Origin of the sequence: Nocardioides alkalitolerans DSM 16699, assembly GCF_000426525.1 — a bacterium.
Lineage (GTDB): Bacteria > Actinomycetota > Actinomycetes > Propionibacteriales > Nocardioidaceae > Nocardioides > Nocardioides alkalitolerans.
This window is the reverse complement of record NZ_AUFN01000011.1, coordinates 114,172-171,842: the sequence shown is the minus strand read 5'-3', so window position 1 is coordinate 171,842 and position 57,671 is coordinate 114,172. Positions and strand designations below refer to the sequence as shown.

Annotated in this window: 52 protein-coding genes (2 of these 52 only partly in view); 13 read left to right on the top strand and 39 right to left on the bottom strand. The window is 74.4% G+C overall.

Annotated features, from left to right (window positions below; all coding sequences use genetic code 11):
• From guaA to K329_RS0107370, 16 genes are all read right to left on the bottom strand, one after another.
• Positions 1-1,439, bottom strand: partial view of a glutamine-hydrolyzing GMP synthase gene (gene guaA / locus K329_RS0107445; protein WP_028472545.1) — the 5' portion only. It extends 157 nt beyond the left edge of the window; the window shows 1,439 of its 1,596 coding nt (coding positions 1-1,439); the start codon lies at positions 1,437-1,439; its stop codon lies beyond the left edge, outside the window.
• A 304-nt stretch (positions 1,440-1,743) separates the two neighbouring features.
• Complete coding sequence (locus tag K329_RS0107440; RefSeq protein WP_028472544.1) at positions 1,744-3,477, bottom strand: GMC oxidoreductase; 1,734 nt, start codon at positions 3,475-3,477, stop codon at positions 1,744-1,746.
• On the bottom strand, positions 3,474-5,090 hold the full coding sequence (locus tag K329_RS0107435; RefSeq protein WP_028472543.1) for a succinic semialdehyde dehydrogenase: 1,617 nt from the start codon (positions 5,088-5,090) through the stop codon (positions 3,474-3,476). Before K329_RS0107435 ends, K329_RS0107440 begins: the two co-directional genes overlap by 4 nt.
• Before the next feature lie 102 nt (positions 5,091-5,192).
• Complete coding sequence (locus tag K329_RS0107430; RefSeq protein ID WP_028472542.1) at positions 5,193-6,920, bottom strand: glycerol-3-phosphate dehydrogenase/oxidase; 1,728 nt, start codon at positions 6,918-6,920, stop codon at positions 5,193-5,195.
• A 55-nt stretch (positions 6,921-6,975) separates the two neighbouring features.
• Entirely contained in the window at positions 6,976-8,082 is a 1,107-nt protein-coding gene (locus K329_RS0107425) for a GuaB3 family IMP dehydrogenase-related protein (RefSeq protein ID WP_028472541.1), read from the bottom strand.
• 67 nt (positions 8,083-8,149) lie between these two features.
• Positions 8,150-8,917 (bottom strand): DUF4232 domain-containing protein, encoded by a 768-nt coding sequence (locus tag K329_RS0107420; RefSeq protein WP_052336530.1) that lies wholly within the window; start codon positions 8,915-8,917, stop codon positions 8,150-8,152.
• Positions 8,918-9,033: 116 nt separating this feature from the next.
• Positions 9,034-10,272: a HAMP domain-containing sensor histidine kinase gene (locus K329_RS0107415; RefSeq protein WP_052336529.1), complete on the bottom strand. Its 1,239-nt coding sequence runs from the start codon at positions 10,270-10,272 to the stop codon at positions 9,034-9,036.
• The gene (locus K329_RS0107410) at positions 10,269-11,015 is read right to left on the bottom strand and encodes a response regulator transcription factor (protein ID WP_028472538.1); all 747 of its coding nucleotides are present in this window, start codon (positions 11,013-11,015) and stop codon (positions 10,269-10,271) included. Before K329_RS0107410 ends, K329_RS0107415 begins: the two co-directional genes overlap by 4 nt.
• Positions 11,012-12,514: an IMP dehydrogenase gene (gene guaB, locus K329_RS0107405; protein ID WP_028472537.1), complete on the bottom strand. Its 1,503-nt coding sequence runs from the start codon at positions 12,512-12,514 to the stop codon at positions 11,012-11,014. The genes K329_RS0107410 and guaB overlap by 4 nt, the downstream gene beginning before the upstream one ends.
• A 26-nt stretch (positions 12,515-12,540) precedes the next feature.
• Positions 12,541-13,428 (bottom strand): GNAT family N-acetyltransferase, encoded by an 888-nt coding sequence (locus tag K329_RS0107400; protein ID WP_245596474.1) that lies wholly within the window; start codon positions 13,426-13,428, stop codon positions 12,541-12,543.
• Between the two features lie 152 nt (positions 13,429-13,580).
• Positions 13,581-15,203 (bottom strand): chaperonin GroEL, encoded by a 1,623-nt coding sequence (groL, locus tag K329_RS0107395; RefSeq protein WP_028472535.1) that lies wholly within the window; start codon positions 15,201-15,203, stop codon positions 13,581-13,583.
• Positions 15,204-15,332: 129 nt separating this feature from the next.
• Positions 15,333-15,629, bottom strand: a complete 297-nt coding sequence (gene groES / locus K329_RS0107390; RefSeq protein WP_028472534.1) for a co-chaperone GroES — start codon at positions 15,627-15,629, stop codon at positions 15,333-15,335.
• A 193-nt stretch (positions 15,630-15,822) separates the two neighbouring features.
• A complete protein-coding gene (locus K329_RS0107385) occupies positions 15,823-17,076 on the bottom strand; it encodes a hypothetical protein (RefSeq protein WP_028472533.1) in 1,254 nt (417 codons plus the stop codon).
• Complete coding sequence (locus K329_RS0107380; RefSeq protein ID WP_028472532.1) at positions 17,073-18,176, bottom strand: hypothetical protein; 1,104 nt, start codon at positions 18,174-18,176, stop codon at positions 17,073-17,075. The genes K329_RS0107385 and K329_RS0107380 overlap by 4 nt, the downstream gene beginning before the upstream one ends.
• A gap of 5 nt (positions 18,177-18,181) precedes the next feature.
• Positions 18,182-19,297, bottom strand: coding sequence for a hypothetical protein (locus K329_RS0107375; RefSeq protein WP_028472531.1), 1,116 nt, complete (start codon positions 19,295-19,297; stop codon positions 18,182-18,184).
• Complete coding sequence (locus K329_RS0107370) at positions 19,294-20,382, bottom strand: hypothetical protein (protein WP_157571622.1); 1,089 nt, start codon at positions 20,380-20,382, stop codon at positions 19,294-19,296. The genes K329_RS0107375 and K329_RS0107370 overlap by 4 nt, the downstream gene beginning before the upstream one ends.
• 175 nt (positions 20,383-20,557) lie before the next feature.
• Between K329_RS0107370 and K329_RS0107365 the strand changes: the two genes are divergently transcribed.
• Complete coding sequence (locus K329_RS0107365; RefSeq protein ID WP_028472529.1) at positions 20,558-21,757, top strand: class I SAM-dependent methyltransferase; 1,200 nt, start codon at positions 20,558-20,560, stop codon at positions 21,755-21,757.
• Here the strand turns inward: K329_RS0107365 and K329_RS0107360 are convergent.
• The 3 genes from K329_RS0107360 to K329_RS0107350 form a co-directional block, all read right to left on the bottom strand.
• On the bottom strand, positions 21,738-22,286 hold the full coding sequence (locus tag K329_RS0107360) for an SRPBCC family protein (protein WP_157571621.1): 549 nt from the start codon (positions 22,284-22,286) through the stop codon (positions 21,738-21,740). The two genes, K329_RS0107365 and K329_RS0107360, sit on opposite strands and share 20 nt — an antisense overlap.
• A 128-nt stretch (positions 22,287-22,414) precedes the next feature.
• A complete protein-coding gene (locus K329_RS0107355) occupies positions 22,415-23,077 on the bottom strand; it encodes an MBL fold metallo-hydrolase (RefSeq protein ID WP_028472527.1) in 663 nt (220 codons plus the stop codon).
• The gene (locus K329_RS0107350; protein WP_028472526.1) at positions 23,074-24,162 is read right to left on the bottom strand and encodes an S-(hydroxymethyl)mycothiol dehydrogenase; all 1,089 of its coding nucleotides are present in this window, start codon (positions 24,160-24,162) and stop codon (positions 23,074-23,076) included. The genes K329_RS0107355 and K329_RS0107350 overlap by 4 nt, the downstream gene beginning before the upstream one ends.
• A gap of 217 nt (positions 24,163-24,379) precedes the next feature.
• Between K329_RS0107350 and K329_RS25325 the strand changes: the two genes are divergently transcribed.
• Positions 24,380-24,961, top strand: coding sequence for a SigE family RNA polymerase sigma factor (locus K329_RS25325; protein ID WP_245596473.1), 582 nt, complete (start codon positions 24,380-24,382; stop codon positions 24,959-24,961).
• On the top strand, positions 24,958-26,325 hold the full coding sequence (locus K329_RS0107340) for a hypothetical protein (RefSeq protein ID WP_028472525.1): 1,368 nt from the start codon (positions 24,958-24,960) through the stop codon (positions 26,323-26,325). The genes K329_RS25325 and K329_RS0107340 overlap by 4 nt, the downstream gene beginning before the upstream one ends.
• A 241-nt stretch (positions 26,326-26,566) precedes the next feature.
• Here the strand turns inward: K329_RS0107340 and tsaD are convergent, their stop codons facing one another.
• From tsaD to K329_RS25310, 8 genes are all read right to left on the bottom strand, one after another.
• The gene (gene tsaD / locus K329_RS0107335) at positions 26,567-27,619 is read right to left on the bottom strand and encodes a tRNA (adenosine(37)-N6)-threonylcarbamoyltransferase complex transferase subunit TsaD (RefSeq protein WP_028472524.1); all 1,053 of its coding nucleotides are present in this window, start codon (positions 27,617-27,619) and stop codon (positions 26,567-26,569) included.
• A 93-nt stretch (positions 27,620-27,712) separates the two neighbouring features.
• Complete coding sequence (locus K329_RS29440; protein WP_157571620.1) at positions 27,713-29,212, bottom strand: HNH endonuclease signature motif containing protein; 1,500 nt, start codon at positions 29,210-29,212, stop codon at positions 27,713-27,715.
• 173 nt (positions 29,213-29,385) lie between these two features.
• Complete coding sequence (locus tag K329_RS0107320; RefSeq protein WP_245596472.1) at positions 29,386-29,883, bottom strand: GNAT family N-acetyltransferase; 498 nt, start codon at positions 29,881-29,883, stop codon at positions 29,386-29,388.
• A 10-nt stretch (positions 29,884-29,893) separates the two neighbouring features.
• Complete coding sequence (gene tsaB / locus K329_RS0107315; RefSeq protein ID WP_028472521.1) at positions 29,894-30,547, bottom strand: tRNA (adenosine(37)-N6)-threonylcarbamoyltransferase complex dimerization subunit type 1 TsaB; 654 nt, start codon at positions 30,545-30,547, stop codon at positions 29,894-29,896.
• 19 nt (positions 30,548-30,566) lie between these two features.
• Positions 30,567-31,538 carry a tRNA (adenosine(37)-N6)-threonylcarbamoyltransferase complex ATPase subunit type 1 TsaE gene (gene tsaE / locus K329_RS0107310; RefSeq protein ID WP_028472520.1) on the bottom strand — a complete coding sequence of 324 codons (972 nt, stop codon included), beginning with the start codon at positions 31,536-31,538 and terminating at the stop codon, positions 30,567-30,569.
• Positions 31,535-32,614: an alpha/beta fold hydrolase gene (locus K329_RS0107305; RefSeq protein WP_245596471.1), complete on the bottom strand. Its 1,080-nt coding sequence runs from the start codon at positions 32,612-32,614 to the stop codon at positions 31,535-31,537. The genes tsaE and K329_RS0107305 overlap by 4 nt, the downstream gene beginning before the upstream one ends.
• Positions 32,611-33,858 (bottom strand): alanine racemase, encoded by a 1,248-nt coding sequence (alr, locus tag K329_RS25315; protein ID WP_084541086.1) that lies wholly within the window; start codon positions 33,856-33,858, stop codon positions 32,611-32,613. The genes K329_RS0107305 and alr overlap by 4 nt, the downstream gene beginning before the upstream one ends.
• A complete protein-coding gene (locus K329_RS25310) occupies positions 33,855-35,333 on the bottom strand; it encodes an NAD(P)H-hydrate dehydratase (protein WP_052336528.1) in 1,479 nt (492 codons plus the stop codon). The genes alr and K329_RS25310 overlap by 4 nt, the downstream gene beginning before the upstream one ends.
• A gap of 64 nt (positions 35,334-35,397) precedes the next feature.
• Between K329_RS25310 and K329_RS0107290 the strand changes: the two genes are divergently transcribed.
• Positions 35,398-36,243: an S-methyl-5'-thioadenosine phosphorylase gene (locus tag K329_RS0107290; protein ID WP_028472518.1), complete on the top strand. Its 846-nt coding sequence runs from the start codon at positions 35,398-35,400 to the stop codon at positions 36,241-36,243.
• Positions 36,243-37,286 carry an NAD-dependent epimerase/dehydratase family protein gene (locus K329_RS0107285; RefSeq protein WP_028472517.1) on the top strand — a complete coding sequence of 348 codons (1,044 nt, stop codon included), beginning with the start codon at positions 36,243-36,245 and terminating at the stop codon, positions 37,284-37,286. Before K329_RS0107290 ends, K329_RS0107285 begins: the two co-directional genes overlap by 1 nt.
• A 3-nt stretch (positions 37,287-37,289) precedes the next feature.
• Here K329_RS0107285 and K329_RS0107280 read toward each other — a convergent pair whose 3' ends face one another.
• Complete coding sequence (locus K329_RS0107280; RefSeq protein WP_245596470.1) at positions 37,290-38,765, bottom strand: hypothetical protein; 1,476 nt, start codon at positions 38,763-38,765, stop codon at positions 37,290-37,292.
• A 164-nt stretch (positions 38,766-38,929) separates the two neighbouring features.
• Between K329_RS0107280 and K329_RS0107275 the strand changes: the two genes are divergently transcribed.
• From K329_RS0107275 to K329_RS0107255, 5 genes are read left to right on the top strand one after another with little or no spacing between them, the layout of a single operon-like run.
• Entirely contained in the window at positions 38,930-39,622 is a 693-nt protein-coding gene (locus K329_RS0107275; protein WP_052336527.1) for a glycosyltransferase family 2 protein, read from the top strand.
• Positions 39,619-40,371, top strand: a complete 753-nt coding sequence (locus tag K329_RS25305; protein WP_211225770.1) for a TIGR04282 family arsenosugar biosynthesis glycosyltransferase — start codon at positions 39,619-39,621, stop codon at positions 40,369-40,371. Before K329_RS0107275 ends, K329_RS25305 begins: the two co-directional genes overlap by 4 nt.
• 4 nt (positions 40,372-40,375) lie before the next feature.
• Complete coding sequence (locus K329_RS29435) at positions 40,376-41,236, top strand: class I SAM-dependent methyltransferase (RefSeq protein ID WP_169721578.1); 861 nt, start codon at positions 40,376-40,378, stop codon at positions 41,234-41,236.
• The gene (locus K329_RS0107260; protein ID WP_211225769.1) at positions 41,233-42,399 is read left to right on the top strand and encodes a molybdopterin-dependent oxidoreductase; all 1,167 of its coding nucleotides are present in this window, start codon (positions 41,233-41,235) and stop codon (positions 42,397-42,399) included. Before K329_RS29435 ends, K329_RS0107260 begins: the two co-directional genes overlap by 4 nt.
• Positions 42,396-42,827: a hypothetical protein gene (locus K329_RS0107255; RefSeq protein ID WP_028472513.1), complete on the top strand. Its 432-nt coding sequence runs from the start codon at positions 42,396-42,398 to the stop codon at positions 42,825-42,827. The genes K329_RS0107260 and K329_RS0107255 overlap by 4 nt, the downstream gene beginning before the upstream one ends.
• On the opposite strand, the gene K329_RS30765 is transcribed toward K329_RS0107255, so the two are convergent.
• From K329_RS30765 to glmS, 3 genes are all read right to left on the bottom strand, one after another.
• On the bottom strand, positions 42,791-43,606 hold the full coding sequence (locus K329_RS30765; protein ID WP_028472512.1) for a hypothetical protein: 816 nt from the start codon (positions 43,604-43,606) through the stop codon (positions 42,791-42,793). The two genes, K329_RS0107255 and K329_RS30765, sit on opposite strands and share 37 nt — an antisense overlap.
• A gap of 191 nt (positions 43,607-43,797) precedes the next feature.
• On the bottom strand, positions 43,798-44,154 hold the full coding sequence (locus tag K329_RS0107245) for a holo-ACP synthase (protein WP_028472511.1): 357 nt from the start codon (positions 44,152-44,154) through the stop codon (positions 43,798-43,800).
• 15 nt (positions 44,155-44,169) lie between these two features.
• On the bottom strand, positions 44,170-46,014 hold the full coding sequence (gene glmS, locus K329_RS0107240) for a glutamine--fructose-6-phosphate transaminase (isomerizing) (protein ID WP_028472510.1): 1,845 nt from the start codon (positions 46,012-46,014) through the stop codon (positions 44,170-44,172).
• Positions 46,015-46,117: 103 nt separating this feature from the next.
• Between glmS and coaA the strand changes: the two genes are divergently transcribed.
• Entirely contained in the window at positions 46,118-47,101 is a 984-nt protein-coding gene (gene coaA / locus K329_RS0107235) for a type I pantothenate kinase (protein WP_028472509.1), read from the top strand.
• Positions 47,102-47,110: 9 nt separating this feature from the next.
• Here the strand turns inward: coaA and K329_RS0107230 are convergent, their stop codons facing one another.
• From K329_RS0107230 to K329_RS0107210, 5 genes are all read right to left on the bottom strand, one after another.
• Positions 47,111-48,025: a DUF8017 domain-containing protein gene (locus K329_RS0107230; RefSeq protein ID WP_028472508.1), complete on the bottom strand. Its 915-nt coding sequence runs from the start codon at positions 48,023-48,025 to the stop codon at positions 47,111-47,113.
• 14 nt (positions 48,026-48,039) lie between these two features.
• Positions 48,040-49,794: a TerD family protein gene (locus K329_RS0107225; RefSeq protein WP_028472507.1), complete on the bottom strand. Its 1,755-nt coding sequence runs from the start codon at positions 49,792-49,794 to the stop codon at positions 48,040-48,042.
• Positions 49,795-49,878: 84 nt separating this feature from the next.
• A complete protein-coding gene (locus tag K329_RS0107220; protein ID WP_157571619.1) occupies positions 49,879-51,309 on the bottom strand; it encodes a TerD family protein in 1,431 nt (476 codons plus the stop codon).
• A 37-nt stretch (positions 51,310-51,346) separates the two neighbouring features.
• Complete coding sequence (locus tag K329_RS0107215) at positions 51,347-52,390, bottom strand: GNAT family N-acetyltransferase (RefSeq protein ID WP_028472505.1); 1,044 nt, start codon at positions 52,388-52,390, stop codon at positions 51,347-51,349.
• Positions 52,391-52,467: 77 nt separating this feature from the next.
• Positions 52,468-52,899 (bottom strand): organic hydroperoxide resistance protein, encoded by a 432-nt coding sequence (locus K329_RS0107210; RefSeq protein ID WP_028472504.1) that lies wholly within the window; start codon positions 52,897-52,899, stop codon positions 52,468-52,470.
• A 47-nt stretch (positions 52,900-52,946) separates the two neighbouring features.
• Between K329_RS0107210 and K329_RS0107205 the strand changes: the two genes are divergently transcribed.
• Positions 52,947-53,951 (top strand): YihY/virulence factor BrkB family protein, encoded by a 1,005-nt coding sequence (locus K329_RS0107205; protein WP_043642549.1) that lies wholly within the window; start codon positions 52,947-52,949, stop codon positions 53,949-53,951.
• Positions 53,952-53,973: 22 nt separating this feature from the next.
• Here the strand turns inward: K329_RS0107205 and glmM are convergent, their stop codons facing one another.
• From glmM to rplM, 3 genes are read right to left on the bottom strand one after another with little or no spacing between them, the layout of a single operon-like run.
• Positions 53,974-55,326: a phosphoglucosamine mutase gene (gene glmM, locus K329_RS0107200; protein WP_028472502.1), complete on the bottom strand. Its 1,353-nt coding sequence runs from the start codon at positions 55,324-55,326 to the stop codon at positions 53,974-53,976.
• Between the two features lie 22 nt (positions 55,327-55,348).
• Positions 55,349-55,867 carry a 30S ribosomal protein S9 gene (gene rpsI, locus K329_RS25295; protein ID WP_425411472.1) on the bottom strand — a complete coding sequence of 173 codons (519 nt, stop codon included), beginning with the start codon at positions 55,865-55,867 and terminating at the stop codon, positions 55,349-55,351.
• Positions 55,868-55,925: 58 nt separating this feature from the next.
• Positions 55,926-56,369 carry a 50S ribosomal protein L13 gene (gene rplM, locus K329_RS0107190; RefSeq protein ID WP_028472500.1) on the bottom strand — a complete coding sequence of 148 codons (444 nt, stop codon included), beginning with the start codon at positions 56,367-56,369 and terminating at the stop codon, positions 55,926-55,928.
• A gap of 377 nt (positions 56,370-56,746) precedes the next feature.
• Here rplM and K329_RS0107185 point away from each other — a divergent pair, with 377 nt between their 5' ends.
• On the top strand, positions 56,747-57,671 hold the 5' portion of the coding sequence (locus K329_RS0107185; RefSeq protein ID WP_028472499.1) for a citrate synthase. Its footprint extends 383 nt past the window's final position; only the first 925 of its 1,308 coding nucleotides appear in the window; the start codon lies at positions 56,747-56,749; its stop codon lies beyond the right edge, outside the window.

Sequence of the window (57,671 nt, the reverse complement as noted above, 5' to 3'; positions counted from 1 at the left end):
GGCCGGATGACGATGGGGTGGCCGTAGGTGCGGCCGTCGCCCTGCACGCCGACCGAGCGGACGTCGGCCAGGAGCACGACGGGCATCTGCCAGACGTCGCGGTCGAGGCCGGCGGCGGTGAGCTCCTCGCGGGCGATCACGTCGGCGGCGCGCAGGATGTCGAGGCGCTCCCGGTCGACCGCACCGATGATCCGGATGCCCAGGCCCGGGCCCGGGAACGGCTGGCGCCACACGATCTCGGGCGGCAGGCCGAGCTGCTCCCCCACGAGGCGCACCTCGTCCTTGAACAGGGTGCGCAGGGGCTCGACGAGCTCGAACTGGAGGTCGTCCGGGAGCCCGCCGACGTTGTGGTGGGACTTGATGTTCGACGTACCGGCACCACCGCCCGACTCGACGACGTCCGGGTAGAGCGTGCCCTGCACCAGGAAGGCGACGTCGTCGCCCTCGTCGGCGGTGCCGCGCTCCACGAACGGCGCGAGCACCTCGGCCTGGGCCGCCTCGAAGACGCGGATGAACTCACGCCCGATGACCTTGCGCTTCTCCTCCGGGTCGCTGACGCCGGCCAGCGCGGCGAGGAAGCGCTCCTCGGCGTCGACGACCTTGAGGTCGACACCCGTGGCGGCCACGAAGTCGCGCTCGACCTGCTCGGTCTCGCCCTGGCGCATGAGGCCGTGGTCGACGTACACGCAGGTGAGCCGGTCACCGATGGCGCGCTGCACGACGGCGGCCGCCACCGCGGAGTCGACGCCGCCCGAGAGGCCGCAGATCGCGTGGCCGCGCTCGCCGATCTGGGTGCGGATCTTCTCGATCTGCTCCTCGACGATGTTCACCATCGTCCAGGTCTGGCGGCAGCCGGCGATGTTCCACAGGAAGTGCTCGAGCACCTGCTGGCCGTGCTCGGAGTGCAGGACCTCGGGGTGCCACTGCACGCCCGCGAGGCCGCGCGCCGTGTCCTCGAACGCGGCGACGGGGGTGACGTCGCTCGACGCGAGGACGGTGAAGCCGGCCGGGGCCTCGGTGACGGAGTCGCCGTGCGACATCCACACCCGGTGCTCGGTCGGCAGGTCGGCGAGCAGGGTGCCCGCCTCGGCGATCCGCACCTCGGTGCGGCCGTACTCCCGCGCGCCCGTCGGCGACACGGTGCCGCCGAGACCGGCCGCCATCAGCTGGAAGCCGTAGCACATGCCGAACACGGGGGTGCCCGCCTGGAAGAGGCCGGTGTCGATGCCGGGGGCCCCCTCGGCGTACACCGACGACGGACCGCCGGAGAGCACGATCGCCTTCGGGTTGCGGGCCAGCATCTCCTCGACCGGCATCGTGTGCGGCACGATCTCGGAGTAGACCCGCGCCTCCCGCACGCGCCGCGCGATGAGCTGGGCGTACTGGGCGCCGAAGTCGACGACCAGGACGAGGTCGTGGTCGGGGGTGCCGACGGTCATCAGGGGCCTTTCGAGCGGGCGGGCGGGCCGCGACCCTCGCGGGCCGCGCCGCGGAGTCTATCGGCGCCCTCGGCCCCGCGCCGACCCGGCGGGGACCCCTGGAACGCGCTCCAGGGCCCGGCCGGGGAGGGAGGGTGGCCGGGCCCTGGAGGTCCGCTCGACTGCAGAGCAGCGCGTCGGACCAGGGCCCGGACTGGGAGGGAGCAAACGTGCCGGACCCATCCCGCACAACGAGCCCCCGGGGGGCCGGTTACGCCCCCGTCATGACGAATCTCGACGGACGCGGACGACCGGCCCCGCGCGGTCAGCTCACGCCGACGATGGGCAGGCGCAGCGCCCCCGGCGCGGCCTCCGGCACGACGGGCGAGCGCGGCGCGACGGGGCGCACCTGCTCGTACGACGCCCCCACCGCGGGCCGCTCGTCGGCCTCGCCCTTGTTGGGCCAGAAGGCCATCGCGCGCTCCGCCTGGGCGGTGATCGTCAGCGACGGGTTGACCCCCAGGTTCGCGGAGATCGCCGAGCCGTCGACCACGTGCAGGCCCTCGTAGCCGTAGAGCCGCTGGTAGGGGTCGACCACGCCGCTCTCGGCCGAGTCGCCGATGGTGCAGCCGCCGATGAAGTGCGCGGTCAGCGGCCGGTTGAAGGGCTCGCCGATCGTGCCGCCGGGGGTGCCGTCGACCTGCTTCGCCATGCGGCGCACGGCCTCGTTCGCCACCGGGATCCACGTCGGGTTGGGCGCCCCGTGACCCTGGCGCGACGAGAGCCGCCACCCGAACGGCGTGCGCTTCGGCACCGTCGTGATCGAGTTGTCGAGCGTCTGCATCACGAGCGCGATGACGGTGCGCTCCGACCAGTGCTTCATGTCGTAGAGGTCGAGCACGTTGCGCCGCTGGCGCCACAGCTCCTTGAGCCAGGTCTGCCAGCGGGGGCCGGGGCCGTCGCCGTCGGTGAGCACCGTCTGCATCAGCGCCATCGCGTTCGAGCCCTTGCCGTAGCGCACCGGCTCGATGTGGGTGACGTCGTCCGGGTGCCACGACGACGTGATCGCGACGCCCTTGCTGTAGTCGGTCGAGAGGTCGGGCGCCAGGGCGCCGAGGATCGCCTCGGAGTTCGTGCGCGTCAGCATGCCGAGCCGGTCGGAGATGCGGGGCAGGTCGCCCGTCACCTTCAGCTTGTGGAGCAGCTTCTGCGTGCCGAGCGCGGCCGCCGAGAAGACGACCTGCTCGGCGGTGAACGACTTCGTCGCCGTACGGCGCGAGAGCTTCGCCTTCGTCCAGCGCGCGTCGACCCGGTAGCCCCCGCCGTCGAGCGGCCGCACGCGCGTCACCGTCGTCATCGGGTGGACGCGGGCGCCCTGCTGCTCGGCGAGGTAGAGGTAGTTCTTCACCAGCGTGTTCTTGGCGTTGTGGCGACAGCCGGTCATGCACTCGCCGCAGCCCACGCACGTCGTACGGCGCGGGCCCGCGCCGCCGAAGAACGGGTCGTCGACCTCCTGGCCGCCGCCGGCCTCGGCGCCGCCGTGCTCGGGACCGCCGAAGAACACGCCGACCGGGGTGGGGTGGTAGGTGTGGCCGACCCCCATCTCCTCCGCCACCTTCTGCATGACGTCGTCGCTGTTGGTGCGCACCGGGTTCTCGACGACGCCGAGCATGCGCTTGGCCTGGTCGTAGTACGGCGCGAGCTCCTGCTTCCAGTCGGTGATGTGCGACCACGACGGGTCGCGGTAGAACGCGTCGAGCGGCTCGTAGAGCGTGTTCGCGTAGACCAGGGAGCCGCCGCCGACGCCCGCGCCGGCGAGGATCATGCAGTCCTTGATCATGTCGATGCGCTGGATGCCGTACATGCCCGCCTCGGGCAGGTAGAGGTACTTCTTCAGGTCGAACGAGGTGGCCGGGAAGTCGCCGTCCTCGAACCGCGCGCCGGCCTCGAGCACGCCGACGCGGTAGCCCTTCTCGGTCAGGCGCAGCGCGGTGACCGAGCCCCCGAACCCGGAGCCGACGACCAGGACGTCGTAGTCGAACTCGCGACGGGCGCTCATGCCCGGCCCAGCTTCTTCAGCACCCGCAGGCTCCTCGTCATGAAGGCGGCGTAGGCCTCGTCGGACATCCCGAACGAGGGTCCGAAGCGCATCAGCCGCTGGGTGGCGACCGACTGCGTCTCGGTGTAGCGCAGGAGGCCCTCGGCGCCCTGCCGGCGGCCCATGCCCGACTCCCGCATGCCCCCCATCGGGGCGGCCAGCGAGGCGAAGGTGGCGGCGAAGGCCTCGTTGACGTTGACCGTGCCGCACTTGATGCGGCGGGCGAGCGACCGGGCGCGAGCGCCGTCCTGGCTGTAGATCGAGCCGTTGAGGCCGTACTCCCCGTCGTTGGCGCGCGCGATCGCGTCGGACTCGTCGCCGAAGCGGTAGAGCGAGACGACCGGGCCGAACGTCTCGTTGCCGAACACGGTCATCTCGGGCGTGACGCCCTCGAGGATCGTCGGCTCGAAGTAGAACGGGCCCAGGTCGGGCCGGGCCTTGCCGCCGGCGAGCACGGTGGCGCCCTTGGCCACCGCGTCCTCGACGTGGGCGGTCACGGTGTCGAGCTGGTCCTGCGAGATCAGCGAGCCCATGTCGTTGCCCCACGCGAGCGTGGCGCCGAGGGTCATCGCCTCGGTGCGGGCGACGAACCGGTCGACGAAGCGGTCGTAGACCTGGTCGGCGACGAACATCCGCTCGATCGAGACGCAGAGCTGGCCCGCGTTCGAGAACGCCGCCCGGGTCGCGCCCTCGGCGGCCTTCTCCACGTCGGCGTCGCGCAGCACGAGCATCGGGTTCTTGCCACCCAGCTCGAGCGAGCAGCCGATGAGGCGCTCGGCCGCCTGCGCGGCGACCTTGCGACCGGTGGCCGTCGAGCCCGTGAAGCTCACGTAGTCGGCCTCGGCGATGATCGCCCCGCCGACGCGCGAGCCCGGCCCGGCGACGACCTGCCAGAGGTCGGCCGGGAAGCCGGCCTCGGTGAGCAGCTGGGCCGCGAGCAGCGCCGTGAGCGTGGTCTGCGAGTCGGGCTTGGCGACCACCGCGTTGCCGGCGGCCACGGCCGCGATGCCGTCGCACAGCGCCATCGTGAACGGGTAGTTCCACGGCGAGATGATGCCGACGACGCCCTTGGGCACGTGGTTCACCTCGACCCGGGTGAGCACCGGGAAGACCCCGGGCACCCGGCCCGTGCCGAGGTGCTGGTGGAGCGTGCGGCCGTAGTAGCGGGCCGTGAGCGCGATGTGGAGCGCCTCGTCGAACGCGTCCTTGCGGGCCTTGCCCGACTCCAGCACCACCAGGTCGGAGATCTCCTCCTGGCGGTCGAGCACCAGGTCGTGCAGGCGCAGCAGCACCTGCTGGCGGTGCTCGACCGAGGTGCGCGACCAGGCGACCTGGGCGCGGCGGGCGCGCACGAAGGCCTCGCGCACGTCGGCGTCGGAGGACTGCGGGATGTGCGCGAGCGGCGCGCCGTCCAGCGGGGAGCGCGTGCCGACCGACTCACCGCTGGTGGAGACGATGCGGGCCGTCAGTGCGGCGACCTCGTCGGGCTCGATGGCGTACGACGCGGTGGGGTCGAGCTCGGGGTCGCCGGGCCCCGTGACGAGGGGGCCACCTGCGGGGGTCGAGTTGCTCATGTACCGAGAGTATGTGAGCGGCGTCTCCCGTTCTACCCCTCGGTAACTGTTGGCCGGATTTGACAGTCCTCGAGCAGATGTCAAGTGCCGCCGGCGGCCCTCTCAGAGCAGGTCGGGCACGCTCACGCGGGCCTCGTCGGCCTCCTGGTCGGTGAGCTTCCGCTGGCTCTGGCGCTCGGCCTCCACCCGTCGCAGGTAGTGGTCGACCTCCTCGGCCTTGCGCGCCTCGTCCCAGCCCAGCTCGCCCGCCATCAGCTCGGCGACGTACGGCGCCGCCTCGGTGCCGCGGTCGAAGGTCTCGATCGAGATGCGGGTGCGACGCGTCAGCACGTCGTCGAGGTGGCGGGCGCCCTCGTGGGTGACGGCGTACACGATCTCGGCGGCCAGGTGGTCCTCGGCGCCCGGCAGCGGCTGCGCCAGTGCCTTGCGGGAGGACACGAGGTCGAGGATGTCGTCGATCATCCCGCCGTACCGGCCGAGGAGGTGGTCGATGCGCGCCACGTGCAGGCCGGCGCGACGGGCGAGCATGACGCGCTGGTTCGAGCGCGTCTCGAAGCCGTCGGCGCCCAGCAGCGGCACGCGGTCGGTGATCGACTCGCGCACGGTCGTGTTGGCGGCGGTGGTGAGCGAGTGGGCGGCGGCGTCCACCGCGTCCTTGCCCATCACCCGGTACGTCGTGAGCTTGCCGCCGGCGATCATCACGAGGCCCGGCACGGGCGTGACGACCGTGTGCTCGCGCGAGATCTTCGACGTCGGCTCCGACTCGCCGGTGAGCAGGGGCCGGAGCCCGGCGTAGACGCCCTCGACGTCGGAGTGGTCGAGGGGCTCCTTGAGCAGCGTGTTGACGTGCGCGAGCACGTAGTCGATGTCGGCCTTCGACGCGGCCGGGTGGGCCTTGTCGAGGTCCCACGCGGTGTCGGTGGTGCCGATGATCCAGTGCCGGCCCCACGGGATGACGAAGAGCACCGACTTCTCGGTCTTCATGATGAAGCCGGTCTCGGAGCGGATCCGGTCGCGCGGCACCACGAGGTGGATGCCCTTCGACGCCTGCACGTGCAGCGCGCCGCGGCCGCCGACCATGTCCTGGATCTCGTCGGTCCAGACCCCGGCGGCGTTGACGACCACCCGGGCGCGGATCTCGAAGTCGACGTCGTTCTCGAGGTCGCGCGCCGTCACGCCGACGACGCGGGCGCCCTCGCGCAGGAAGCCGGTGACCTTGGTGCGGGTCGCCACGTGGGCGCCGTGGGAGGCCGCCGTGCGCGCGATCGACATCACCAGGCGGGCGTCGTCGACCTGGGCGTCGTAGTAGCGGATCGCCCCGGTGAGCTTGTCGGTGCGCAGGTCGGGCGCGATGCGGGCGACCTGCTTGCGGAAGAGGTGGCGGTGGCGAGGCACGCCCATGTCGTACTTGCCGAGCGCGGCCATGGTGTCGTACAGCACCAGGCCGGCCCCGACGTACGGGCGCTCGTAGGTCTTCGTGAGCGGGTAGAGGAACGGCACCGGCGTCACGAGGTGCGGCGCGAGGCGGGTGAGGAGCAGGCCGCGCTCCTCGAGCGCCTCCCGCACGAGCCCGAAGTCGAACATCTCGAGGTAGCGCAGGCCGCCGTGCACGAGCTTGCTCGAGCGGCTGGACGTGCCGGACGCCAGGTCGCGCTGCTCCACGAGGCCGGTCGTGAGGCCCCGGGTGACGGCGTCGAGCGCCGTGCCCGCGCCGACGACGCCACCGCCGACGACCAGCACGTCGAGGTCACCCGCCGTGGTGCCGGACATGGCCGCGATGGCGGCCTCGCGGGCGGCGGGACCGAGTTCTCCGGATCGTGTCGCGCTCATGCGTCCATCGTGCCACCCGGGCGGTCGCCCGCCCGGGGAGCGAGCGGAGCGGTGGCTAGAGGACGACGACCTGCACGCGCTGGAACTCCTTGAGCTCCGTGTAGCCGGTCGTGGCCATCGCCCGGCGCAGCGCGCCGACGAGGTTCATCGTGCCGTCGGCGACGCTGGAGGGCCCGAAGAGCACCTCGTCGAGCGTGCCCACGGTGTCGAACGCGACGCGCTGGCCGCGCGGCAGCTGCGGGTGCCAGGCCTCGGCGCCCCAGTGGAAGCCGTGGCCGGGGGCCTCGCTGGCGCGGGCGAACGGGGAGCCGACCATCACGGCGTCGGCGCCGCAGGCGATCGCCTTCGCGAGGTCGCCCGACGTGCCGATGGAGCCGTCGGCGATGACGTGCACGTAGCGCCCGCCCGACTCGTCGAGGTAGTCGCGGCGGGCCGCGGCCACGTCGGCGACCGCCGAGGCCATGGGCACCGAGAGGCCGAGCACGGTGCGGGTCGTGTGGGCCGCGCCGCCACCGAAGCCGACGAGCACGCCGGCCGCGCCGGTGCGCATCAGGTGCAGCGACGCCTGGTACGTCGCGCAGCCGCCCACGATGACGGGCACGTCGAGCTCGTAGATGAACTCCTTGAGGTTGAGCGGCTCCGCCTGGCTCGAGACGTGCTCGGCGCTCACGGTCGTGCCCCGGATGACGAACATGTCGACGCCGGCGTCGACGACCGTCTTCGCGAACTCCTTGGTGCGCTGCGGCGAGAGCGAGCCCGCGACCGTCACCCCGGCGTCACGCATCTGGTTCACGCGCTCCGTGATCAGCTCGGCCTTGACCGGCTCGGAGTAGATCTCCTGCAGGCGTGCGGTCGCAGCGGTGCCCTGGAGCCCGGCGACCTCGGCCAGCAGCGACGTCGGGTCGTCGTACCGCGTCCAGAGGCCCTCGAGGTCGAGGACCCCGAGGCCACCCGCGCGGCCGAGCGCGATCGCGGTGTCGGGGCTCATCACGGAGTCCATCGGCGCCGCCACCACGGGGATCTCGAAGCGGTAGGCGTCGATCTGCCAGGCGACGCTCACCTCCTCGGGGTCCCGGGTGCGGCGGGACGGCACGATGGCGATGTCGTCGAACGCGTAGGCCCGTCGGGCGCGCTTGCCCCGGCCGATCTCGATCTCGGTCACGGGGTCAGCGTAGTTGTTGCGCGGCCCGCGCCTCGCCACCGTCGCGGGCGCGGGCCGCCGGGGCCGCTCAGGACCGGGGCGTGACCTGCGAGACCGTGAGCTGGCTCTGGCCGATGTCGCCCTGGCAGGCCTGCACGTCGTACGGCACGAAGACGCTCGCCCGGGAGTCGGGCGGGTAGACCCGGAAGCCGTCGGCGGTCGTCGGGGCGCACGCGGCGGCGTCGAAGCTGCCCGCGTTCGCGACCTGGAGCAGCGCGGTGCCGACGTCGCCCGGGGCGAGGCGCACGGGCGCGACCTGACCCGTGCGGTCCGCCGCCTCGCCGACCTGCGTGCCGTCGCTGCCGCCGACGAACGAGACGCCGGGGTGCCCGTCGACCACGCAGGTGCGGTCGCCCGTGTTCTCGAAGGTCACCAGGAGGTAGCTGCTGCCGGCGGCACCGCCGCCCTCGTCGGCCTCCACGCCCACGCGCAGCTCGTCCACCGCGCAGGTGCTCGCCGAGGCGGAGGAGCCCTCCTCGGCCGGCGCCGAGGCGTCGTCCCCGGGGGTGGTCGTGGGCGCGGGGCCGCTCGTGCCCGACGCGCCCGGGTCGGCCGACGTCGCCGGCGCGGCGGGCGTGGTGGACGGGGTGGACGGGGTCCCGGTCGACGTCGTGGCCGCGCCGGAGGGCTCGCTCACGGCGTCACCGTCGCCGCCCGACCCCGACAGGCCGTTGCCGCAGCCCGCGAGCACGGCCGCCGACAGCACGGCGACGGCGGCGAGCGGCAGCAGCCGACCGGTGCGGGCGCGGGTGCGGGTGCGGGTGCGGGACGCCTGGGGGTTCTCGTTCGTCTCCATGTCGGCGACGCTAGACCCGGTCGGTCTCGGTGCCGTGCCGTCGAGGTCGCGACCGGGGAGCGGTCGGGTCCCGGTCCTGTGAGGCCGCCGTGACCCGGCCGTGAGGTCCGTCGGGCTCACCGGTCGGCGGGCAGCACGAGGCGGGCCCTGGCCCCGCCGTCCGGCGGGTTGTCGAGGCTCAGGCGGGCGTCGATGACGGCGGCCTGGCCCGTCGCGATCACCAGCCCGAGACCGGTGCCGCCCGTGCGCCGCGACGACGCCGACAGCCGTCGTACGCCGTCCGGCGCGTCGCCCAGGAGCGGCTCCGGGAAGCCGGGCCCGTGGTCGCGGACGACCACCTCGCACCCCGTCTGCACGACCTCCACCGGCGGCGCACCGTGCCGTACGGCGTTGCGCACCAGGTTGCTGAGCACGCGCTCGAGGCGCCGCGGGTCGGTCTGCACCAGCACCGGCTCGTCGCCGGTGCGGACGACGACGTCGGCCGCGTCGTACTCGCCGGTGGCGACCCCGCGCCGTACCGACCCGAGCACCGCCTCGCGCACGTCGAGCACGTCGAGGTCGGCCACCTCTCCCCCGCTGTCGAGGCGGGAGACCTCGAGGAGGTCCTCGACGAGCCCCGCGAGCGTGGTGGCCCGCTCGCGCACGAGCTGGGCGGGCCGGGAGTCGTCGAGCAGCGCCGCGGCGGTGGCGAGGCCCGTGACCGGGGTGCGCAGGTCGTGGGCGACGTCCGCGGTGAAGCGCTGCTCGGCCCGCAGCCGGGACGCCAACCGGGCCGCCATCGCGTCGACCGCGTCGGCGAGGTCACCGACCTCGTCGCGCCGGTCGCCCACCGCGGCACGCAGCGCACCGGGGTCGCCGCCGCCGGCCACGGAGCGGGCCGTCCGCGCGGCCACCCGCAGGCGCCGCGCCAGCCGGCCGGCGACGAGCAGGCCGACCCCGGCCGCGAGCACCACCGTGACGGCCCCCGCGAGCACGAGGGCGCGGTCGACGGCGGCCACCTGGGCGTCGGCGGGGCGGAAGGTGGTGCGCGTGCTGAGCACCTCGTCGCCGACCCGGCCCGCCGCCCAGAGCTCCCGCGTGCCGCCGCCGCTCACGAGGGTCGCCCGCGACCCGTCGGCCTCGACCTCGTCGGCCACCTCGCCCGGCAGGTCCGGGTCGTCGACCCGGGCGTCGAAGCTGAGCAGGCCCGTGCGCTCGTAGATCTCCATGGCGGTGCGCATCCGCTCGTCCGCGCTCGCGCGCGTCTCGTGGACCCGGTCGAGCACCACGAGCAGGTGGACCGCGACGCCGAGGGCCGCCACCGCGACCAGGACGACGCCCGTGATCGTGGTGGCGATCCGCAGCCGCAGGCTCACCGGACCAGCTTGTAGCCGAAGCCGCGGACGGTCTCGATCGCGTCGGCACCGATCTTCGCGCGCAGCCGCTGCACGTGGACGTTCACCAGGTGGGCGTCGTCGTGCCACTCGTCGTGGTCCCACACCCGGCTCAGCAGGGCCGAGCGGGAGACCACGGCACCGGCCGCGTCCGCGAGCTCGAGCAGCAGCCGCAGCTCGGTCGGCGTGAGCGCCACGGGCGCGCCGCCGACGCGCACGGTGAGGGCGCGGCGGTCGAGCTCGACGTCGCCGTACCGCTCGACGGCCCCGGGGCCGCCGCTCGCCCCCGGCACCGCCGCGCCCGCGGGCCCGCCGGACGCGGCCGACGAGGCGGGCGGGCTCGGCTCGGCCCGCCGCAGCACGCTGCGCACCCGCGCCAGGAGGACCTGGACGTCGAAGGGCTTGGTCACGTAGTCGTCGGCCCCCGCCTCGAGCCCGCCGACGACGTCGACCGGGTCGCTGCGCGCCGACAGCAGCAGCACGGGGAGGGTGGAGACCTCACGGATCCGGCGGCACAGCGTCACGCCGTCGAGACCCGGCAGCATCACGTCGCTGACCACCACGTCGTACGCCGCACCCGCCTCGGTGAACGCCGACCAGGCGTCGAGGCCGTCGGTCACCCACGTGACCGCGTGGCCGCTGCGCTCGAGGTGCAGCGACGTGGCCTCCCCGATCACCGCGTCGTCCTCGACGAGGAGGACGCGGCGGGCCACGGGCGCGGTCACCGACCGGTGTAGTTCGGCGCCTCGGCGATCATCTGGACGTCGTGGGGGTGGCTCTCCTTGAGGGAGGCCGACGTGATGCGGACGAACTGGCCCTTGGCCTGCAGCTCGGGGATGGTGCGCGCCCCCACGTAGAACATCGACTGCGAGAGGCCACCGATGAGCTGGTGGGCGACGGCCGAGAGCGGCCCGCGGTAGGCGACCTGGCCCTCGATGCCCTCGGGCACGATCTTGTCGTCGCTCGTGACCTCGGCCTGGAAGTAGCGGTCCTTCGAGTAGGACTTCTTGCCCCGGCTGCTCATCGCGCCCAGCGAGCCCATGCCCCGGTACGCCTTGTACTGCTTGCCGTTGACGAAGACGAGCTCGCCCGGCGACTCCTCGCAGCCCGCGAGCAGCGACCCGATCATGACGGTCTCGGCGCCCGCGACGAGCGCCTTGGCGATGTCGCCCGACTGCTGCAGGCCGCCGTCCGCGATCACCGGCACGCCGGCGGGCTGGCAGGCCAGGGACGCCTCGTAGACCGCGGTCACCTGCGGCACGCCCGTGCCGGTGACGACGCGGGTGGTGCAGATGGAGCCCGGGCCGAAGCCGACCTTGACGGCGTCGACGCCCGCGTCGACGAACGCCTGGGCACCCGCCCGGGTCGCGACGTTGCCGCCGATGACCTGCACGTGGCGCGTGGCGGGGTCGCTCTTGAGGCGCTGCACCATCTCGAGCAGCATCCGCACGTGGCCGTGGGCCGTGTCGGCCACGAGCACGTCGACCCCGGCCTCGATGAGGCGGGTGGCGCGCTCCCAGGCGTCGCCGAAGTAGCCGATCGCCGCCCCCACGAGCAGGCGGCCGTCGGCGTCGTACGACGCGTTCGGGTGCTGCTCGGACTTCACGAAGTCCTTGACGGTGATGAGGCCGGCGAGCTTGCCGTCGCCGTCGACGAGCGGGAGGCGCTCGCGCTTGTGCTTGCGCAGCAGGGCCGTGGCGTCCTCGCGGCTGATGCCGACGTGGCCGGTGATGAGCGGCATCCGCGTCATCATCTCGTCGACCTTGGTGGTCGCCCAGTCGTTGACGGGGGTGAACCGCAGGTCGCGGTTGGTGATGATGCCGAGCAGCGTGTTGCCCGCGTCGACCACCGGCAGCCCGGAGACGCGGTACTCGCCGCAGATGCGGTCGAGCTCCTCCAGCGTCGCGTCGGGACCGATCGTGACGGGGTTGGAGATGATGCCCGTCTGGGTGCGCTTGACCAGGTCGACCTGGTAGGCCTGGTCGTCGACCGAGAGGTTGCGGTGCAGGATGCCGATGCCGCCCTCGCGGGCCATGGCGATGGCCATCCGGGACTCGGTCACCGTGTCCATCGCCGCGGAGACGAGGGGCGCGCGCAGCGAGATGCCGCGCGTCAGCCGGCTCGACGTGTCGATCTCGTCCGGCGCCAGGTCCGAGTAGCCCGGGAGCAGCAGGACGTCGTCGTAGGTCAGCCCGAGGGCCGCGAACTTGTCGGGGATCTCCACCGCGCCATCGTACTCAGCGGCTCGGGTCACCGCGGCAGCGGCTTGAGCTCCCGGACAGGCACCCGCACGGTGAGCTGGTCGGCCGACATTCGGATCCGCCCGCGGAGGCCCGCGGACAGCACCATCGGCAGCACGGCCTGGTTGTCGGCGCGGGTGGTGAGCAGGATGTCGGCCGCGCCCTCCCCCGCCGCCAGGCGGGCGACATCGGTCAGCAGACGGGTGCCGATGCCCCGGCGCTGCCACGCCGGGTCGACCTCCAGGTCGACCGAGCGCAGGCCCGAGTCGTCCGTCGCCGGGAGCAGGGTGGCCACGCCGACCACGACGTCGGCCACCATCGCGTGGACCGCGTGGCCGCGCACGCCGTACGTCGGGACCGCACCCCCGCCGAGGCGTCGGCTGCTCGAGCCGAGCACGGTGACGGGCGCCTGGCCCAGCACGTCGGAGACGAGGTCGGCCATCGCGGCGCCCCGGGCGTGCTCGGTGGCCGTGAACGGGGCCCGCCGACGGATCTGGACCTCGACGTCGCCGACCGTCATCTCCATGACGTCGAGCCCGCCGGCCTCGCTGCTGCCGTCGGCCGGGTCGGCCTCGCCGTCGAAGAGCTGGGCGACGACCTCGGGGAACCGCGCCGGGCGCGCGATGATGCTGCGGGCCGCCTGCACGTAGCGCGCGGGCTGGTCGACCAGCGCCGCGTCGGAGCAGGGCGTGCAGACCACCTCGTCGCCGCCGGCGCCCGTCATGAGGGTGACGATCTCCGCCTCGCCCCAGCCCGTCGGCGTGCGGATGACCAGCTCGTCGGTCACCGCCGCGACCCCCGGGAAGATCTGGAACCCGAGGATGTTCACCCCCGCCGCCCCGCAGTCGTGCGCCAGCACCGCCAGCGCTCCCGGGCGGTCGGGCAAGGTCGTGCGCACCCTCCACAGCATGCTCCGAACAGTGCGCCCGCCGTGTTGCGCCGGTGCTGCCGTCGTGTTGCGGGGACGCAACAGAACGCCCCCGGCCGTCGGCCGGGGGCGTTCTGGGTGGAGCAGGTGCTGCGGTCGATCAGGTGCGGATCAGAGGACGATCAGTGGCCGTGGCCGTGACCGTGCCCACCGGCGGGGGCGGGCTCCTCCTCCTCGGGCTTCTCGACGATCAGCGTCTCGGTCGTCAGCAGCATGGCCGCGATCGAGGTGGCGTTGACGAGCGCGGAGCGGGTGACCTTGACGGGGTCGAGCACACCCTGGGCGACGAGGTCGCCGTACTCGCCGGTCGCGGCGTTGAAGCCGTTGCCGACACCGAGCTCACGGACCTTGGAGACCACGACGTAGCCCTGGTCGCCACCGTTCTCGGCGATCCAGCGGAGCGGCTGGTCGGCGGCCTTGCGCACGATGCGCACGCCGACGGCCTCGTCACCGGTGAGGCCGAGGTCGTTCTCGAGCACGGAGACCGCGTGGATGATGGCGGAGCCGCCACCGGCGACGATGCCCTCCTCGATCGCGGCGCGCGTCGCGGAGACGGCGTCCTCGATGCGGTGCTTCTTCTCCTTGAGCTCGACCTCGGTGGCCGCGCCGACCTTGATGACGCAGACGCCGCCGGCCAGCTTGGCCAGGCGCTCCTGCAGCTTCTCGCGGTCCCAGTCGGAGTCGGTCTTCTCGATCTCCGCCTTGATCTGGTTCACGCGGCCCTCGACGGCCGAGCTGTCGCCCGAGCCGTCGACGATCGTCGTGGCGTCCTTCGTGACGACCACGCGACGCGCCTGGCCGAGGACCTCGAGGCCGACCTGGTCGAGCTTGAGCCCGACCTCGGGGGCGACGACCTGGCCGCCGGTCAGCACCGCGATGTCCTGCAGCATCGACTTGCGGCGGTCACCGAACGCCGGGCTCTTCACCGCGACGGCGTTGAAGGTGCCGCGGATCTTGTTGACGACCAGCGTCGAGAGGGCCTCGCCCTCCACGTCCTCCGCCAGGATGAACAGCGGCTTGCCGGCGGCGATGACCTTCTCGAGCAGCGGGAGCAGCTCGGAGACGGCCGAGATCTTGCCCTGGTGGAGAAGGATGTAGGGGTCGTCGAGGACGGCCTCCATGCGCTCCGGGTCGGACACGAAGTACTGGCTGATGTAGCCCTTGTCGAACTGCATGCCCTCGGTGAAGTCGAGCTCGGTACCGAGCGTGTTCGACTCCTCGACGGTGATGACGCCGTCCTTGCCGACCTTGTCGAAGGCCTCGGCGAGCAGCTCGCCGATGTGGCTGTCACGCGAGGAGATCGTGGCGACGGACGCCATGTCCTCCTTGGACTCCACCTCGCGGGCGGCGTCGCGCAGGGCGTCGCCGACGGCCGCGGCGGCGAGGTCCATGCCGCGCTTGAGGCCCATCGGGTTGGAACCCGCGGCCACGGCGCGCAGGCCCTCGTGCACCATCGCCTGGGCGAGGACGGTCGCGGTCGTCGTGCCGTCACCGGCGACGTCGTTGGTCTTGGTCGCGACCTCCTTCGTCAGCTGGGCACCGAGGTTCTCGAACGGGTCGTCCAGCTCGATCTCACGGGCGACGGTCACACCGTCGTTCGTGATCGTGGGGGCGCCCCACTTCTTGTCGAGGACGACGTAGCGGCCCTTGGGGCCGAGCGTGACCTTGACGGCGTTCGCGAGCGCGTCGACGCCGCGCTCGAGGGAGCGACGGGCGTTCTCGTCGAACTCCAGGATCTTCGGCATATCTCTCCTCAGAGAACAGTCTGGTGGGTGGTGCCCGCACGCGTAGGCGCGCTCACGCGACCACCGACGGGTCGAGCCGCGTGCCCCGGAGCGCGGTCGCGCTCACGGGGCCACGCGGCCCGAGGGGTTTCAGGAGACGACGGCGAGGACGTCGCGGCCCGACAGGATGAGGTACTCCTGGCCCGCGTACTTGACCTCGGTGCCGCCGTACTTGCTGTAGATGACCTTGTCACCCACCGCGATGTCGAGCGGGATGCGCTCGTCGCCGTCCTCGTTCCAACGACCCGGACCGACGGCCAGGACCTCGCCCTCCTGGGGCTTCTCCTTGGCCGTGTCCGGGATGACGAGACCGGACGCCGTGGTCTGCTCGGCGTCGAGCGGCTTGACGACGATGCGGTCCTCGAGGGGCTTGATGTTGACCGACACGGTGTCGACCTCCACTTTCCGATGCGGAATCCGAATGATCGGGAGGCAGGTCGCCTCCCGAGAAGTTTGTCGTCTCCGGTGTGCGGCACGCCGTCGCGGGGATCGCGCCGTACGTCGTCGACGATTGGCACACTCACGGGGAGAGTGCCAGCGACGACGTTAGCACTCCGCCCTGATGAGTGCCAGGACCAGGTCAGCCGAGCGGGACCTCGTCGCTCCAGCGCAGGTCGACGGTCGGGGACGGCGGGTCGATCTGCCCGAGCTCCGGGTCCGAGGCGTAGACGGCGTCGACCTCGGCCTCCGCCTCGAGCCGCACGACCGCCGTACCGGCGGGCACCGGGGCGACGACGGTGGCGACACCGCCCGAGTAGATGCCGCGGAAGGGGTCGGGGACGACGAGCGGGCCCGCGTCCCCGTCGCTGTCGCTGTCGCTCTCGCCGTCGACCGTGACCGCGTACGCGACGTCGGTGGCCAGGAGGTCGGTGACGCCGATGGTGGCGAACCCCGCGCGCAGCGTCACGAAGCGGTCGGGTGCGGCGCGCAGGACCGCCCACTCCTGCCCCTCCGGCGCCCAGCCGAGGCCGGCGACGTACGGCGTGCGCCCGGCGGCGACGACGAACAGGGCGCCGGTGCCGTCGGGCTCGGTGTCCGACGTCCCGGGGTAGGGCTCACCGGGGGCGTAGCCCGGCGGGACCTGCAGCGGCAGGCGCACCGGGTCCTGGGCGGCGGCACCGGAGACCACCGCGTCGGTGACCGCGCGGTCGTCGTACGGCGCGAAGCGGCCCGCGTCGGTCTCGGCCACCCCGTCGCCGTCGAGGCGGAAGCGCTGCTCCTCCCCCGCGAAGATCACGACGACCTCGAGCCCGCCGTCCTCGAGCCCGCCGTCGCGCGTCGGCACGGCGACGTAGTCGAAGAAGCCCTCCAGCGAGTCGGCGCGGGCGAGGGGCACGGCCCCGAGCGGCAGCTCCCGGCCGTCGACGACCAGGGTGAGCTCCGGTTCCGGCGCCGGGGCGACGTCGACCGCCGGCACCACGACCCGCTGCTCGTCGACGTAGCGCCACGCGATCGGCAGGAACGCGCCGCCGTCGGGCGGGTCGATCCCGGGCTGCTCGTCCTCGCGCACGCCGGGCAGCTCGTCCACGGCCTCGCCGACGACGAGCTCGACGTCGCCGGTCGGCAGGGAGAGCTCGACCGTGGTCCCGCTCGGCGTCGTGGCGTCGACGTCGACGGCGCCGAGGTCGATCCGCTGACCGGCGACGGCCCGCGGGCGGTCAGGACCGAGCACCTGCACGAGCAGCACCACGACCAGGGCCAGCACCACCACGACGGCGACGGCGCCCAGCAGCCGCCACGTACCGCCCCGCACCCACGCCAGCGGTCGCCACCGCGTCGTCCGGGTCGTGCCGGGGATGGGCGCGGGGCCCGGGTTCGGGCCGGCGGCGCTCACGGGGCCACCTCGTCGGCGAGGGGCACGAGCGGGCCGATCGGCAGGTCCACGTCGACGACGAGCTCGGCCGGCGCGGGGGGCGAGTCCTCACCGGCGGCGGCCACGGCATAGGTCTGCTGCAGCCGCAGCATCGCGTCGGTCGCGGTGGCCGGGCGCTGGTCCGGGGCGGCGAGGACGACCGTCGTGCCCCAGTAGGCGTCCTCCTGGGTGCCCGGCCGCTCGGCCGCGGGCTGCTCGCCGTCGAGGCTGAGGGAGGCCGACGCGATGGCGCCCGCGGTCCAGACCCCGGCCTCACCGGGTCCGCCGGGCGGACCCCCGCTCGAGCCGATGCGGTCGTCGACCAGCTGGGTGCTCACCCCGACGACCCACCAGACCTCGCCCGCGGCGGCCCAGCCGGTCTCCGCCGTCCAGGGCACTGCGGTGACGGCACCCACGACGCACGACAGGCCGTCGCCGTCGACGAACGCCGCCGGTGGCTCGAGGCCGATGGCGTCGCACGCGGGGGTGCGCCACGTGGTCGTCGAGCCGTCGTAGAGCGCCCCCGCGTCCCCGGTCCGGACGTCGCCGGTGCGCGGGTCGAGCACCTGGGTCACCCCGTCGTAGGTGATGCGGAGCCGCAGGTCGTCGTACACGTCGAACGCGTCCGGCACGCTGACGACCACCGCCTTCGCGGTCACCACCGGGTCCGGCTCGTCCACGAGGGGGTCGAACTCGGTCGAGGTGCCGGCCTCCAGGTCGTAGGTCCGGCCGTCGACGTCGAGCTCGACGTCGAAGGGAGCGATCTCGCCCGCCGCCGTCGCGTAGGGGTCGGCCTGGACGTAGTCCCGCTCCAGCGACCACCGGATCCCGACGTACGGGCCGTTGCCGACGACCTCGTCGGTGGGCTGCTCGTCGTACGGCGCCGTGACCACGACCTCGAGCTCGCCGGGCGGCAGCCGGACCGCGCTCACCGCCCCGTCGAGCTCGTAGCCGGCGACCTCGGTGACGACGACCTGGTCGTCGGCCCCCGGCGTGCAGGCGACGAGGGCCGCGCCGAGGAGGAGAGCGGCGGCGACCCGGAGCCCCGCGCGGCGGACGGTCGAGGGGATCGTGGCGGTCATGGCGCTCAGCTCCCCAACGCCAGCGTCAGGTCGCCGGCGAGCTCGCTGCGGTCGGCCTCGGGCGGCACGACGCCGACCTCCGGGAGGTCGTAGAACTCGGCCGTCTCCTGCAGCCGGAGCTCGTCGGGGGCACCGTCGGAGACGAAGACGAGCTCCCTCAGCAGACGGTTGTCGTAGCCGTCGGTGTAGACGGACCGCACCTGCGCGGGCATCCCGTCGAGCGTCACCTCGGACGCCGTGCGGCGGACCACGACGGAGCGCCCGCCGTCGGTGCGCTCGGCGAACCGGCCGTAGGCCAGGTCGACGTCGACCACCGCCCAGGGGGCGTCCGCCGTCTCCGCCCAGCCCAGGCCCCCGACGTACGGCGTGACCCTCACGCTGCCGACGGTGCACTCGGCCTGCTCGAGCTCGATCCCGGCCGCGGTGGCGGGGGCGTCGAGGAGGTCGCAGCCGGTCGTCGGCGTGACGGTCGTGGGGGCGTCGTCGTAGAACGGCGCCGCCGCGCCCGCGTCGACCTCGCCGGAGCGCAGGTCGAGGGTCTGGGTGAGGCCGTCGTAGACCACGTCGACCAGCAGCGGACCGTCGAGGGCCTCGTCGGGCACCACCACGGCGACGCTGCTCGTGCCCTGCGGGGCGACGCCGCCGTACGACGCGATCTCGGTCGTGTCGCTGCCGAGGTCGAACGAGAGATCGCCCGCCCGCAGGTGCAGGGCGAACTGCTGCGGCGGGGCCAGGAGCAGGCCGTCGGTGGGTCCGGCCTGCACGATCCAGCGCACGGGCAGGTACGACGTGCCGCGCGCCAGCGCGACCGGGTCCTCGTAGTCGGCGCCCGCGAGGTCCACCTCGTCGACCTCGTCGAGGGGCGCGCCGACCGCGAGGTCGATCCGGGCCGTCGGCACGACGACGGTGCCCTCGTGCTCGTAGCGGACCGGCAGCGACCCGTCATAGGCGTAGGCGGTGCCGACGCCGGCCCGCTCGCCGTACGGCGAGAACCACCAGACGAGGCCGGCGACGAGCACGGCCAGCAGGGCGACCAGCGCCGTGCCGACGATGCGCCGGCGACGGCTCGGGACCGGGAACGGGCGCCGGGGCAGGGAGGCCGGCGGGGCGGGCGTGGTCATCGGAGGACCCCCGGGCCGCTCGTGGGCAGCGTGGTGGGGACGGCGGTGGCGTCCACGACGAACGAGTAGGGGATCTCGACCTCCGCGACCGGCGGGGCCGGGGTGGCGCTGAGGGCGTACGTCGAGCGGCCCTCCACGGTCGTCGAGGTGCCGACCGGCACCTGCAGGGCGACCTCGCCCGACCAGCGCGGGCCGTCGGCGGAGACGAAGGCCTCGGGCACGACGACCGCCTCGTCGCCGTCGGCGGTGAGGGTGCCGTCCTGGCGGACCTCGTCGACACCGGCGAAGTCGCGGCCGACGACGGTGACGTCGCCGTACGTCACGAGGTCGACCACGACCCAGGTGCGCCCGGCGCCGGCCCAGCCGAGGCCCTCGACGTACGGCAGCGGGAGCAGCTGGGCGGTGCACCCGGCGTCCACCTCGAGCACCCCGGCGAGCCCCGGGTCGAGCTCGCCCGTCGGGCAGGCGACGCGGGTCGGCAGCGCGTACGGCGCGTAGAGGGGCGCCGCGACGTCGGCGTCCAGCTCGCCCGAGGCCAGGTCGAGCGTCTGCACGAGCCCGTCGTACTCGACCTCGATCGTGCCGGCGTCGGCCCCCTCGGCGGGGACGACGAGCCAGGCGGCGCCCGTCACGGCGAGCTCGCGGCCGTCGTCGGGCCCGGCGACGACCGGGACCTCACGCGTCTCGTCGCCGACCCGCAGGCGCACCCGGAGGCGCTCGGCCGTCCTGGCGGTCGCGTCGTCGTAGTAGGTGCCGGGCGTGCCGAAGTTCGCGCCGTTGTCGGCGAAGGTGGGCTGCAGGCGCCAGCCGACGCCCAGCACGACGTCGCCGTCGGGGGCGGCCACGGTCTCGCCGGTGGCCGTCTGGTGCGCCGGCACCTCGTCCCGCGGCTCGCCGACGGTGAGGTCGAGCGCGCCGGCGGGCAGCATCACGCGGGTGGTCGTGCCCTCGACGAGGGCGGTGACCGCCGGGGCGACCGTGTCACCGTCGGCGACCCCGGCGCTCGGGGAGCAGGCGCTCGTGCCGGCGGCGAGCAGCGCCACGGCCACGGCCGCGACCGCCCGATGCCCGTGTCGTCGCGCCACTGGACGCTCCCCCGATCGTGGTCCGGCCCGCGGTCGGCGGGCGCCGTGCCCGCGCCGTGCGGGCTGGGGAGGACTGCCCATCGACGGGGCCAGACAAACCCGGCGGCGCACCGGTGACGGGCTCCGCCGCAGCCCGGGGCCGCGGTGCGCGGCGACCCTGGGAGGATGGCGCGTCATGGACCTCGCCTCGTTCACCTGGCTGCTGACCGGCGACGGCCAGACCCTCCTCGAGGTCGCGTCGCGGGCCTACGCCGACGCCGACGGCGACCCCGTCCGCGCGACCGCCGCGGTCCGCCGTACCGAGCCCGACCACGAGCGCTCCGCCACCGCGCTCACCCAGGTGGGCCTGCGGGTGCGGGGGGTCGCGAAGTTCGGCGAGGACGCCCTGCGCATGTACTTCACGCCCGACGGACTCGAGCAGGCCACGCGCCGCCGGGTCGCCGACCACCGGGCCGCCCGGCTGGCGGCGGCCGCCCCGGCGTCGGTCGTCGACCTGGGCTGCGGCATCGGCGGCGACCTGCTCGCCCTCGCCCGCGCCGGGATCGTGGCGGCCGGCGTCGACCTCGACCCGGTGCGCGTCGCCGTGGCGGAGGCTAACCTCGCCGCGCTCGGCCTCGAGGGCGCCGTGATGGTCGCCGACGCCACCACGCTGCCGCTCGACGGGTTCGGCGTCGCCCTGCTCGACCCGGCCCGTCGCGACGGCCGGGGCCGCGTCTTCGACGTCGACGCCTGGACGCCGCCGTGGACCTTCGTCGAGGGTCTCCTGCGCCGCCCGGCCGTGGTCAAGGTGGCGCCCGGCGTTCCCCACGACCTCGTGCCCGACGGCGTCGAGGCCGAGTGGGTGAGCGAGCGGGGCGACGTGAAGGAGGCCGCGCTGTGGTCGCCGCACCTCGCGGTGGCGCGCCGACGGGCCACCGTGCTCGGCGCGCACGGGCTCGCGACGCTCACCGAGGAGGACGACCCGCACGACGGGCGCCCCCGCCCCCTGCGGGCCGTGGGCCGCTACCTCTACGAGCCCGACGGCGCCGTCATCCGGGCCGGGCTGGTGACCGCGGTCGCGGGCCTCGTCGACGGCGGCCTCGTCGACGAGAAGATCGCCTACGTCACGAGCGATGCGGCGTTCCGCACGCCGTACGCCACGACGTACGAGGTGCTCGAGGAGCTGCCCTACCGGGAGAAGCCGCTGCGGGCCGCCCTGCGCGAGCGGGGCGTCGGGCGGCTGACGATCAAGAAGCGCGGCGTCGACGTCGTGCCGGAGCAGCTGCGCAAGCGCCTCGCGCTCTCGGGCGACGAGGAGGCCACGATCGTGATGACGCGGGTGGCCGGCGAGGGCACGGCCCTGCTCGTGCGGCCGGTCAGCGGGCCCGGCGCGTGACGGTGCGCGCCAGGATGCCGAGCGTCGCCTTCAGGTTGGCCTCGGAGATCACCGGGAAGATGCCGGCCTCGCGCCACTTCGGGTGGATCGTCGACCAGTCGTAGTAGGAGACGACCCGGGTGCGCTCGCGGCCGTCGTCGCCGGGGCCGAGGGGCTCGAGGCGGTAGCCGTAGACGTGGCCGATCGGCGGGCGGACCCGGCCGAGGATGGTCCACGAGATGTCCTCGTCGGGGGTGAACGACCGGATGGTGACCTCGACGTCGTACTCGCCCATCGGGAGGTCGCCGAGCGCCTCGCGGTCCATGTGCACGACGAAGGTGTCGCCGGCGGCGGTGACGCGGTCGCCGGTGGCGTCCATCAGCATCCCCGAGGCGTCGATGTCGACGTGGCCCTGCGGGTCGGTGAGCACCTCGAAGACCGCCGCGGCGGGAGCCGCCACCACGCGGGCGACCTCGAGGCGGTCGGGGGCGTCGCCCGCGGCGTCGTGGGTGTCGGCGTCGTGCGCGGCGTCGGGGCCCGAGGAGGTCATGCCGCGCACGGTACGCCGCGCCCGGTGAAGGCCGGCGGGGGCTGGTGGCGCGCGTACGACGCGCGACGGGGCCGCACGGAGGATCCGTGCGGCCCCGTCGTGGTGGAGCGGGTCGGGCGTCGGGCGGGTCAGGCGTCGGGCAGGTTCGCCTTCTCGGCACCGATGGTGGTGTCGTCGCCGTGGCCGGTGTGCACGACGGTCTCGTCGGGCAGCGCGAACAGCTTCGCCCGGATCGAGGCCTCGATCGTGGGCCGGTCGGAGAAGCTGCGCCCGGTGGCGCCCGGACCGCCGTTGAAGAGGGTGTCGCCGGTGAAGACGGCCCCCAGCTCCTCGGCGTAGAGGCAGACCGCGCCCGGGGCGTGGCCCGGCGTGTGCAGCACCCGCAGTGTCGTGCCGGCGACCGTGATCACCTGGCCGTCGGTGAGGTCGAGGTCCCAGAGCTCGCCGTCCTCGTCGTCGGGGCCGCCGTGCGTGAGCTCCCAGACCTCGCGGTCGTCGGGGTGCAGCAGGATCGGCGCGCCCGAGCCCCCGTTGACGCGCTGGCGCAGGGCCGGCGCGACGCGCACGTGGTCGTCGTGGGCGTGGGTGCAGACGATCGCCTTGACGGTGCGCTCGCCGACGATCGCAAGGATGGCGTCGACGTCGTGCGGGGCGTCGACGACCACGCACTCGGCGTCGTCACCGATCACCCAGACGTTGTTGTCGACCTCGTGGGTCTCGCCGTCGAGGCTGAACGTGCCGGAGACGACGCCGTGGTCGACCCGGGCCCCGCCCGTGGAGGTGGCCGTCACGAGAAGACCACCACCGAGCGCAGCACGTCGCCCTGGTGCATGCGGTCGAACGCGGCCTCGACGCCGTCGATGCCGATCTCCTCGGTGACGAACGCGTCGAGGTCGAGGCGACCCTGCGTGTAGAGGTCGACGAGCATCGGGAAGTCGCGGCTGGGCAGGCAGTCGCCGTACCAGCTCGACTTGAGCGAGCCGCCGCGGCCGAACACGTCGGCGAGGGGGATCTCGGGGATCTTCATGTCCGGGGTCGGCACGCCGACCAGGACGACCGTGCCGGCCAGGTCACGGGCGTAGAACGCCTGCTTCCAGGTCTCGGGACGACCGACGGCCTCGATGACGACGTCGGCGCCGAAGCCGCCGGTCAGCGCCTGGATGGCCTCGACCGCGTCGGTCTCGCTCGAGTTCACCGTGTGGGTCGCGCCCAGCTTCACGGCCGTCTCGAGCTTCTTGTCGTCGATGTCGACGGCGATGATCGTCTTCGCGCCCGCCAGCGCGGACCCGGCGATCGCGGCCACGCCGACGCCGCCGCAGCCGATGACGGCCACGGACTTGCCGCGCGTCACGCCGCCGGTGTTGATGGCCGCACCGATGCCGGCCATGACGCCGCAGCCGAGGAGACCCACGGCGGCCGGACGGGCCTCGGGGTCGACCTTGGTGCACTGGCCCGCGGCGACGAGGGTCTTCTCGGCGAACGCGCCGATGCCCAGCGCCGGCGACAGCGGGGTGCCGTCGAGCAGGGTCATCTTCTGGGTGGCGTTGTGGGTGGCGAAGCAGTACTGCGGCTCACCCCGGTCGCACGCGCGACAGTCGCCGCACACCGCGCGCCAGTTGAGCACCACGAAGTCGCCGGGGGCCACGGACGTGACGTCGTCACCGACGGCCTCCACGATGCCGGAGGCCTCGTGGCCCAGCAGGAACGGGAACTCGTCGTTGATGCCGCCCTCGCGGTAGTGCAGGTCGGTGTGGCAGACCCCGCAGGCCTGCACCTTCACCAGCGCCTCGCCCGGGCCCGGGTCGGGCACCAGGATCGTCTCCAGGCTCACCGGCTCCTTCAACGCCTTCGCGACGACAGCCTTGACCTCGTGCATGTACGACTCGCTCTCTCGGGCTCCCGCCCGCATCGTTTCCCAGGAGTCAACGTAGCGGCCTGCGGTGAGACCGCCGCCACCGACGGTCGGGACGCCGACCACCGGTGCACCCAGCGTTCCGTTCCGGTACCCACGAATGCAACCGAACGCTGGCCCCCCGCGTCTTGGTGGCGAAAGGATGGAGGTGGGACCGGAGATGTCGACCGGAGGAGCGACCGTGGCGTCAGCGCTGCGACGAGGCCGTGACGAGGAGTTCGCCGACTACATGGCGGCCCGTCAGGCGAGCCTGCTGCGCACGGCGTACCTGCTCTGCGGCGACCGGCACACGGCGGAGGACCTCGTGCAGACGAGCCTCGCCAAGCTGTACCTCGCGTGGGACAAGGTGGAGGCCCGCTCGTCGGTCGACGGCTACGTGCGCCGCATCCTCGTCAACGAGCACAACTCGCTGTGGCGCCGCGCGTGGAAGCGGAAGGAGTCGGCGACCGACGCCGTCCCCGAGGTCGACCACCACCTCGACGCGTACGACGACGGCACCTCGGCCCGTCTCTGGTCGTTCGTGCAGACCCTGCCGCGCAAGCAGCGGGCCGTCATCGTGCTGCGCTACTACGAGGGCCTGAGCGAGGCCGAGATCGCCGAGACGCTCGGGGTCTCGGCCGGCACCGTGAAGTCCCAGGCGAGCCGCGCCCTCGCCGCCCTGCGCGAGCGGACGCCGTCGTCGCTCGCCCCTCCGGTCTCCCCGGCCGACCTGCCTGCCCCGTCCCACCGCTCGCACCCGAGCCCGCGAGAGGACCAGTCGTGAACCAGCACTCCCCCCTCGACGACGAGCTGACCCGCGCCCTGCGCGACCAGGCGTCGTACGCCCCCACGTCCCTCTCCCTCGACGGCGTGCAGGGCCGCGCCCGGCACATCCGCCGCAACCGCCTCGCCGTCGCCGGCGCCGGTGTCGCCGCCGTCGCGCTCGCCATCGCCGGGCCCGCGCTCCTGCTCGACGGGGGTGCGGACCGGTCGGCACCGGAGATCGCCGACGGCTCCACCGGACCCAGCGACGTGCCGACCACGGCGCCGACCACGGACGCCCCCACTGACACCACGACCGAGCAGCCCACGGGCGCGGCCGACTCCCCGGTGACACCCGTCGACCCCGACGTCGCGATCCCGCTGGGCCTCGACGCGCCGGTCGGGGACGCGCCGAGCGCGGTGTGGGCGGCCGGGTCCGTGCTCCACCTCGCGAACGGCGACACGATCGACCTCGACGAGGACGGCCCGCCCGACGTCTGGTCGCTCGCGCAGCTCGACGACAGCATCGTCGTGGCGCGGTACGACGCCGAGGACTTCACCGTGCCGCAGCGCATCGAGATCTACCCGTCCGACGGCAACGGCTCCACGTTCTACGAGTACCCCTCCGACCCGGAGGGGGCCTACGACGCCACCCTCGTGACCAACACCGACCGCTCGCTCGTCGCGTACGTCGAGGCCTCCGGCGACGTCGTCGCGCTCGAGGACGGCGGCAGCACCCGGACGATGCTGAGGAGCTTCCCGGACGGCTACCCACGGGTGGCCGCACTGAGCGGCACGTCGTGCACGGAGGACGACTGCGCTGCGGTCGTCGACGTCGCCCCCGCTGAGACCGACAGCGACGGCGACGGCGAGGTCGACGGCGTCAGCGAGCGCTTCGTCGTCAGCGCCACCGGCAGCCCGGACGTCCCGGGAGGCGTGACCGTGCGCGACGCCTCACCGGAGGGCTACCTGGTGCTGACCGATGTGGACGAGTTCGAGCCTTCCACCACCTCTGGCCTGGTCCGCCCCGACGGCCCGGACGTGTGGATGCAGACCGCGCAGAGCGTCGAGCGGTTCTCCCCCGGCGGCCGGTACGTGTCGGCGTTCGCGTCGTACTACGACGGGCCGGGCTCCCGCGAGGTCGCCATCCTCGACGCAGAGACCGGCGAGCGCCTCGCCCTGTTCCAGGCCCCTGACGACGGGGCCGCCCCGATGATCAGCTGGGAGGACTCCGACAGCCTGCTGGTCGTGCTGATCGAGGGCGACGAGAGGGCGCTGCTGCGGCTCGGCGTCGACGGCATCGTGGAGCGCGCGACCGACCCGGTGCCGTCCGACACGTTCGGCGACAGCCAGGTCGAGGACGTTCAGCTCGTGCTGGGGAACTGACGCGGGCGGCGGCCACGTGGGCGCCGTACCGAACGCGTCGCCAGACGGACGTCATCCGAATCGGAGGCTCGGACCTCGGGTTCGGATGACGTCCGGTCCCGAGGGCTTCCCGGGCGCCGCCCGTCCTCTCGCAGCGAGAACCAGACGTGCAGGAGCGACAGCTCGGCACCCCGGAGCCGTGCAGACCCGACAACTCGGCGCCACCGAGCCGTGCAGACCCGACAGCTCGGCGCGGGGCCGGTCAGACCAGGACGGACGTGACCGGCTGCGAGGAGTCGGCGGGGAGGTCGAGGGCGGAGGGGGTCCGGCCGCGGGCGACCATCTCGGCCCCGAGCGCCGCCACCATGGCGCCGTTGTCGGTGCACAGCCCGGGGCGCGGCACCCGGACCCGGACGCCGACGGCCTCGGCCCGCTCGACCGCCATCGCCCGCAGTCGGGAGTTGGCGGCGACGCCGCCGCCGAGCAGGAGGTCCTCGATGCCCTCGGAGGTCGCGGCGTCGAGGGCCTTGCGCACCAGCACGTCGCAGACCGCCTCCTGGAAGCTGGCGGCCACGTCGGCGACGGGCACCGGCTCGCCGGCGCGCTCGCGGGCCTCCACCCAGCGGGCGACGGCCGTCTTGAGGCCGGAGAACGAGAAGTCGAAGCGGTGCCGTTCGAGGTCGCGCCGGGCGGTGAGGCCGCGGGGGAAGTCGACGTACACGCTGCTTCCGCTCGCGGCCGCCCTGTCGATGTGGGGGCCGCCCGGGAACGGCAGGCCGAGCAGGCGCGCGACCTTGTCGAACGCCTCCCCCGCCGCGTCGTCGATGGTGGCGCCCATCGGGTCGACGCCGAGGGTCAGGTCGGTGACCTTGAGCAGGCTGGAGTGGCCGCCGGAGACGAGCAGCGCGAGCGTCGGCTCCGGGAGCGGGCCGTGCTCGAGCTGGTCGACGGCCACGTGCGCGGCGAGGTGGTTGACGCCGTACAACGGCTTGCCGAGACCCAGCGCCAGCGCCTTCGCGGAGGCGACGCCGACGAGCAGCGCGCCGGCGAGGCCGGGTCCGCTGGTGACGGCGATCGCGTCGACGTCGGTGAGGCGGACGCCGGCCGTGGCGCAGGCGCGCTCGATCGTCGGCACCATGGCCTCGAGGTGCGCCCGGCTCGCCACCTCGGGCACGACGCCGCCGAAGCGGGCGTGCTCCTCGACGCTGCTCGCGACGGTGTCGGCGAGCAGCGTGGTGCCGCGGACCAGACCGACACCGGTCTCGTCGCAGGACGTCTCGATGCCGAGGACCAGCGGTGCGTCAGGCGTGGGCATGGGGTCGATTGTCGCAGCCGCGGCACGGGCTCCGGGCAGGTGGCGACCTCAGGTGTGCCGGCCTCAGGTGTGCCGACCTCAGGTGCGCCGACCTCAGGTGCGCCGGTGGAAGGTGACGCTCCCGGCGTCGGACCAGGTGGTGCGGTAGCCCGGGTCGTGGACGCGGTGGTGGTGATGGGCGCAGAGGAGGACGAGCTGGGCTAGGTCGGTGCGTCCGCCGGCGTTCCAGGGGGTGCGGTGGTGGCGCTCGCACCAGGCTGCCGGGACGTCGCAGCCGTCGGCTTGGCACTCGCGGTGGCGGACCATGTGGGCGCGAGCCTGGTGGTGGGTGAACAGCCGGCGGCCTCGACCCAGGTCGAGCGGCACGGAGTCGCCCCCGAGGACGGCCGGTAGCAGGTGGTGCTGGCACGCCAGCCGCCGCGCCTGGGCGGCGGAGATCTCCCCGCCCGTGTCGAGGGTGACGGCGCCGAGGCCCTCGACGAGTCGCTCCAGCTCGACCGTGGCCACGACGGCGACGGGTGAGCCGCCGTGGGTCGGCAGGCCGTCGACGGGGAGGTGCTCGACCAGGGCGCAGAACGCCTGGCCGCGGCGCACCTGCGCCGGGATCCGCTGCCCGTCACTCGATCCGGATCCCGCCCCGACACCGGCACCCGAGCTGGGGTCGGCGGGAGCAGACGCCGGGTCGGTGGCGTGGTGGTCGCGGCGCGGGTTCGTGTAGGCGTCCAGCGCTCGTGACAGCACCGCCGCGGACAGGTCGGGGAGGACCCCGGTGATGCGGGTCGTGCCGTCGCCCTGCGCGCGCAGCGTGAGCCGGGTCCGCACCAGGGCACGGGCCTCCTCGGCGTGGAGCCGGGCCTCCTCGTGGGCGTCGGCCAGGTCGGGCGCGACCACCCGGAGGAGGTGGCGCCCGAGGCGTCGTACCTGCCTCGGCGTGAACTCGACGCACTCCCCCACCAGGTGCGCCTCCGCTCGGGCGACCAGGTCGGCGTCGAGATCGGTGGGGAGGTCGTCGAGGGCGTCGACGACCGCGGCCGCGTGGCCGGTGGTGACCGTTCCTGCCGCCAGGGCCGTCCGGACCGCCGGGTGGTGCTCGAGCCGCGCCGCGAGGTCGTCCTCGAACCGGACCCGCCCCGGGTCCTGCCGGGTCGCATGGGCCAGCCAGGACCCGACCGACCGCGCCCCGTCGGCCGCGGCCACGTCAGAGGCACCGCTCATCACCCGCAGCCGCGCGGCCGCCACCCGCTCACCCAGCCGCACCAGGTCGACCAGAAGAGCCGCTTTCGCCTCGGTGGGGAGCCAGTCGGGGTCGGAGCCGGACGACTCCAGCTCGTCCAGTGAGGCCGCGACCTCGGCGGCGCAGGCCACCCAGGGATGGCGGGGGCCCGCAGGGCCTGCCGCCGGGGCGCGGGCCGCCCGTGCCGCCGCCCGTTCCGCGCGGGCCACGCCCAGGGGCAGGACCACGATGCCGTCTGCCACCCCACCGGTCGCCCGCGCGACCTCGGTGGCCGACCGGGCGGCGGCCACCGCAGCGGCCGGCCGACGGACCACGTCCGCCCGGCTCAACCGCACCACCTGCCATGAGTCCCCCGACATGCAGATCACGCTAGGCGCGACCACCGACAACGGCGCGGGACGTCGAGCTGGGGGTGTGGACGGACGGGGACGCCGCTCTCGGGGCGTGGTTTCGAGACGCTCGCTGGCGCTCCCTCCTCAACCACCGGGCGCAGGCGCTCCCTTCTCAACCACCGGATCGGGGCGCTCGCTCCTCAGCCGCCGGACGTTCCGTCGAGCTCCCGCGCCAGCACCAGGGCCGCGGAGCCGTCGCGGTAGTACCGCGGCCGGCGGTGGATCTCGGCGAACCCGGCCGCCGCGTAGAACCCCTGGGCACCCGTGTTGGCCGCGCTCACCTCGAGCAGCATCCGCTCGGCGCCGGCGGCCCGGGCGGCGGGGAGCAGGTGGGCGAGGAGGGCGGTCGCGACGCCGGTACGACGGGCGGCCGGCGCGACGCCGATGCGCAGCAGGTCGGCCACGTCGCCCGCGACGCCGAGGACGGCGTACCCGACGACCTGCGGCCGCTCCCCCACCGCCGCATCGTCCGCCGCGTGACGCGCCACGTCGTCCGCCACCAGCATCGCCCGCCCGGGCGCGCTCAGCTCGGCCAGGACCTGGGCCTCGTTCCACGCGTCGGTGCCGAACAGGTCGACCTCGAGGGCCGCCACCCGCGCGACGTCGGCCGTCCGCGCCGGCCGCAGGACCGCGCTCACGACCCCGCCATCACGACCCCGGCGTGGCCGGCACGCGCGGGGCGGCGGCGACGGCGTCGGGGCGCCGGAGGTAGAGCGGGTCCGGGTCGAGCAGCTCGACGCGCTCGCCGGCCACCGCCCGCGCCAGCCAGGCCGCGCTCGGACGCTGCGGACCGCGCGCCGTGGGGAACGCCTCGGGGTAGAGCGTGGCGCCCGGGCCCACGACGGGCAGCGCGGTCGCCACCTCCGCGGGCTTCGTCACGACCGGTCCCTCGCGGCGCACGCCCGCGGCGTCGTACGACGCGAGGTAGACCTCCTTGCGGCGGGCGTCCGTGGCGACGAGGAAGGGCTCGGCGACGAGGCCGCTCTCGACGGCCTCGACGGCGAGCACGTCGAGGGTGCACACCCCGTACGTCGGGAGGTCGAGCACGTGGGCCAGCGTGCGGGCCGTGACCAGCCCGACCCGCAGGCCCGTGAAGGGGCCGGGGCCGACGCCGACGGCGATCGCGGTGAGGTCGCGGCGGTCGAGCCCGGCCGTCGTGAGGCAGCGCTCGATCAGGGGCGCGAGCTGCTCGCCGTGCTTCATCGGACGCTCGGCGACGAGCTCGACCAGCACCTCGTCGGTGTCCGCGTCGTACACGGCTGCGCAGACCTCGGGGGTCGCGGTGTCGAAGGCGAGGAGCACCCGCCGAGCCTAGGCCACGTCAGACCGGCGGCGGCCAGGTGACGCCGGTCCACCGGGCGCCGTGGCCGCGCACGTGCACGACCCGCTCGTCCGGGGCGTCGAGGTCGAGGTCGGCGTCGGGCCCGTCCGTGAGCGTGGCCTCGGCGCCGACGGCCCGCGAGATGACGACCTCGAGCCGGTCGTCGGCGAGCTGCTCCGCCAGCCCGGCCCCCCACTCCACGACGGTCACCGACTCCTCCAGCGAGGTGTCGAGGTCGAGGTCGTCGAGCTCGTCGAGACCGCCCAGCCGGTAGGCGTCGACGTGCACGAGCGCCGGGCCCGGCGCCCCGTCGACCTCCCGCAGCGACGGGTGCACCCGGGCGATGACGAACGTCGGCGAGGTGACGTCGCCCCGCACCTCCAGCCCCGCCCCGATGCCCTGCGTGAACGTGGTCTTGCCGGCTCCCAGCCCGCCGGTGAGCACGAGCAGGTCGCCGGCCCGCAGGTACGCCGCGAGGTCGCGGCCCAGCCCCCGCATGGCGTCGGCGTCGGGCACCGCGACGCGGGTCTCCGCGGGGCGCACGAGCACGACGTACGGCGCCTGCTGGCCCACCTCGACGAAGCCGTGCGCGTGCCAGAACGCCTGCGCCCGGGGCAGCTCGGCGCGGGCGAGCACCGCGGCGGGGCGTCCGCCGGCGAGCGCCAGCGCGGCCTCGACCATCGTGGCGCCGACCCCGTGCTCCTGCCACGCGGGCAGCACGCCGAAGCGACGGATCCACAGCCGGCCGCCGGCGGGCTCCGGGTCGAGGATCAGCGCACCGACGACCTCGCCGTCGACCTCCGCGACCATGCCGCCGCCCTCGGCCAGGGCCGCGGCGAGCGTCTCCGGGGTCTCGGCGAGCGCGTCCGCGGGCGGGTCGAGCGGGGGCCGGTCGGCGAACGCCGCCGCGACCACGGCGTGCACCGCCTCCGCCGCCGAGGCGTCGACGACCCGCACCTCGACCGCGCTCACGCGCTCTCCCCCGCGACGATGCGCTGCAGCAGGTCGTCGAGCGCCGCGTCGACCTCGGCGTGCCGCTCGATGAGCACCATGTGACCGGCACCCTCGACCTCGACGAGGGTCGAGCCGGGCAGGGCCTCGTGCAGGCGGCGGCTGTGCTCGACCGGGATCATCCGGTCGTCGGTGCCGCAGACGACGCTGATCGGGATGGACGCCATGCCGTCGAGCACGTCCGCCTTGTCGAGCTCGGAGAACGACGGGAAGAACTCGGCGAGCACCTCGAACGGCGTCTGGCTCAGCATGTCGTCGACGAACTCGACGTAGTGCTCCGGCAAGTCGCGCCCGCCGAACGCGAACTGGTCGGTCGCCACGATCGCGAACGCCTTGCCGGCGCGACGCACGTGGTCGACGAGCTGGTGGCCGCGGGCGAGGCCGGCGACGACGCGCAGCGCCACCCGGCCGCCGATCTGCCGCGGGATGCCCGGCACCAGGATCGTGTGGGGGTCCAGCTGGCCCGATGTGGTCGCGACGAGGCCGACCCCGACCACCCGCGGCCCGAACAGCTCGGGGTGGCGCTGGGCGAGCGCGAGGATGCTCATGCCGCCCATCGAGTGCCCGACCAGCACGACCGGCCCGGTGGGCACGACGTGCTCCAGCACCGTCGCCAGGTCGCTCCCGAGCTGGTCGATCGTCGCGTTCTCCTTCGCCGAGCGACCGGACCGCCCGTGGGAGCGCTGGTCGTAGAAGACGCAGCGGAAGCGTCCGCGGTAGGTGGCGCGCTGGAAGTGCCAGCAGTCCATGTTGAGCGCGTAGCCGTGGACGAAGACGAGGGTCGGTCGCCCGTCCGACGCCGCGGACGGGTCCGCCTCGTCGACCTCGACGTGCAGCGGCACGCCGTCGTCGGCCACCACCGTGAGCGGCTCCGAGCGCAGCGACCCGAACGGCTCGTCGTCGCCGTGGGCGCGGCCCGCGATGGCGTGCCGCTGGTGCACCACCGTGCCCGCTGCGGCGCCACCGGCGAGAGCGGCGCCGACCGCACCGGCCGCGAGGCCCAGGAGCGTCCCGCGCATCACGCCGCGGCGGCTCACGCCGGGCCCCCGACCGTGGACGCCGAGGTGGCCCCCGTCGTGGCCCCCGAGGCGACCACCGAGGCGACCGGGGCCGCGCCGTCGACGTACCGACGTCTCGGGCGAGCCCCGACGCGCGTGACGATCTCGTAGTCGATGGTGCCGCAGGCGCGGGCCCAGTCGAGGGCCGTCGGCTCGCCCTGGCCACCGGGTCCGAAGAGCACCGCCGCCGTGCCCGCCGGCGGGGTGTCGCCGTCGAGGTCGACCATCAGCTGGTCCATGCAGACCCGCCCGCGCACGGGCCGGCGGCGGCCGTCGACGAGCACCTCCGCGGCGGCGTCGGAGCCGACCCCGGCGGCGGCGTGGCGGGGCACCCCGTCGCCGTACCCGAGCGGCACGAGCCCGACCGTCGTCGCCCGGTCGGCGGTCCAGGTGTGGCCGTAGGAGACGCCGTCCCCCGGCGCCAGCGCCTTCACGAGCACCAGCGGCGCCTGCACCGTCATCGCGGGCACGAGCCCGGGCTTCGGGCCCTCGGGCGTCGCGTCCGGGCCGTCCGGCACGTCGGGGGCGGGGTCGATCCCGTACGACGCGATGCCGCACCGGACGAGGTCGAAGCGGGCCGAGGAGCGCAGCAGCGCGGCGGCCGAGTTCGCGAGGTGGCGCACCTCGGGCGCCAGGCCGGCCTCCTCGGCGGCGGCGAGCGCCGCGCGGAAGACCTGCTCCTGGGCGTCGTTCGCGGGGTGGTCCGGGTCCTCCGCGGCGGCGAAGTGCGACCAGACGCCCGTCACGCGCACGAGGCCGTCGACCTCGGCGGCCCGGGCGGCCGCGACGAGCGCGGGCCAGTCGGCGACCGTCGAGCCGCCCCGGTGCAGACCGGTGTCGACCTTCAGCTGGAGCCGCGCCGTGCGCCCGGTCGCCCGGGCGGCGTCGACCACCGCGGCGAGCTCGACGACGTCGTACGCCGTCACGTCGACGTCGGCCTCGAGCAGCGGCGCCACGGCCTCGCCGGGCAGCGACAGCCAGCAGAGCAGCCGTCCGACGTCGCCGGCGGCGCGCAGCGCGAGGGCCTCGTCGGGGGTGGCCACGCCCAGCCACGGGGCGCCCGCCTCGCGCGCCGCGCGGGCGACCTCGACCATGCCGTGGCCGTAGCCGTCGGCCTTCACCACCGTCATCATCAGCGCGGGCGCGACCCGCTCGGCCAGGGTCGTCACGTTGTGCCGGATCGCGGCGAGGTCGACGACGATCTCGGCGCGGGCCAGGGTCATGGGCGGGATTCTCGCAAACCCGTGCCGGACGCGGCGGGGCGGTCCAGCAGGTCCCGGACCACCGCGGGCAGCGCCCGCGCCACGTCGGTCGCGACGATCGGTCCGCCCTGGCTCGCGTAGGTCGCGGCGGCCCCGTGCAGCCACGCCCCGACGGAGGCGGCGTCGTAGGGCGCGAGGCCGGCCGCCAGCAGCGCGCCGACCACGCCGGCGAGCACGTCGCCGGCGCCCGCGGTGCCGAGCCACGGGGTGCCGGTGGTGTTCACGCGCACGGCGCCGTCGGGCCGGGCGACGAGGGTGTGGTCGCCCTTGAGCAGCACCACGGCGTCGTAGCGCTCGGCGGCGCGGCGGGCGTGGGCCAGCTGGTCGGCCTCGACCTCGGACCGCTCCACGCCGAGCATCCGGGCGAGCTCGCCGGCGTGCGGCGTGAGCACGGCCGGCACGCCCAGGGGCCCGTCCACCTCGGCGAGCGCGTCGGCGTCCAGCACGACGGGCACGCCGTCGGCCAGCGCCGCCGCGACCGCGGCGGCCACGTCGTCGCCCCCGCCGGAGCCGACCGTCCACGCCTGCACGCGGCCCGGGTGCTCGGCGCTGCCCACCACGACCTCGGGGTGCGCGTCGCGCACGCGGTCCGCGACGCCGGGCTCCCCGACGTACCGGAGCATGCCCGCGAGCCCGCAGGACGCGCCCGCGACGGTGAGCAGCCCGGCGCCCGGGTAGCGGCTCGAGCCGGCGCGGACTCCGAGCACGCCGCGGCTGTACTTGTGGTCGCTGCGTCCGGGCCGCGGCACGAGTCCGGCGACGTCCTCGGCCTGGAGGGCCTCGACGGGCGCGGCCGGCAGGTGGGGGCCCAGCCCGATGTCGACGAGGTGCACCGCCCCGGCGGCGTCGGCCGCGGGCTGCACCAGGTGGGCGACCTTGTGGGTGCCGAAGGTGACGGTGAGGTCGGCGCGCACGTGGTCGGGCTCCGGCAGGCGCCCGGTGTCGACCTCGACCCCACTGGCCACGTCGACGGCCACGACGCGCACGCCGCTTCCCTCCGGTGCGTACGTCGCCAGCGCGGCCACCGCGGCCGGTCTCAGGCCCGGTCGTCCCCCGATGCCCACGACCCCGTCGACGACGACGTCGGGCAGGTCGCGGAGTGCGGCGCTCCCCCGGGCCGGGACCTCGCGTCGTACGCGACCGCCGGACGCGCGGAGGGCGGCCAGGCCGGGCTCGTGGACGCCCTCGGAGAGCAGCACCCCCTCGACGGAGGCCCCGCGGCGCGCCAGCAGGGCACCCGCGAACAGGGCGTCACCGCCGTTGGCCCCGCCGCCGACCAGCAGCACCACCCGGCGGCCGTAGGTGCCGCCCAGCAACGCGGTGACGGCGTGGGCGAGCCCGGTCGAGGCCCGGTCCATCAGGGTGCCCTCGGGCACGGTCGCCATCAGCGCGACCTCGGCGTCGCGGACCTGCTGCTCGGTGTGCGCGTGCCTCATGCCGCCACGGTACCCACGCGCGCCGGGCGCCCCGGGCTCGTGCCGGTCTGGCACGGTGGGGGCCATGACCCAGGCTCCGACCGCCCCCAGCGGGCTCACCGCCGACGTCGCCGTCATCGGCGGCACCGGCTTCTACTCCTTCCTCGAGGACCCCGAGGAGGTGGCGGTCTCCACGCCGTACGGCGACCCGGTCGCCCCGGTCTCGATCGGCACCGTCGCGGGCCGCAGGGTCGCGTTCCTGCCGCGCCACGGGCCGCACCACGCCTTCCCGCCCCACCGCATCAACTACCGCGCCAACCTCTGGGCGCTGCGCTCGCTCGGCGTGCGCCAGGTGCTCGCGCCCTGTGCCGTGGGCGGCCTGCGCGACGAGGTGGCCCCGGGCGACGTCGTCGTGCCCGACCAGCTGGTCGACCGCACGTCGGGCCGGGTGCAGAGCTTCGTGGAGACCGGCGCGATCCACCTGCCCTTCGCCGACCCCTACTGCGACGGCGTGCGCCGCAGCGTGCTGGCGGCCGGCGAGGCCATCGGCGGCGGCGCCGAGCGGGCCGTCGTCGACGGCGGCACGATGGTGGTCGTGGAGGGCCCGCGGTTCTCCACGCGCGCCGAGTCGCGCTACTACGGCGCCCAGGGCTGGACCCTCATCAACATGACCGGCCACCCCGAGGCCGTGCTGGCCCGCGAGATGGGCCAGTGCTACGCCGCGATCGCGCTCGTCACCGACATGGACGCCGGCGCCGAGAGCGGCGAGGGCGTCGGCCAGGAGGAAGTCTTTGCGCTCTTCAAGGCCAACCTCGACCGGCTGCGCGGCCTGCTCGTCGCGAGCATCGAGCGCCTGCCCGACCCCGACGGCTGCTCCTGCTCGACGTGGGCCGACGGCCTCGACCTCACCTACACGATCCCGGGCGCCTGATGCGCGTCCTGCTCACCGGCGCCGCGGGCTTCATCGGCGGCGCGATCGGCACCGCGCTGGTCGAGGGCGGCCACGAGGTGGTCGGTGTCGACCTGATGCTGCCCCAGGCCCACGGGTCCGCCGAGGCCCCCGAGGGCGTGCTCGTGCGCGACGTGCGGGAGGCCGGCGGCTGGGGCGACCTGCTCGAGGGCGTCGACGTCGTCTGCCACCAGGCCGCCGTCGTCGGTGCCGGCGTCAAGGTGGCCGACCTGCCCGACTACGCCTCCCACAACGACCTCGGCACGGCGGTGCTCCTCGCCGCCATGCACGAGGCGGGCGTGGGCCGGATGGTCGTCGCGTCCTCGATGGTCGTGTACGGCGAGGGCCGCTACCTCTGCGCCGAGCACGGCCGGCAGGCCCCGCCGCCGCGCGCCGTCGCGGCCCTCGACGCGGGCGACTTCGACGTGAAGTGCGGCGTCTGCGGCCGCTCGCTGGAGTGGGCGCTCGTCGACGAGACCGCGCCGCTCGACCCGCGGGGCGCGTACGCCGCGAGCAAGGCCGCGCAGGAGTACTACGTGGCCTCGTGGGTGCGGCAGGCCGGCGCCGCCGCGATCGGGCTGCGCTACCACAACGTCTACGGGCCCCACATGCCGCGGGACACGCCGTACTCGGGCGTCGCGGCGATGTTCCGCTCCTCGCTCGAGCGCGGGGAGGCCCCGAACGTCTACGAGGACGGCGCGCAGATGCGCGACTTCGTGCACGTGGCCGACGTGGCCCGCGCGAACGTGGCGGCGATGGAGGCCGTCGTGGCCGCCGACGCCGGGCACTGGGCGACCTACAACGTGGCCTCGGGCCACCCCGTCGCGATCCGCGACGTGGCGGAGATGGTGGCCACCGGCACCGCGAGCGGGCTCGCGCCGAACGTGACGGGGCAGTACCGCCTCGGCGACGTGCGGCACGTGGTGGCGTCGCCGGAACGTGCCCGGACCGAGCTCGGGTTCAGCGCGCAGGTGCTGCCCGAGGACGGCCTGCGGGAGTTCGCGACGGCGCCGCTGCGCGCCTGAGCCTCACCAGCTCGTGTAGAGCAGGTGCTGCAGCACGAGAGCACCGACGAGCTGCAGCGCCAGGCCGGGCACCCGCCAGCGGCGGGGCAGCAGGGCGAGCGAGAGCGTCAGCCACGGGATGAACGGCAGCCAGATCCGCTCGACCTCGGCCTTGCTCATGCGCGAGGCGTCGGCGGCGAGCACGCACGCGAAGCCGGCGCCGGCGAGCCAGAGCAGCACCACGAGATCGCGGTCGGGGCGGGTGCGCGGGGTGTCCTCCGTCGCCCCGCCGCCGCGCCGGGCCCGCACGACCTCGACGACGCGTGCGCCCCAGGCCCCCGCCCCGGCGCCGACGAGCAGACCGGCGCTGAGCAGGAGCGCGGCGAGGTTGCCCCACAGCCAGTACGACGCGGGCCGCAGCGACGCGATGCCGTGCCAGTAGCGCTCGACGAGCACCGGGTAGGCCTCCCACCACGCGAAGCCGCCGGCGGCGAAGACGAGCACCACGACGAGCGCGGACGCCGCCGCGATCGGCAGCGGCCACCACGAGCGGGCGAGCACCAGCACGGCGACGCAGACCAGGCCGATGAGCGGCATGCCGTACGACATGAGGACACCGAGGCCGAGCAGCACCCCGGCGAGGCCCGACCAGACGATGCGCGGACCCCAGCGGGTCGTCACGGCGCCGGCGGCCAGCGCCGCGATGCCCCAGGCGACGGTGACGGCGATGACGGCGTCGCCCGAGACGCCGAGGAAGACCGCGGCCGGCGTCATCACGAGGAACGGGGCCGCACGGCGGGCGGCGCCCTCCGCACCCAGCACCCGCAGCGTGACGAGCACGGCGAGCGCGAGCGACGCGGCCAGCAGCACGACGACGACCGCGGCGGCGAGGTCGCCGCCGAGGCCGAGGCGCACGAGCACGACGAAGAAGAGGGTGATGGCGGGCGGGTGGCCGGCCACGTGGGTGGGCCACTGGCCCTCGGAGTCCGCCGGGATCCGGTCGACGAAGCCGGTGAGGAACGCGCCGATGTCGTCGGTCGCCCGGGCGGTGGGCAGGTACTCGTCGTCCGCGCCGAGCTTGCGCGTCAGGCCGTGCTCGCCGTCGACGAGCGCGAGGGCGACGATCCAGGCGAGGCCCGCGACGTACGCCGCCACGAGGAGCCACCGCCACGGCAGCCGCTCGGCGAGGCGGAACGACCAGAGGAGCGCGCCGACCGCCAGCACGACGGCGGGCACGGTGCCGATGCCCACCTTCGGGTCCCAGAACCCGTGCAGCGGCGGGAACTGCCCGGAGACCTGCGCCCGCTCCGAGCGCGCCCAGACCTGCCAGTCGAAGACCACCGGCACCAGCATGGCGGCGGCCACGAGGAGCGCCGCGACGACGAGGCCGGCCCACGGAGCCAGCCGGAGACGGCCCTCGGGCGCGACCGCCGCCCCGGGGGCCCCGGGCTCGGGTGCGTCGGGAGGGGCGGGACGGGAGGCGTCGGGGTGAGGGCTCATGGCCCCCTCACCCTAGGCAGGCGGACCAGACGGCACCCCGGACCAGACCGGTCCGGCTCCCCTCGACGCCGCAGCCCACCCCAAGGGGCGAAGTTCCGGCACGACACCCTCCCGTCACCCGCCGGAGAATCTCCAGTTGCCCACCTGACACCTACGGTGGGTCCGTGACCCCTCCCTCGCCCGCGGCCGAGCCGCCCTCCCCCGGCGAGTGCGACCTGGTGCTGCCGTGCCGTGACGAGGCCGCCGCGCTCACCGGTCTGCTGCCCACCATCCCCGCCGTCTTCGCCGTCATCGTCGTCGACAACGGCTCGCGCGACGGCACGGCCGACGTGGCCCGCAGCCTCGGCGCGCGGGTCGTCGCCGAGTCGCAGCCCGGGTACGGCGCGGCCGTCCACGCCGGCATCGTCGCGGCGCGCGCCGACTACGTCGCGGTGATGGACGGCGACGGCTCCTTCGACCCCGACGAGCTGCTGAGCCTTCTCGACGACGTCCGCTCCGGTCGGGCCGACCTGGCCGTGGGCCGACGCCGCCCGGTCGGCCGGGGCGTCTGGCCCTGGCACGCCCGCTTCGGCAACGCCCTCGTCGTGGCCTGGCTCCGCCGCCGCATCGGGATGGAGATCCACGACCTCGGCGCCGTGCGCGTGTGCCGCCGTCAGGCCCTGCTCGACCTCGGGGTCGAGGACCGCCGCTTCGGCTACCCCGTCGAGCTGCTCGACCGCGCCGTCCGGGCCGGCTGGCGCATCACGGAGCACGACGTCGCCTACCGGCCGCGCGCCGAGGGCACGAAGTCGAAGGTCTCCGGCTCCGTGCGCGGCACCGTCCGCGCCGCCCGGGACTTCTGGAAGGTGCTCACGTGAGCGCCCCCGCCCACGTCCTCGTCGTCGCCAAGGCCCCGGTGGCCGGGCAGGCGAAGACGCGCCTCGGCGCCGAGGTGGGCATGACCGCCGCCGCCGAGCTGGCCGCCGCCGCCCTGCTCGACACCCTGGCCGCCGCGGCGGCGTACGCCGGCCCCGGACGCTGCCACGTCGCGCTCGCGGGCGACCTCGCCGACGGCGCTGCGGCCGACGAGCTGCGGCTCGCCCTCGACGGCTGGGCCGTGCGTCCGCAGATCGGCGACGGCTTCGACGAGCGCCTCGCCCACGCGCACGCCGACGTGCCCGGGCCCGTCGTCCAGGTCGGCATGGACACGCCCCAGCTGACCCCCGCCCTGCTCGCCGAGGTGGTCGCGGGCCTCGCCTCCCACGACGCCGTGCTCGCCCCCGCCGAGGACGGCGGCTGGTGGGCCCTGGCCCTGCGCGACCCCGGGGCCGCCGGCGCGCTGCGGGGAGTCCCCATGTCGACACCCGAGACGTACGTCGCGACCCGCGCCGCCCTCGAGGACGCCGGGCTCAGCGTCGGCACCGCCTCGACGCTCGTCGACGTCGACGAGGTCAACGACGCCCACCGGGTGGCCGCGGCCGCCCCCTCGACCCGCTTCGCCCGGCGGTGGACGGCGTCGTCCACCGCGCCCGGCGAGACACCCGACCCATCCGGAGCACGCCTGGTGACGAACAACGAGGATGACCACCACGACGGCGCCCACGGCGCCCGCCGAGCCGGACGGTAGACGCATGGCCGACGTCTCCTTCTCCGAGCTCTTCGCCCGCGCTCTCGCCGGCGACCCCTGCACCGTCGTCGGGGTCGGCGACGGACCCGACGTGCTGCCCGAGCCCCTGCCCGTCGGGGAGTGGCGACGCCCGGCCGACAAGACGGACCTCGCGGTGCTCGACCTCTGCGACGGCGTCACGATCGACGTCGGCTGCGGCCCCGGCCGCATGGCCGCCGCCCTCGCCGAGCGGGGGCACGACGTGCTCGCGATCGACGTGGTCGCGGAGGCCGTGGCGCTCGCCCAGGGCCTCGGCGTCGCCGCCGCCCGGCACAGCGTCTTCGACGTGCTGCCGCACGAGGGCCGCTGGACGACCGCCCTGCTCGCCGACGGCAACGTCGGCATCGGCGGCGACCCCGCCGCGCTGCTGCGCCGGATCCGCGAGCTGCTCGAGCCCGGGGGCCGCGTGGTCGTCGACATCGCCCCGCCCGGCACCGGCATCGAGTCCCGCTGGGCGCAGCTACGCTGCGGCGACGACACCAGCCGCCCGTTCCGCTGGTCGGTGGTGGGCGTCGACGCGATCGAGGAGCTCGCCATCTCGGCCGGCCTCCAGCTGCGCGACCTCCGCTCGATCAAGGACCGCTGGATCGCCGTGCTGGTGCCCGGCCCGATGCCCGTATTGCCGGGGCTGGCCGACCTCGCCGTCGACCACCACGCCGAGCACGTCGCAGGCCGCCTCGACCGGCGCACCAACGGTCACGGCACCCCCCGCAACGGGCACGCGAACGGCCACGCGAACGGGCACACCAACGGCCACGCGAACGGTCAGCTGAACGGACACGCTGACGACCACTCGGACGGCCCCGGGATCGCCGGACGACCGTGACGGCCCGGCTCCCGCTGCCGCGCGAGGCGGCCTTCACCTCCCGGCTGCGCAGCCCGGCCGTCGCGGCGCGGGTGGGAGCGGTGCTCGGCGTCTGCTTCGCCGTCTGCTTCGTCACCGGCATCATCAGCCACTGGGCCCAGCTGCCGCGGCCCGCCGTACCGTTCCCCACCTCCCCCGCCTGGGGCTACCGCGTCACGCAGGGCCTCCACGTCACGACGGGCATCGCCTGCGTCCCGCTGCTGCTCGTCAAGCTGTGGACCGTCTACCCCCGGCTCTTCGCGCCCGTCCCGAAGGGCGCCCGACGGCTGCTGCTCACCACGCTCGAGCGGGCGTCGATCGGCGTGCTCGTCGCCTCCGCGATCTTCCAGCTCGCGACGGGGCTCGCGAACGCGGCCCGGTGGTACCCCTGGGAGTCCTTCTCCTTCCGCACGACCCACTTCGCGATCGCCTGGGTCGCCATCGGCGCCCTGCTCGTGCACATCGCGGTGAAGCTGCCCGTGATCCGCGCCGCGTTCGGGGCCGACGTCGACGACACCGCCCTCGACCGTCCGAGCGCCACCGTCCCCGGGCCCGTCTCGCGGCGCTGGCTGCTGCGGTCCACCTGGATCGCCACCGGCGTCGCGGTGGTCGCGACCGTCGGCAACACCGTGCCCTGGCTGCGGGGCGTCTCCGTGCTCAGCGTGCGCTCCGGCGACGGCCCCGGCGGCATCCCCATCAACACCTCCGCCCGCCGCGCCGACGTCGTCGCGACGGCAATGAGCGCGTCGTACCGGCTCGTGCTGGTCAACGGCGACCGGGCCGTCTACCTGACCCGTGAGGACCTGCTGGCGATGACCCAGCGCTCCGAGAAGCTGCCCATCGCCTGCGTCGAGGGCTGGAGCGCGTCGGGCACGTGGAGCGGGGTGCGGTTCCGCGACCTGCTCGACCTCGTCGACGCGCCCCGCGGCGCCCACGTGCGCATCACCTCGCTGCAGCCCAAGGGGGCCTACCGGCGCACCGACCTGCCGTCGAACTTCGCCGACGACGACCGCACGCTGCTGGCGCTCGGACTGAACGGCGAGACCCTGGCCCCCGACCACGGGTACCCGGCGCGGCTCATCGCCCCGAACCGTCCGGGCGTGCTCCAGACCAAGTGGGTCTCCCGCATCGAGGTGGTCGCATGATGCCGCTGCGGGTGCTGCTCGGCGCGCTGGGCGTGGCCGTCGGCCTGTACGGCGCCTGGTTGCTGCTCGACCGCCAGGAGACCGTCCAGGTGGTGGAGGTGGCCGTGTGGTTCCTCGTCGGGGTGCTGGTGCACGACGCCGTGGTGGCGCCCCTGGCACTGCTCGCCGGCGCCGCCCTCCCCCGGCTGCTGCCCGTCGCGGCCCGCGGACCGGCCGTCGTCGGCCTGGTCGTCGTGACGACCGTGACAGTGGTCGCGATCCCGGTGCTGGGCCGCTTCGGCGCCCTGCCCGACAACCTGACGCTGCTCGACCGCCCGTACGTCGCCGGCTGGGCCGTGCTGGTGGGGCTCATCGCCGCGGCGGCCGCCGCGGTCGCCGTACGGAACGTGCGTCAGGCCAGCTCGGCCGCCGGCGGCCCCCAGGCGTAGACGTCGTAGCGCTCGCCCGCGGGCAGCGCCTCGTCGACGTTGAGGCTCCCGGGCGCGTGCTCCCCGTGGTCCTGCTCCCAGCCACGCAGGGCCTCCCAGTCAGCCCGCGCGAGCGTGGCGTGACCGACGAAAGTCATGCTCACCAGCACCTCGCACTGCCCCGCCGCGCCGGTCGTGCGGAACCACACGTCGACGTCGTGGCCACCGCGGGGAGCTGCCGCCTCCCGTACGTCGAGCGGGTCGTCGGGGTCGGGCGCCCAGGGCTCTTCCGGGTCGTCCGGGTCGCGGTCCTCGTCGGCAGCGTCACGGGCCGCCACCTTCCGTTCGTGGGCGAGGGCCTTCTCGAGGCGCGGCAGTCCCTCCTCGCGCGGCACGAAGTCCTCGACCTCGATCAACCCGCCCACCCCGGGCTCGAAGAGCGACTCGGTCGTCTGCCACCCACCCGGTGAGATCGCGAGCCAGAGAGACCGCCGGTGACGGCGCGCTCCCGACACCGCGGCCCCGACGCCCTTGCGGATCAGGTGACGGGCGAGGAGGGAGGCGACCCGGTCCGGCGGCGTGCGGCGGACCCACAGCCGCGACATCCGCTCCGTGCAGACGGTGAGGACGGGCGCGAGCGCCTCCGCCTCCTCGGCGGGCAGCTCGACCTCCAGCCGGGCGAGATGGCTCCGGAAGATGCCGAGTCGACGGCGACCGCCACCGCCCGCCTCCGTCCAGGCGTCGTCGTAGAGGCCGACGAGGGCCTCGACGACCTGGTCCGACGAGCTGATGCGGCGCATGGGTCGAGCCTTCCACGCTACTCCCGGGCGCCGCCAGCGACGCCGCCGAGATCGGTCACGGACCCGTGCCCCCGACGCTCCCGCTGAGACCGTGTGCACGTTCCTGGTGCTCTGCACCCTGAATTCAGGGCGTAGAGCGGCGGTTTAACCGCTCGAGCGGATAAACCGCCGGAGGCCCCCGACGACCCGGCCTACCCCTCCAGCACCACGAACGCGGTGGCGACACCGGCGTCGTGGGAGAGCGAGAGGTGCACGCTGCGGACGCCGAGGGCGTCGGCGCGGGCGCGCACGGTGCCGTGGAGGGCCACGTACGGCGCGGAGCCGGCGTCGCGGAGCACGTGGGCGTCGTGCCAGGCGAGGTCGCCGGGGGCGCCGAGCGCCTTGGCGAGGGCCTCCTTGGCGGCGAAGCGGGCCGCGACGGACTCCGTGGAGCGGCCCTCGACCTCGACGGGCAGGAAGAGACGGCCCAGGAGCGTCGGGGTGCGCTCGAGCGAGGCGGCGAACCGCCGTACGTCACAGACGTCGACCCCGACGCCGACGATCGCCACCCCGCGCCCCGCCGACTACTCGACGGTGACGGACTTGGCCAGGTTGCGCGGCTGGTCGACGTCGTGGCCCTTCGCCGTCGCGAGCTCGCAGGCGAACAGCTGGAGCGGCACGGTGGCGACGAGCGGCTGGAGGATCGTGGGCACCTTCGGCAGCCGGATCAGCACGTCGGCGTAGGGCTCGATGGCCGTGTCGCCGACCTCGGCGAAGCAGATGGTGCGGGCACCGCGGGCGCGCACCTCCTGGATGCCGCTGATCATCTTGTCGTGCAGCTGGTCGCGGCCCCGGGACGGCACGATGCAGAGCACCGGCAGGCCCTCCTCCACGAGCGCGATCGGGCCGTGCTTGAGCTCCCCGGCCGCGAACCCCTCGGCGTGCAGGTAGGCGAGCTCCTTGAGCTTCAGGGCGCCCTCGAGCGCCACCGGGTAGCCCGCGTGGCGGCCGAGGAACAGCACCGAGCGGGCGTCGACGTACTCGCGGGCGAGAGCGTAGACCTCCCCGCTGCGGTCGAGCACGTCCTGGATGTGGGCGGGCATGGCCTCGAGCTGGGCGACGATCTGGTGGATCTCGTCGCCGTACCGCGTGCCCTTGATCTGCGCCAGGTAGAGCGCGAGCAAGTAGCAGGCCACCAGCTGCGTGAGGAAGCCCTTGGTGGAGGCGACGCCGATCTCGGGGCCTGCGTGCGTGTAGATGACCGCGTCGGACTCGCGCGGGATGGTCGAGCCGTTGGTGTTGCAGATCGCCAGCACCTTCGAGCGCTGCACCCGGGCGTGGCGGATCGCCTGCAGGGTGTCGGCGGTCTCGCCGGACTGGCTGATCGCGACGACGAGGGTCGAGTAGTTGAGGATCGGGTCGCGGTAGCGGAACTCGCTGGCCAGCTCGACCTCGACCGGGATGCGGCACCAGTGCTCGATGGCGTACTTCGCGACCATGCCCGCGTAGAACGACGTGCCGCACGCGATGATGATGATCTTGTCGATCTCGCGCAGCTCGTCGTCGGAGAGCCGCACCTCGTCGAGCTGGAGCCGACCGTCGGCGGTCATGCGGCCCAGGAGCGAGTCGGCCACGGCACGGGGCTGCTCGAAGATCTCCTTGCGCATGAACCAGTCGTGGCCGTCCTTCTCGGCGGCCGAGAGGTCCCAGTCGACGTGGTACTGCACGCCCTCGGCGGGGCGGCCGTCGAAGCCCGTGACGGTGACGCCCTCGCGGGTGATGGTGACGACCTGGTCCTGGCCCAGCTCGAGCGCCTCGCGGGTGTGCTCGATGAAGGCGGCCACGTCGGAGCCGAGGAAGTTCTCGCCCTCGCCGAGGCCGACGACGAGCGGGGAGTTGCGGCGGGCGGCGACGACCCGGTCGGGGTCCTCCGCGTCGACGGCGACGAGGGTGAAGGCGCCCTCGAGCCGCGAGCAGACGCGCTGCATGGCGGTGGTGAGGTCCTCGCCCGACGCCAGCTGCAGCTCGAGCAGGTGGGCGGCGATCTCGGTGTCGGTCTCGGAGAGCAGCGTGTGGCCCTCGTCCTCCAGCTTGGCGCGCAGCTCGGCGAAGTTCTCGATGATGCCGTTGTGCACCACCGCGAGGCGGCGCATCTCGCCGAGGTGGGGGTGGGCGTTCGCGTCGTTGGGTGCCCCGTGGGTGGCCCAGCGGGTGTGGCCGATCCCGGTCGTCGAGGTCGGCAGGGGCCGCTCCGCGATGGCCTTCTCGAGGTTCGCGAGCTTGCCCGCCCGCTTGTCGGTGGCCAGCTCGCCGTCGTGCACCAGCGCGATGCCCGCGGAGTCGTAGCCCCGGTACTCCAGGCGCCGCAGCCCCTCGATCACCACGTCCTGGGCCGAGCGCTGACCCACGTAGCCCACGATTCCGCACATGGACCGGGAGTCTACGGCCCGCGACGACCGCCGCCGTCCTCCCACGCCTCCACATGCCGGGTGGCGCGCACGGCGGCCCCGGCCGTGCTGCACAATGCCTCGCATGTCTGCCGCAGGCGAGGTCGCCGCGCCACCGGACCACGGACGCGAGCCCAGCTCGCCCTACGTGGAGCTCGACCGATCCGCCTGGTCCGCCCTCGGCCAGACCACGGAGAGCCCGCTCACGTACGACGAGATCCGGCGCCTGCGCGGCCTCGGCACCCACCTGGACCTGGACGAGGTGCGGCAGATCTACCTGCCGCTCTCCCGGCTGCTCAGCCTCTACGTCGAGTCGAACGGCGACCTCCACCGCCGTACCGAGTCGTTCCTGCGCCGGCCGCAGCCGCGCCGCACCCCGTTCGTCATCGGCGTCGCCGGGTCGGTGGCGGTCGGCAAGTCCACCACCGCCCGCGTGCTGCAGGAGCTGCTCGCGCGCTGGCCCGAGCACCCGAACGTCGCGCTGGTGACCACCGACGGCTTCCTCTACGACAACGCCGAGCTCGAGCGCCGCGGCCTGCTGACCCGCAAGGGCTTCCCCGAGTCCTACGACCGCCGCAAGCTGCTGCGCTTCGTGGTCGACATCAAGTCGGGAAAGGACGAGGTCGAGGCGCCCACCTACTCCCACCTGACCTACAACGTGCTGCCCGACGAGAAGGTGGTCGTGCGCCACCCCGACATCGTCATCGTCGAGGGCCTCAACGTGCTCCAGCCGGCCGTGGTGCGCGACGACGGCCGCACCAGCCTCGCCGTCAGCGACTTCTTCGACTTCACCGTCTACGTCGACGCCGCCACCTCCGACATCCAGCGGTGGTACGTCGAGCGGTTCCTGCGCCTGCGGGAGACGGCCTTCCTCGACCCGGCGTCCTACTTCCGCAAGTACGGCGCCCTCTCCGTCGACGAGGCCGTCACCGAGGCGAACCGGATCTGGAACGCGATCAACGGACCCAACCTCACCCAGAACGTGCTGCCCACCCGCTCGCGCGCGACGCTCGTGCTGCGCAAGGACCGGGACCACTCCGTGCGCTACGTGCGGCTCCGCAAGCTCTGAGGCGCCCGATCAGCTCTCGACGGGCACGTCGATCTGGAAGCTCTGCTGGATCTGCGTGATGGTCTCGGCCGGCACCTCGTCCTCGATGCCCACGGGGCGCACGGCCACGAGGGTCGTCGTGAACTCGCCGGAGTTGAGCGCGACGACCTGGATCTCGACGCCGGTGACGCCGCAGTCGTTGGGGTCCTGGGGCACGACGATGGTCGAGCGGTGGGTCTGGGTGCCGTCCGCCAGCTCGAACGGCTCCACGTCGGGCACGCCCTCGTTCGGGCGCTCGATGCGCGTCCCGTCCTCCCGCAGCGAGGCCACGAAGCCCCAGTTGGCGCCGAGGGTGCGCACCACCTCGTCGGTCGGCGACGGGTTGATCCACACCTGCCCGAGGCCGACCAGGGCGCGGTAGCCCGCGGTGTCGGTCTCGCAGTAGTCCTCGCCGATGAGGGCGCCGCCGTTGACGAGCACGCGGGCGTACTCGTCGTCGGGGTCCGTCGACATCCGGCCCTCGAGCCCGCGGAGGTTGCCGTCGGGCTCCACGACCCAGCCGTCGTCGACGGACGGCACCTGGAAGAGCGCGTTGTCGCGGGCGTCGCCCGCCACGACCTGGCCGTCGTCGAAGTACGACGGGAGGTCCGCGGCGTCGGTGTCGGGCGTCGCGGTCGAGCCCTCGTCGCCGGGCGCGGTGCTCTCCGAGCCGCCCGTCCCCGCCTCCGAGGCGTCGTCCGACGGCTCCTGGCCGCTCGTGCCCGAGCTCGACGGGTCCGCCGTGTCGTCGCCGTCGTCGGACCTCACGAACGCCGTGGCGACCACGGCGGTCGTCGCCACCAGCGCGACCGCGGCCACGCTCGCCACGGCCACGACCGCTCCCGAGGTCTTCTTCGTCGGGGGTCGCTCGGGGAGGCCGGGCGTGCCGTACGAGGGGTCGTTCATGGGGTCTCCGTCCATCATCCGGGTCCAGCGCCGGCGGGTCCGAGCACGCTGGTGTCCCAGCCGTCTACCCGCCCGCCCATGACCGTACGCACCAGGTCGGGGTCGTCCGGCCCGAGATCGGGCAGGAAGGTCCAGCGCACACCTGCGAAGGAGTCGGCGAGGTCGCCGCCCGGGGCGCTGGGCAGGCGCATCGCCTCCCGCCAGACGAGGCCGAGCAGGTGGGAGGCCGCGTCGACCGGGCCGTCCTCGCCGCCCAGCCGCGGGGGCCGGCCGGGACCCGAGAGGATCACCTGGACGCCCGAGAGGCCCGTGGTCGTCAGCTGGTGCACCAGCGGCAGCACGGCGGCGTCCCAGCCGGTCGGCACGTCGGTGATCACGACGACGACCGGTCGCAGCAGCTCCTGGTCGAGGTCGTTCCACGCGCCGCCCTGACGGGCCATCGCCAGCAGGTCGGCGCGACGCTCCAGGTCGACGAGCAGCGCTCGGAGGGCGGCCGGCGTGGTCAGCGGCGGGGGCACCAGGTCGGCGGGCAGTCCGTAGGTGCCCCGGGCCCCGCCGAGGTCGACGAGCACCAGCCGGGGCCGGTAGACCGCGAGCGCGAACAGCGCGCGCAGGCCCAGCACCGCGGCGACCCGGGCCGCCACGACCTCGCCCCCGTCGTCGTCGGTCACGAGCAGCGCGCGGGTGCTCGGCACCCTCCAGAGCATGGGCATGCGGAAGTCGACCCCGGGCAGGTCCGCGAGGTGCGGCAGCGTGATCTCGCCCGCGCGGATCGCCGGCGGCGCGTCGCCCCGGTCGGCCGCGACGGCGTCGCCGCCGCGGACCCGGAGCTGCTCCCACGAGGCCATCCCGGCGCCGAACACCCGGTCCAGGCCAGCGATCTCGGTGCGCAGCGTCGCCAGCTCCCGCACGTGCACCTCGCCCGCCCGCACCACGAGCTCGTCGCGGCGGCGGCGGGCGTCGTCACGGGCGCGGTCGCCGTCGGCCGAGACCCGGAGGGCCGGGTCGGCCACGACCTTCTCGACGTCCTCGCCGAGCACGCGCTCGGCGTACGCGACCGTCGACTCGTACGACGCGGCGCTGCGGGAGGCGTCCTCGAGCACCATGCCGACCAGCTCGAGCGCACGGGCGGGGTCGGGGGCGGCTCCCGCGGTGGTGCCGGACGACGCCGGCGCGGGGCCCGGGCGCGGCGCCGCCACCGCCGGCTTCACCGCGGAGATCGGGCGGGCGGCCGGGGGCGGTGCCGAGGGTCCGGGGCTCGAGGGCGCGGGTGTCGAGGGCGCCGAGGGGGCGGGGGCGGGCGGCGCGGCCTTCTCCGTCACGGCGATCCGGACGCCGTGCGCGGTCTCCACACCGCCGAGGCCGCCGGGGTAGGCGCGGCCGACGGCACGCAGCTTCCACACGCCGGCCCGCCGGTACAGCTCGGCGAGCGCCACGACGCTCGCGCCGGTGCCGCCGTCGGGCGGGGCCGCCAGCGCGGCGTCGGGGGCGAAGGTCGCGACGACGGTGCCGTCGCCGTCCTCGAGGCGCACGGGGCCCGGGCGGGCGCCGGGCCCGACCACGCCGAGCAGGACCACCCGCTGCGCCGTGACGGGCACGCCCGGCAGCCCGACCGCCACCGCGCCGGTGCCGTGCACCGGACGGGAGCCGGGCAGCACCCGGTCGTCGGCGCCGAGCGGCACGGCGAGCACCAGCAGGTCGGGGGCGCGCAGCAGGCAGGTCTCGCCCGGCCACGGCAGGTTCTGACCAGCCACCAGTGCGTGCACCACGTGCGTGTCCCCTCCGACCCTCGTCCGCCCGCTCCCCCGAGCGCTCCCCCGAGCACGACCCGACGCGTCACCGCGTCGGACGGCTCAGAGGAAGCGCGTGAGCTGCGGGATCGCCTCGCCCGGCGCCTTCGCCGTGATGCCCTCGCCGATCGCCTGCATCTTCCAGCCCGAGCCGTCCCGCTGGAACTTGGCCATCACCAGCGCCGTGAACGGCATGCCGCCGGCCAGGGTGAAGCGGGCCAGCTCGCCGTCGCTGTGGTCGATGAGGCGGCAGAACGCGTTCTGCACCTGCTCGAAGGTCTGGCCGGTGTAGCTCGTCACGATGAACACCAGCGTGTCGACGTGGACGGGCACGCGGGTCAGGTCGACGAGGATCGTCTCGTCGTCGCCGTCACCCTCGCCCGTCCGGTTGTCGCCCTGGTGCTGCACCGAGCCGTCCCGGGTGACGAGGTTGTTGTAGAACGCCAGGTCGACGGCCTGCTGGCCGGCGAACAGCACGACCGAGGCGTCGAGGTCGATGTCGACCTCGCGCGAGCCGAAGACGCCCTTCTTGCGCAGCGGGTCCCAGCCGAGGCCCATCCGCACGTGGGTGAGCGCCTGGCCGCCGTCCTTGCTGAGGCTGACGCGCTGGCCCTTCGACAGCGAGACGGGTGCTCCCTTGCGGAGGCTGACCTCGCCCGAGCCCGAGGCCTGCGGGGCGGGCTGCTGGGCGGGGGGCTGGCTCGGCTGGCCGTACGGCGAGGTGCTGCTCGGCGGCGTGCTGGGCGGCGTGCTGGGGGCGCCGTACGACGGAGCGGCCGGCGGGGCGCTCGGGGCGCCGTAGGTCGGCGCGGCCGGCGGGTACGACGGCGGTGCGCTCGGGGTGCTGGGGGCGCCGTAGGACGGCGCTGCCGGCGGAGCGGCCGGGGCGGCGGGGGCGGCGGGGGCGCCGTACGACGGAGCGGCGGGAGGCGCCGCGGGAGCCGGCGGAGCAGCAGCGGGCGGGGGCGTCGCGGGGGCTGCCGGGGCCGCCGGGGCGTCGTCGACGCTGACGCCGTGGTCCTTGATCAGGTCGGCGAGTCCGCCGTCGTACCCGCGACCGACGGCCCGGACCTTCCAGTCGGTGCCGCGGCGGTAGAGCTCGACCGCGACGACGATCGTCTCGCGGTTGAGGTCCGTCATCGCGAACTCGGCGACCGGCGCCCCGTTCGACGCGACCCGCGCCACGGGCTGGCCGACCTGGCCGAACACCTTGCCGCCGTCGTCGAGCGAGGTGACGAGGCGGACGGCGTGCACGTCGCCGGGCACGGCCGCGAGGTCGACGTCGACCCGCCAGGGGCTGCCCCCGGCCGGCGGCACGCAGGTCACGCCCGGTCCGTTCGGCTGGTTGTAGAAGACGAAGTCGGCGTCGGTGCGCACCTTCCCGGACTCGGTCACGAGAAGAGCCGACAGGTCCGCCGCGGCGGCCACGTCGACGGTCACGGAGAGCCGGCTGACGGACAGCGGGGCGTTGCCGCCCTTGGTCAGGGTGATCACGAGGAGTGAATCTATCGGAGTGGGCGAGCGCCTGTCGTCAGTCCGACCCGCCGGACGGCGGGGAGAGCCGCTTCTGCAGGTCGCGGGTCGTCTCCACCGCGACGTACCCGAGCTGGTCGTTCACGTGCGCCATCGCCGCGTTGACCTCCGCGTTCTCGGTGCGCACCACCTGGCAGCCGGGCCAGCGGGCCCGCAGCTCCCGGTGCAGCGTCAGCTTCAGCGCGAGCCCCAGGCGACGCCCCCGGTGCTGCGGGTGCACCAGCGTGCCCCCGACCTCGGCGAGCCGCGGGGAGGCGGGCGACAGCGTGGCGTCGGCGAAGCCGGCCGGCGAGCCGTCGGCGCCGAGGGCCAGCACCGTCAGGCGCGTCCGGCCGGCGGCCTCCTGCGCGGCGATGCGGGTGCGCACCAGCTCCGGCGTCCAGGCCGCGCCCTCGAGGGCCACGTCCCCGAGCGGGATCTCGTCGACGAACCGGTCGAGCAGGGCGCAGAGGCGCGCGTCGTACGGCGCCGGCGGCGCGCCGACGAAGACCTGCACCGTCGCGTCCGAGCCGGCCGACGCGACCCGGTCGTCGAGGGCCGACCAGGTGGGCTCCGTGGCCCGGAGGTCGGCGGCCCGGACGGTGTTGGTGCCGGCCACGTCGTACCCGTGGACCTGCGCGAAGGGCACGCCGGGCGCGGTGGCGCCGAGCGCGGACGGGACCTCGGTGAGCAGCACCGTGCGCCCGCGCTCCACCGCCCAGGCCTCCCCCGTCCGCAGCAACGCGCTGCCGACGCCGGACCGGCGGTGGTGGGCGGCCACCCACACCCCCGGCAGCCCGAGGTGGGGGTTCTCGTCGAGCAGGACGCTCGTGCGGGCCGCGCCGACGACCTCGCCGTCGCGTCGCGCCACGTGCAGGACGACCTCGGCCGACGGGTGCGGCGCGACGAGCCGGGTCCGGGCGACGGGCCAGTCGGGGAACGGCGCGGTCGGGCGGTCGGCCTCGACCGCGGCCACGACCTCCCACCACGCGCGCAGCGCCCGCTCGTCGTGCACGTCGACGACGGCGACGTCGGCGGGCGGTCCCGAGCTGGAGTGCGTCACGGGCGACGAGCCTAGGAAGGCCCGCCGCCCGTGGCGAACGAATTACGTACGGCGCGCGCGCCGTGCGGTCGGACGGCTCAGGCGCCCAGGCCCTTCACCGTGACGGGCACGTTGCCGCGGGTGGCGCGCGAGTACGGGCAGACCTGGTGGGCGCCGTCGACGAGCTCCTGGGCCGTGGCGTCGTCCACGCCGGGGATCGACACGGTGATGTCGACGGTGAGGGCGAACGAGGTGTCGTCCGGGCCGAACCCGACGGCGATGTCGAGCGTGGAGCCCGAGGCGTCGACGCCCTTCGACTTGGCGACCATGGTGAGGGCGCCCTGGAAGCACGCGCCGTACCCGAGCGCGAAGAGCTGCTCGGGGTTCGTGCCCGTGCCGGGGCCGCCCATCTCCTTCGGGGCGGTGAGCGCGAGGTCGAGGACGCCGTCGTCGCTCACGGCCCGTCCCTGGCGGCCGCCGGTGACGGAGGCGCGGGCGGTGTACACGATCTTGTCCGGGGTGTTGGTCATGCCCTCGACCGTACGACGGCACCCCAGGGCCCCTAGGCTCCCGAGCCATGACCACCGCCCGCACGGTTCCCGTCACCACGGAGATGGACGGCGAGGAGCTCGACGCCGAGGACGCGTTCCACCTCGTCCGACGCCTCGGCGTCCGTCGGGTGCTCGTCGACTCGTTCGTCCGGTTCCGGTTCGGCGACGGGTTCACCAACAGCCGCGGGCTCGCGCTCCAGGCGTCGCTGGCGGTCGTGCCGTTCCTGCTCGCCCTCACCGGCCTCGCCGCCGACGTCGACTCCGAGAAGCCCTCGCAGGTCATCGCCGCCACCGTCGCCGCGGTCTCGCCGGGCACCGGCGAGTCGGACGCGCTCACCGACGCCCTCGCCGCGGCCGACGACGAGGAGTCGGACGACGACGCCCAGGAGATCGGCGGCGAGATCGCCCTCGGCGGTGGCCTGCTGTTCGCCCTGGTGTCGATGACGACCGCGATGGCCCAGGTCGAGCGCGGGATGAACCGCATCTACGGCATCCGCCGCGACCGGCCCGCGCTCGCGAAGTACGGCCGCGCCGCCGTGCTCACCGCCTGCCTCGCCGGCCCCGTCGGCTTCGGCTTCCTGCTGCTGGTGGCGGGGCGCGACTTCGCCCTCGCGATGCAGGAGAACTACGGGTGGAGCCAGGCGATGGTCACGACCTGGAACGTCTGCCGGTGGCCGGTCGGACTGGTGCTGCTCGTCGTGACGATCGCCGTGCTGCTGGAGAAGGCTCCGCGCCGGCGGCAGCCCGCGCCCACGTGGGTGGCCCTCGGCTCGTCGATCACCGTCGTGCTCGTGCTCGTCGCCACGGCCGGGCTGGCGGCGTACACGACCCTGTCCGGCTCGTTCAGCACCGTCTACGGGCCGCTCGCCGGCATCATCGCGCTCCTGCTGTGGGCGCTGCTGTCGTCGATGGCGCTCTTCTACGGGGCCGCGGTGTGCGCCCAGCTCGAGGCCTGCCGCGCGGGCGAGCCGGAGCCGGCGTACGACGACCCCGGCCGCCCCCACGGCACGCAGGTCGAGAAGACGGTCTGAGCGGGCGACCGACCGAGGGCCGTCAGAGCGACAGGCGCGCGCGGACGACCTCGGCGAGGCGGGCGGCGACCGCCTGCGCCTCCTCCGACGTCGGGGCCTCGACCATGACGCGCACGAGGGCCTCGGTGCCGGACGCGCGGAGCAGGATGCGCCCCGTCTCGCCCAGGCGGCCCTGCTCCTCGGCGACGGCCGCCTGCAGCACGTCGTCGTCGGTGCGGGTCTTGTCGACGCCGGGCACGTTCACCAGCACCTGCGGCAGACGGGTCATGACGCCGGCCAGCTCGGCGAGCGTCGCGCCGGTCGTCGCCATGCGCTGGGCGACGTGCAGCGCGGTGAGCAGTCCGTCTCCCGTGGTGGCGTGGCGGCTCATGATCACGTGGCCGGACTGCTCGCCCCCGAGCACCCGCTTCGACGCGCCCATCTCCTCGAGCACGTAGCGGTCGCCCACGGCCGTGGCGGCCACGTCGATGCCGTGGCTGCGCAGGGCCTGCACGAAGCCGAGGTTGCTCATGACGGTCGCCACGACGGTGTCGCCGTCGAGCTCGCCCGACTCCTTCAGCGCGAGCGCGAGGATCGCCAGGATCTGGTCGCCGTCGACCACCTCGCCGCTCGCGTCCACCGCGAGGCAGCGGTCGGCGTCGCCGTCGAGCGCGAAGCCCGCGTCGGCCCCGTGGGCCAGCACCGCCGCGCGCAGCGGACCGAGGTGGGTGGAGCCGCAGCCGTCGTTGATGTTCAGGCCGTCGGGCGAGGCATGGATCGCCACGACCTCGGCGCCGGCGGCGCGCAGGGCGGCCGGGCCGACCTCGCTCGCCGCGCCCTCGGCGCAGTCCACGACCAGCGTCAGCCCCGCCAGCGGCGAGGTGAGCGTCGAGGCCAGGTGGGCGACGTACTGCTCGTGGCCGAGGGGGTACGTCGACACGCGCCCCACGGCGCCGCCCGTCGGGCGCTGCCAGGGCTCGCGCAGACGGGCCTCGATGGCCCGCTCGACGGCGTCGTCGAGCTTGACGCCCCCGCGGGAGAGGAACTTGATGCCGTTGTCGGGCATCGGGTTGTGCGACGCCGACAGCATGACGCCGAGGTCGGCGTCGAGCGCGTCGGTGAGGTGGGCGACCGCCGGAGTCGGCAGGACGCCGAGCAGCAGCACATCCACGCCGGCCGACGCCAGGCCCGCGACCACCGCGGCCTCGAGGAACTGCCCCGAGACACGGGTGTCGCGTCCGACGACCGCCACCGGCCGCGAGCCGTCGACGTGGGAGAGCTCGCCGGTCTCGGCGAGCACGTGGGCGGCAGCAACGGAAAGGTCCAGGGCCAGCTCAGCGGTGAGCACACCGTTGGCCAGGCCCCGGACCCCGTCCGTGCCGAAGAGTCGCGTCACGAAGAAAGACGCAGACCGCAGATCAGCGCTTGCTGAACTGGGGAGCCTTGCGGGCCTTCTTGAGACCGGCCTTCTTGCGCTCGATGACGCGCGCGTCGCGACGGAGCAGACCGGCCTTCTTGAGGACGGCGCGGTTCGCGTCGAGGTCGACGGCGTTGAGGGCGCGGGCCACGCCGAGGCGCAGGGCGCCGGCCTGACCGGTGATGCCGCCGCCGTGGATGCGGGCGATGACGTCGAAGCGACCCTCGAGCTGGGTCGTGGCGAAGGGCTCGTTCACGACCTGCTGGTGCAGCTTGTTCGGGAAGTATGAGTCGAGCTCACGGCCGTTGATCGTCCAGACGCCGGTGCCCGGCACGATGCGGACGCGGGCGACGGCCTGCTTGCGGCGGCCGGTCGCACCGGCGGGCGCGATGGTCGCGACGCGCTCGGGCGCGTCGGCGCCCGGGGTGCTCTCGGAGCTGTAGGCGATGCCCTGCTCGTTGACCTCGAAGGTCTCCTCGACCTCGGTCTCGGGAGTGGGAGTGCTCACGGTGTTCCTCACTGGTCCTTGGTGGTTCGCGCGGTGGCGGTGGAGAAAGAGATGGGGGTGACGGCAGACGTCACTGCGAGACCTGCTTGATCTCGAACGGCTTCGCCTGCTGGGCCGAGTGAGGGTGCTCCGGGCCCGAGTAGACCTTGAGCTTCTTCAGCTGCTGCCGGCCGAGGCGGTTCTTCGGCAGCATGCCCCACACGGCGTTCTCGATCGCCTTGCGCGCGTCCTTCTCGAGGAGCTCGCCGATCGGGGTGGCGGACAGACCGCCCGGGTAGCCCGAGTGGCGGTAGACGAACTTGGTGGTCTTCTTGGTGCCGCTCAGCGCCACCTTCTCCGCGTTGACGACGATGACGAAGTCACCGGTGTCGGCGTTGGGGGCGAACTGGGGCTTGTGCTTGCCGCGCAGGAGGGTGGCCACCTGGACGGCGAGCCGGCCGAGGACCACGTCGGTGGCGTCGATGACGAGCCACTCGTGGGTGATGTCGGCGGGCTTCGGGGCGTACGTGCGCACGAAAATGCCTTCTTCTCGTTCGTTGGTCCCGATCGGCAGGTCGCCGACCGGGTGGTGGAACCACGTCCTCTGACGAACACGGCCCGGCTTCGTCCCTCGCGGGACTGTCCGGATCTGCATCGTGGGTGTGTCGCACGTGTTGAGACGTAGGACCACGACGCGGCAGGGGACGCGACCGACAAGAATACGCAGGCCCTCGACAGCGGGTCAAAACGACCGGACGCCCGCCGGGCGGCGCCGCGGGCACGACCGCGTACTGGTCGGTAACCGGCCCCGTTCGTGACCACCGTCGCAGGACGACTAGGTTAGGGCCGACCCAATCCGGCAGGTGCACCTGATCGAGCGCCCGCCGCCCGTCTGCACGACTAGGAGTCAGCGTGACCGACGCAGGAACACCGGGCGCCTCCCTGACCGTTCGCGACAACCGCACCGGCCAGGAGTACGACGTCCCCATCGTCGACGGCACCATCCGCGCCGCCGACCTGGGCAAGATCAAGACCGACGACGACCTGCCCGGTCTCGCCGTGTACGACCCCGGCTTCACGAACACGGCCTCGTGCCGGAGCTCGGTCACCTACATCGACGGTGACAAGGGCATCCTGGAGTACCGCGGGTACCCGATCGAGCAGCTGGCCGAGGGCTCCACGTTCCTCGAGGTGGCCTACCTGCTCATCCACGGCGCTCTCCCCACGAAGGAGGAGTACGCGGCCTGGGAGCACGAGATCACGTACCACACCTTCGTGCACGAGAACGTCAAGTCGCTGATGCAGGGCTTCCGCTACGACGCGCACCCCATGGGGATGCTGATGTCGTCCGTGGGGGCCCTCTCGACGTTCTACCCCGCGGCCCGCGACATCGACGACCCGGCCAACCGCCACATGCAGATCGTCCGCATGATCGCGAAGATGCCGACGCTCGGCGCCTGGTCGTTCCGGCACGCGCAGGGCAAGCCCTACGTCTACCCGGACAACGACCTCTCCTACACGGCCAACTTCCTCTCGATGCTCTTCAAGATGAGCGAGTCGAAGTTCGAGCCCGACGAGCGTCTCGTGAAGGCCCTCGACGTGCTGTTCATCCTCCACGCCGACCACGAGCAGAACTGCTCGGCCAACGCGGTCCGCTCCGTCGGCTCCTCGCAGGTCGACCCCTACTCGGCGGTCTCGGCCGGCATCGGCGCCCTCTTCGGCCCGCTGCACGGTGGCGCCAACGAGGCCGTGCTCCGCATGCTGCGGCGCATCGGGTCGAAGGAGAACATCCCCGCCTTCATCGACGGCGTGAAGAACGGCAACGAGCGCCTCATGG

Coding starts and splice junctions, on each gene's coding strand:
- coaA (WP_028472509.1), top strand. CDS start 46,118: ATGTCTGCCGCAGGCGAGGTCGCCGCGCCACCGGACCACGGACGCGAG.
- K329_RS0107205 (WP_043642549.1), top strand. CDS start 52,947: ATGACCACCGCCCGCACGGTTCCCGTCACCACGGAGATGGACGGCGAG.
- K329_RS0107420 (WP_052336530.1), bottom strand. CDS start 8,917: ATGGAGACGAACGAGAACCCCCAGGCGTCCCGCACCCGCACCCGCACC.
- K329_RS0107440 (WP_028472544.1), bottom strand. CDS start 3,477: ATGAGCGCCCGTCGCGAGTTCGACTACGACGTCCTGGTCGTCGGCTCC.
- K329_RS0107360 (WP_157571621.1), bottom strand. CDS start 22,286: ATGACCTCCTCGGGCCCCGACGCCGCGCACGACGCCGACACCCACGAC.
- K329_RS0107210 (WP_028472504.1), bottom strand. CDS start 52,899: ATGACCAACACCCCGGACAAGATCGTGTACACCGCCCGCGCCTCCGTC.
- K329_RS0107430 (WP_028472542.1), bottom strand. CDS start 6,920: ATGAGCGCGACACGATCCGGAGAACTCGGTCCCGCCGCCCGCGAGGCC.
- glmS (WP_028472510.1), bottom strand. CDS start 46,014: ATGTGCGGAATCGTGGGCTACGTGGGTCAGCGCTCGGCCCAGGACGTG.
- tsaD (WP_028472524.1), bottom strand. CDS start 27,619: ATGCCCACGCCTGACGCACCGCTGGTCCTCGGCATCGAGACGTCCTGC.
- K329_RS0107365 (WP_028472529.1), top strand. CDS start 20,558: ATGGACCTCGCCTCGTTCACCTGGCTGCTGACCGGCGACGGCCAGACC.
- K329_RS0107280 (WP_245596470.1), bottom strand. CDS start 38,765: ATGAGCCCTCACCCCGACGCCTCCCGTCCCGCCCCTCCCGACGCACCC.
- K329_RS0107380 (WP_028472532.1), bottom strand. CDS start 18,176: ATGACCGCCACGATCCCCTCGACCGTCCGCCGCGCGGGGCTCCGGGTC.
- K329_RS25310 (WP_052336528.1), bottom strand. CDS start 35,333: ATGAGGCACGCGCACACCGAGCAGCAGGTCCGCGACGCCGAGGTCGCG.
- K329_RS0107435 (WP_028472543.1), bottom strand. CDS start 5,090: ATGAGCAACTCGACCCCCGCAGGTGGCCCCCTCGTCACGGGGCCCGGC.
- alr (WP_084541086.1), bottom strand. CDS start 33,858: ATGACCCTGGCCCGCGCCGAGATCGTCGTCGACCTCGCCGCGATCCGG.
- K329_RS0107230 (WP_028472508.1), bottom strand. CDS start 48,025: ATGAACGACCCCTCGTACGGCACGCCCGGCCTCCCCGAGCGACCCCCG.
- K329_RS29440 (WP_157571620.1), bottom strand. CDS start 29,212: ATGTCGGGGGACTCATGGCAGGTGGTGCGGTTGAGCCGGGCGGACGTG.
- K329_RS29435 (WP_169721578.1), top strand. CDS start 40,376: ATGGCCGACGTCTCCTTCTCCGAGCTCTTCGCCCGCGCTCTCGCCGGC.
- K329_RS0107290 (WP_028472518.1), top strand. CDS start 35,398: ATGACCCAGGCTCCGACCGCCCCCAGCGGGCTCACCGCCGACGTCGCC.
- K329_RS30765 (WP_028472512.1), bottom strand. CDS start 43,606: ATGCGCCGCATCAGCTCGTCGGACCAGGTCGTCGAGGCCCTCGTCGGC.
- K329_RS0107350 (WP_028472526.1), bottom strand. CDS start 24,162: ATGCACGAGGTCAAGGCTGTCGTCGCGAAGGCGTTGAAGGAGCCGGTG.
- K329_RS0107375 (WP_028472531.1), bottom strand. CDS start 19,297: ATGACCACGCCCGCCCCGCCGGCCTCCCTGCCCCGGCGCCCGTTCCCG.
- K329_RS0107255 (WP_028472513.1), top strand. CDS start 42,396: ATGATGCCGCTGCGGGTGCTGCTCGGCGCGCTGGGCGTGGCCGTCGGC.
- groL (WP_028472535.1), bottom strand. CDS start 15,203: ATGCCGAAGATCCTGGAGTTCGACGAGAACGCCCGTCGCTCCCTCGAG.
- K329_RS0107285 (WP_028472517.1), top strand. CDS start 36,243: ATGCGCGTCCTGCTCACCGGCGCCGCGGGCTTCATCGGCGGCGCGATC.